At 55.4% G+C, this 57,671-nt stretch carries 39 protein-coding genes (2 of these 39 only partly in view); 19 read left to right on the top strand and 20 right to left on the bottom strand.

Annotation, left to right across the window (positions count from 1 at the left end):
* From L6966_RS05210 to L6966_RS05220, 3 genes are all read right to left on the bottom strand, one after another.
* On the bottom strand, window positions 1-2,138 hold the 5' portion of the coding sequence (locus tag L6966_RS05210) for a glycoside hydrolase family 2 TIM barrel-domain containing protein (protein ID WP_237233017.1). Its footprint begins 946 nt before the window's first position; 2,138 of the gene's 3,084 nt are visible here — the first part of the coding sequence; its start codon is at window positions 2,136-2,138; its stop codon lies off the left edge, out of view.
* 16 nt (window positions 2,139-2,154) lie between these two features.
* Complete coding sequence (locus L6966_RS05215) at window positions 2,155-3,093, bottom strand: aldose epimerase family protein (RefSeq protein ID WP_237233018.1); 939 nt, start codon at window positions 3,091-3,093, stop codon at window positions 2,155-2,157.
* A gap of 156 nt (window positions 3,094-3,249) precedes the next feature.
* Window positions 3,250-3,654, bottom strand: a complete 405-nt coding sequence (locus tag L6966_RS05220) for a tautomerase family protein (RefSeq protein WP_083092463.1) — start codon at window positions 3,652-3,654, stop codon at window positions 3,250-3,252.
* Between the two features lie 206 nt (window positions 3,655-3,860).
* On the opposite strand from L6966_RS05220, the gene L6966_RS05225 reads away from it, so the two are divergent.
* The 7 genes from L6966_RS05225 to L6966_RS05255 all read left to right on the top strand — a co-directional run bounded on the left by L6966_RS05225 (window position 3,861) and on the right by L6966_RS05255 (window position 11,508).
* The gene (locus tag L6966_RS05225; RefSeq protein WP_083092461.1) at window positions 3,861-4,598 is read left to right on the top strand and encodes a GntR family transcriptional regulator; all 738 of its coding nucleotides are present in this window, start codon (window positions 3,861-3,863) and stop codon (window positions 4,596-4,598) included.
* Window positions 4,599-4,652: 54 nt separating this feature from the next.
* A complete protein-coding gene (gene iolB / locus L6966_RS05230) occupies window positions 4,653-5,540 on the top strand; it encodes a 5-deoxy-glucuronate isomerase (RefSeq protein ID WP_083092459.1) in 888 nt (295 codons plus the stop codon).
* Between the two features lie 90 nt (window positions 5,541-5,630).
* A complete protein-coding gene (locus tag L6966_RS05235) occupies window positions 5,631-6,392 on the top strand; it encodes a sulfite exporter TauE/SafE family protein (protein ID WP_083092457.1) in 762 nt (253 codons plus the stop codon).
* Window positions 6,393-6,442: 50 nt separating this feature from the next.
* Window positions 6,443-7,486: a LacI family DNA-binding transcriptional regulator gene (locus tag L6966_RS05240; protein WP_180377881.1), complete on the top strand. Its 1,044-nt coding sequence runs from the start codon at window positions 6,443-6,445 to the stop codon at window positions 7,484-7,486.
* 254 nt (window positions 7,487-7,740) lie between these two features.
* Window positions 7,741-8,928, top strand: coding sequence for a Gfo/Idh/MocA family protein (locus L6966_RS05245; protein ID WP_083092453.1), 1,188 nt, complete (start codon window positions 7,741-7,743; stop codon window positions 8,926-8,928).
* Between the two features lie 222 nt (window positions 8,929-9,150).
* Window positions 9,151-10,032, top strand: a complete 882-nt coding sequence (locus L6966_RS05250; RefSeq protein WP_083092451.1) for a sugar phosphate isomerase/epimerase family protein — start codon at window positions 9,151-9,153, stop codon at window positions 10,030-10,032.
* A gap of 27 nt (window positions 10,033-10,059) precedes the next feature.
* Window positions 10,060-11,508, top strand: a complete 1,449-nt coding sequence (locus L6966_RS05255) for a sugar porter family MFS transporter (RefSeq protein ID WP_143539203.1) — start codon at window positions 10,060-10,062, stop codon at window positions 11,506-11,508.
* Between the two features lie 259 nt (window positions 11,509-11,767).
* Here L6966_RS05255 and L6966_RS05260 read toward each other — a convergent pair whose 3' ends face one another.
* The 5 genes from L6966_RS05260 to L6966_RS05280 all read right to left on the bottom strand — a co-directional run bounded on the left by L6966_RS05260 (window position 11,768) and on the right by L6966_RS05280 (window position 16,799).
* Window positions 11,768-12,739, bottom strand: a complete 972-nt coding sequence (locus L6966_RS05260; RefSeq protein ID WP_083092447.1) for a Gfo/Idh/MocA family protein — start codon at window positions 12,737-12,739, stop codon at window positions 11,768-11,770.
* A 72-nt stretch (window positions 12,740-12,811) separates the two neighbouring features.
* A complete protein-coding gene (locus tag L6966_RS05265; RefSeq protein WP_083092445.1) occupies window positions 12,812-13,726 on the bottom strand; it encodes a sugar phosphate isomerase/epimerase family protein in 915 nt (304 codons plus the stop codon).
* A 205-nt stretch (window positions 13,727-13,931) separates the two neighbouring features.
* Window positions 13,932-14,951 carry a LacI family DNA-binding transcriptional regulator gene (locus L6966_RS05270; RefSeq protein WP_237233019.1) on the bottom strand — a complete coding sequence of 340 codons (1,020 nt, stop codon included), beginning with the start codon at window positions 14,949-14,951 and terminating at the stop codon, window positions 13,932-13,934.
* Between the two features lie 43 nt (window positions 14,952-14,994).
* Window positions 14,995-15,765 carry a TIM barrel protein gene (locus L6966_RS05275; protein ID WP_083092441.1) on the bottom strand — a complete coding sequence of 257 codons (771 nt, stop codon included), beginning with the start codon at window positions 15,763-15,765 and terminating at the stop codon, window positions 14,995-14,997.
* A 26-nt stretch (window positions 15,766-15,791) separates the two neighbouring features.
* On the bottom strand, window positions 15,792-16,799 hold the full coding sequence (locus L6966_RS05280; RefSeq protein WP_083092439.1) for a Gfo/Idh/MocA family oxidoreductase: 1,008 nt from the start codon (window positions 16,797-16,799) through the stop codon (window positions 15,792-15,794).
* 294 nt (window positions 16,800-17,093) lie between these two features.
* On the opposite strand from L6966_RS05280, the gene L6966_RS05285 reads away from it, so the two are divergent.
* Window positions 17,094-18,563, top strand: coding sequence for a sugar porter family MFS transporter (locus L6966_RS05285; protein WP_237233020.1), 1,470 nt, complete (start codon window positions 17,094-17,096; stop codon window positions 18,561-18,563).
* A 119-nt stretch (window positions 18,564-18,682) separates the two neighbouring features.
* Here L6966_RS05285 and L6966_RS05290 read toward each other — a convergent pair whose 3' ends face one another.
* Entirely contained in the window at window positions 18,683-22,003 is a 3,321-nt protein-coding gene (locus L6966_RS05290) for a type I restriction endonuclease subunit R (RefSeq protein ID WP_237233021.1), read from the bottom strand.
* A 502-nt stretch (window positions 22,004-22,505) separates the two neighbouring features.
* Here L6966_RS05290 and L6966_RS05295 point away from each other — a divergent pair.
* Together L6966_RS05295 and L6966_RS05300 are read left to right on the top strand one after the other, a co-directional pair.
* Window positions 22,506-23,669, top strand: a complete 1,164-nt coding sequence (locus tag L6966_RS05295) for an ImmA/IrrE family metallo-endopeptidase (RefSeq protein WP_237233022.1) — start codon at window positions 22,506-22,508, stop codon at window positions 23,667-23,669.
* Window positions 23,669-24,145 carry a DUF4411 family protein gene (locus L6966_RS05300; protein WP_237233042.1) on the top strand — a complete coding sequence of 159 codons (477 nt, stop codon included), beginning with the start codon at window positions 23,669-23,671 and terminating at the stop codon, window positions 24,143-24,145. The genes L6966_RS05295 and L6966_RS05300 overlap by 1 nt, the downstream gene beginning before the upstream one ends.
* Window positions 24,146-24,277: 132 nt before the next feature.
* Here L6966_RS05300 and L6966_RS05305 read toward each other — a convergent pair whose 3' ends face one another.
* The 9 genes from L6966_RS05305 to iolC all read right to left on the bottom strand — a co-directional run bounded on the left by L6966_RS05305 (window position 24,278) and on the right by iolC (window position 39,441).
* On the bottom strand, window positions 24,278-25,942 hold the full coding sequence (locus tag L6966_RS05305) for a hypothetical protein (protein WP_237233023.1): 1,665 nt from the start codon (window positions 25,940-25,942) through the stop codon (window positions 24,278-24,280).
* A gap of 363 nt (window positions 25,943-26,305) precedes the next feature.
* Window positions 26,306-28,801 (bottom strand): hypothetical protein, encoded by a 2,496-nt coding sequence (locus L6966_RS05310; RefSeq protein WP_237233024.1) that lies wholly within the window; start codon window positions 28,799-28,801, stop codon window positions 26,306-26,308.
* Window positions 28,794-29,891, bottom strand: a complete 1,098-nt coding sequence (locus tag L6966_RS05315) for a restriction endonuclease subunit S (protein WP_237233025.1) — start codon at window positions 29,889-29,891, stop codon at window positions 28,794-28,796. The genes L6966_RS05310 and L6966_RS05315 overlap by 8 nt, the downstream gene beginning before the upstream one ends.
* Before the next feature lie 2 nt (window positions 29,892-29,893).
* Complete coding sequence (locus tag L6966_RS05320) at window positions 29,894-31,603, bottom strand: type I restriction-modification system subunit M (protein ID WP_237233026.1); 1,710 nt, start codon at window positions 31,601-31,603, stop codon at window positions 29,894-29,896.
* 103 nt (window positions 31,604-31,706) lie between these two features.
* Window positions 31,707-33,833 carry a hypothetical protein gene (locus L6966_RS05325; protein ID WP_237233027.1) on the bottom strand — a complete coding sequence of 709 codons (2,127 nt, stop codon included), beginning with the start codon at window positions 33,831-33,833 and terminating at the stop codon, window positions 31,707-31,709.
* Between the two features lie 156 nt (window positions 33,834-33,989).
* Window positions 33,990-35,489: a CoA-acylating methylmalonate-semialdehyde dehydrogenase gene (locus tag L6966_RS05330; protein WP_237225137.1), complete on the bottom strand. Its 1,500-nt coding sequence runs from the start codon at window positions 35,487-35,489 to the stop codon at window positions 33,990-33,992.
* Window positions 35,490-35,565: 76 nt separating this feature from the next.
* Window positions 35,566-37,479 carry a 3D-(3,5/4)-trihydroxycyclohexane-1,2-dione acylhydrolase (decyclizing) gene (gene iolD, locus L6966_RS05335; protein ID WP_237233043.1) on the bottom strand — a complete coding sequence of 638 codons (1,914 nt, stop codon included), beginning with the start codon at window positions 37,477-37,479 and terminating at the stop codon, window positions 35,566-35,568.
* A 50-nt stretch (window positions 37,480-37,529) separates the two neighbouring features.
* Window positions 37,530-38,438: a Cgl0159 family (beta/alpha)8-fold protein gene (locus L6966_RS05340; RefSeq protein ID WP_083092433.1), complete on the bottom strand. Its 909-nt coding sequence runs from the start codon at window positions 38,436-38,438 to the stop codon at window positions 37,530-37,532.
* 34 nt (window positions 38,439-38,472) lie between these two features.
* The gene (iolC, locus tag L6966_RS05345) at window positions 38,473-39,441 is read right to left on the bottom strand and encodes a 5-dehydro-2-deoxygluconokinase (protein WP_237233028.1); all 969 of its coding nucleotides are present in this window, start codon (window positions 39,439-39,441) and stop codon (window positions 38,473-38,475) included.
* Between the two features lie 186 nt (window positions 39,442-39,627).
* Between iolC and L6966_RS05350 the strand changes: the two genes are divergently transcribed.
* The 9 genes from L6966_RS05350 (at window position 39,628) to L6966_RS05390 (ending at window position 52,309) form a co-directional block, all read left to right on the top strand.
* Window positions 39,628-40,641 (top strand): sugar phosphate isomerase/epimerase family protein, encoded by a 1,014-nt coding sequence (locus tag L6966_RS05350; protein WP_237233029.1) that lies wholly within the window; start codon window positions 39,628-39,630, stop codon window positions 40,639-40,641.
* Window positions 40,642-40,934: 293 nt separating this feature from the next.
* The gene (locus L6966_RS05355) at window positions 40,935-41,696 is read left to right on the top strand and encodes a LamB/YcsF family protein (RefSeq protein WP_237233030.1); all 762 of its coding nucleotides are present in this window, start codon (window positions 40,935-40,937) and stop codon (window positions 41,694-41,696) included.
* A 625-nt stretch (window positions 41,697-42,321) separates the two neighbouring features.
* A complete protein-coding gene (locus L6966_RS05360; protein WP_237233031.1) occupies window positions 42,322-44,298 on the top strand; it encodes a glucose PTS transporter subunit IIA in 1,977 nt (658 codons plus the stop codon).
* A gap of 46 nt (window positions 44,299-44,344) precedes the next feature.
* Complete coding sequence (locus tag L6966_RS05365; RefSeq protein ID WP_237225132.1) at window positions 44,345-45,793, top strand: glycoside hydrolase family 1 protein; 1,449 nt, start codon at window positions 44,345-44,347, stop codon at window positions 45,791-45,793.
* A gap of 90 nt (window positions 45,794-45,883) precedes the next feature.
* Window positions 45,884-46,756, top strand: a complete 873-nt coding sequence (locus L6966_RS05370) for a PRD domain-containing protein (protein WP_237233032.1) — start codon at window positions 45,884-45,886, stop codon at window positions 46,754-46,756.
* A gap of 145 nt (window positions 46,757-46,901) precedes the next feature.
* Window positions 46,902-48,665: a 5-oxoprolinase subunit B/C family protein gene (locus L6966_RS05375; protein ID WP_237233033.1), complete on the top strand. Its 1,764-nt coding sequence runs from the start codon at window positions 46,902-46,904 to the stop codon at window positions 48,663-48,665.
* A 5-nt stretch (window positions 48,666-48,670) separates the two neighbouring features.
* The gene (locus L6966_RS05380; protein ID WP_237233034.1) at window positions 48,671-50,479 is read left to right on the top strand and encodes an acetyl/propionyl/methylcrotonyl-CoA carboxylase subunit alpha; all 1,809 of its coding nucleotides are present in this window, start codon (window positions 48,671-48,673) and stop codon (window positions 50,477-50,479) included.
* A 176-nt stretch (window positions 50,480-50,655) separates the two neighbouring features.
* Window positions 50,656-51,465, top strand: coding sequence for a hypothetical protein (locus L6966_RS05385; RefSeq protein ID WP_237233035.1), 810 nt, complete (start codon window positions 50,656-50,658; stop codon window positions 51,463-51,465).
* Window positions 51,466-51,583: 118 nt separating this feature from the next.
* Window positions 51,584-52,309: a GntR family transcriptional regulator gene (locus L6966_RS05390; protein WP_237233036.1), complete on the top strand. Its 726-nt coding sequence runs from the start codon at window positions 51,584-51,586 to the stop codon at window positions 52,307-52,309.
* A 91-nt stretch (window positions 52,310-52,400) separates the two neighbouring features.
* On the opposite strand, the gene L6966_RS05395 is transcribed toward L6966_RS05390, so the two are convergent.
* Together L6966_RS05395 and L6966_RS05400 are read right to left on the bottom strand one after the other, a co-directional pair.
* Complete coding sequence (locus tag L6966_RS05395; protein WP_237225126.1) at window positions 52,401-53,804, bottom strand: MFS transporter; 1,404 nt, start codon at window positions 53,802-53,804, stop codon at window positions 52,401-52,403.
* Window positions 53,782-57,671 carry the 3' portion of an amino acid adenylation domain-containing protein gene (locus L6966_RS05400; protein ID WP_237233037.1) on the bottom strand. The gene runs 3,274 nt beyond the window's last position, so only the last 3,890 of its 7,164 coding nucleotides appear in the window; its start codon lies beyond the right edge, outside the window; the stop codon is at window positions 53,782-53,784. The genes L6966_RS05395 and L6966_RS05400 overlap by 23 nt, the downstream gene beginning before the upstream one ends.

Here is a 57,671-nt window from a genome sequence, read left to right on the forward strand (position 1 = left end):
GGAACTGCGCCCCTATTAGTGGCCTGAGTGTAGGTCAAACGTAACCACGCTCTAGCGCTACTAGGAATTTCAAACTCAAGAGGGACAGTTACCGCACTATGGGGCGGGACTGATTCAGGTAGCTGAATCTTCCCGGATTGGACGATAGCCCCGTCCAAATCCACCTCGTAACCCACGTTGACGACACCCACCAGATCAGTGAAATCTAGGTAGTTTCGTAGAGTAATCTCCCCAGAATAACTGTACTCAGCTCGTACCGGACGGTGTACATTCCGGTACTCTAACAAACCTGTGTGGGGGGGGGTGCGGTCGGGGTAAACTAGGCCATCCACGCAGAAGTTACCATCGTGTATCACCTCGCCATGGTCGCCACCATATAAATATTTTGCGATGGGTCGTTCACCGTCCGCAGGTTGCCCTTCTCCCCTGTAGACTGCATGGTCACACCATTCCCAGACGAAGCCACCTAACACGCCAGGATTGTTATAAATGAGCTGGAAGTAACCCTCAAAGTCTCCGGGGCCATTCCCCATAGAGTGACAGTATTCCATCAGGATAAAGGGTTTGGCGTCGGGACGTGCCAGGTACTCTTCAACCTCGGATATCTCAGGGTACATACGGCCGTAGATATCAATAACCGAATAGTCGTAGTCCCGCTTGCTGTCACTAAAATAAGCATTTTCATAGTGAGTTAAGCGAGTCTGATCGTAAGATTGAGCCCACTCAAGAGCATGCTCAAAGGTACAACCATAGCCTCCCTCGTTTCCAGCTGACCAAAAAAGCACAGAAGGACGGTTTTTCTCACGGTGCAGAGCACTCTGCATACGGTCGAGTGTGGCTTCAATAAAGGCCGGATTATCCGATACCAACTCGTTATAACGTTCGATTGAATTCTGCAGAGTAGTATCTTGCAGATACTTGGTCTGATTACCGTGACTCTCGTTGTCAGCTTCAGCCATAACCATGAGACCTAACTCGTCACAGAGCTGATAGAGGTAGGGTGAGTTAGGGTAGTGACTAGTTCGAATGGCGTTAAAGTTATGCTGTTTAATCATCACTAGGTCTCGTTCTACGAGACTCAAATCGACAGCCGGGCCCACTATCGGGTCAGAGTCATGGCGGTTAACTCCACGTATCTTCAGAGGAACCCCATTCAATAAGATGACTGTCTTATTCGCAATTTCTACGCGGCGCACGCCCACACGGTCAACGATAGTCTCATGGGGAGTCTCAAAGATTAGTGTGTAAAGATAGGGTGTTTCTGCGGTCCATAGGTGGGTGCTAGTAATTTCGAGAGATGACGAATGCGTATAGCCTTCTCGACTTGAGCCTGCCATGAACTCGCTCTGGGAGATAGTATGCCCCGTCGCGTCCTGCAAGGTAACACGTGCATAGACTGGCGAGCCGGTAAACGTTGCGTCAATGAGAACAGTAGCTGTCTCCGGGCATGGCCAATCCCCGATAAGGTTGGTAGTGGTGAAGTAGTCACGCAGGGCTGCTGATGGACGGGTCAGTAGGTAGACATCTCGAAAAATACCTGAAGTTCTGAATTTATCTTGATCTTCAAGATAGCTACCATCGCACCATTTGAGTACCAGCACAGCCACAGTGTTCTCTCCCTCGACCAGGTAATCTGTAACCTTGAACTCGCTGGTGGCATGCGAGACCTGGCTGTAGCCCACAAACTGACCGTTAATCCAGAGGTAGAAACAGGAATCTACTCCTTCAAAAATCAGATAGGCTTCGGGTGCCTTTATGTCTTTTGCGTAGGTAAAAGTACGTATGTAGGCTCCAGCAGGGTTCTCGGTGGGGACGAAGGGCGGGTCAAGGGGAAAGGGGTAGCGGATGTTAGTGTACTGGTGCCAGTCATAGCCATGATTTTGCCAAACGCTCGGTACAGGGATGGTAGAAAAACCACTGCGGTCAGCTTCAGCTAGATAAAATTTATCGGTGAGGTCATAGACGCTGTCGAAATATCTGAAATTCCACGTGCCGTTGAGAGTCAGCCAGCGGTCAGACTCTTCGCGATTATGCACTAGGTCTCCCATGGCACAAGAAGCCGGCACGTAGTATGCACGGTGGGGCTCGGTGTTGATGTGCAAGATGCTGGGATCTTCGAAGTAAGAGGGAATAAGCATATTTTCTCTATCTCTCTTAGGCAGCAGGGACCTGTTCAATACGCCAACTACAGCGGTGAGTGGCACCCGGCTCTAGGGTTATTAAGTCAATTCCGCTGTTGAACGTGTTGGCAGGGGACGTCATTGGTTCGACGGCAACTCCGCGCCGATTGCTACCATCGGTATAGATTTGGATCCAGTTAATTCCTTCCTCGGCAGTGAGGACGGTACTGGTTCCACTGGTCTGGTCAGTAAGACTTACGCGAATAGCCCCATCAGAATCAGCTTGCAGAGATCCGAAAGCATGATCTATAGCACGTCCAGCTAGAGGTTGAGGGGTAGTGAACTCCAGTGGAGCGACAGCTAGGGCTTCGGTAAGAGGAATCATCCGGGAGTTAACTTTGAGCACGGTACGAGCCGGAAGCTGTAACGTCCAGCGATCCAATATGCCTTTGGTTTCAAAAGAGGTTCCCACGGTCAGATAGGGGTGAGCCCCAGCAGCGTATGGAGCAACAACATTCCCCTCGTTACGAGCGGTAAGTGTGGCGGACAGTCCTTTCGTACTGAGATGATAGATCACTTCATAGGACACAGTGAAGGGGTAGCCCTCAGCGACCAGGGGCCTTAGCGTAGCACTAACTGCTTGCCCCTCTGAGGTATCGGCAATGGAGCTAAAGTTCCAGAGCTGGTCGCGAACAAGACCATGAATAGCGTTACCTAAATCAGGCTCATTGAGGGGAAGCTTATATTCCTGCCCCAGCCAACGGTAGGTTCCGTCACTTATACGATTAGCCCAGGGGGCAAGAATCTCCCCACGGGCCCCTGGGTTGGAACCAGTTTCAGTAGCAGGCAAAACGAGAGTGCTACCAGTTTCAGTGGTCAAATTAACCAGACGGGCACCAGCAGGCGAGAGCACTGCTGTGTAGCCGCCTGCCTTTAGAGTTGTGGGGTGGTGCGATGTAGATGTCTGGGACACAACTCCCTCATTTGTTTAGATATGTTTAGAAGTAGCGACCACACACTGAATCCATACTGACGCAGTTTCTAAACCAGATTTCTTGGGCCTCCAGCCCAATGAGAGAAAGCCAGCCACCCGGCTTGCCCTCTCAACATGAAGCGGCCTAAGAACTAGCTAAGCTTTGGGCACACCTAGTTCACCGGTGACATACTGGGCGGCACCAAAGCCAAAGGACCAATCGTAGAAAGTGTTCTCAACGTAGCCAATGAATACATCTTCACCAGCAATTCCTACCTGCCCGAGCTTCTCAGCAATACGAGCATAAAGCACCTGTTTAGCCTCTGGGGAGCGGCCTTCCTGAGTGAAAATCTGAATCATAACCACACCCTCACTGCGTTCAAACCCTAGCCCAGCGTCCTCAGCAATAATTTCCCCCTGCTGATGACGATTGATGATGTGGAAGCGATCGCGGGTCGGGATGCCGTAGACCTCCACGATTGCTTCGTGAATAGCATCCGCGATAGTGCGGACGTGCTCAGGGGTATGAGTTGCGTTAAGATCGATTCGGACGAGGGGCATGGCTACACCTTTCCACACAGACAGACAGTTTGTAAGGACAATCCCAAGATTATAGTTTGTTAGGACAAACCTCAAGACGGCCCCCACTGCACAGTAGCTAGAATCTCCACAAAACAAGCCAAAACACCAAGAGGTGCAACCTATTGTGCGATAAAATTTTTTTGTCCATACAAACTGACAAATAACACCACATCTTAGAAAAGTACATGGCCTCCTTATCATTCATCAGCATCGACCGCACCTCGCCTATCCCCCTCTACCACCAGCTTGTGAGCGAAATTAAAACCGCTATCTCCACTGGAGCTCTCACCGCCGGCACCATGCTGCCCAACGAACTCGATATTGCCGCGCAGCTCCACCTCTCCCGCCCCACCGTGCGCAAGGCCATGGACGAGCTCGTCCGCGCAGGCTTACTCGTACGCAAGCGTGGGGTGGGCACCCAGGTTGTCTCCAACGAAATTCGTCGCCCGCTCACCCTCTCCTCCCTCTATACCGACCTAACTCTCTCCGGTGTCGTCCCCAGCACTGAGGTCCTAGAGTTTAACGTTGCCCCGGCCCCACACGACATTGTTGCACAGCTCAATCTGACAGAAAATACCGATGTCTACCACATACTCCGTCTGAGACTAGAAAATAACCAACCACTCGCCATTATGGAGAACTGGATTCCCGCTCACCTAGGGACTATCGACAAGGCAGACCTTGAAAAGCAAGGCCTCTACGACACACTCCGCGCCATGGGTGTCACTTTCTCCCTCGCACACCAGACCGTGGGCGCCACCATCGCCAATGAGTTCCAGGCCACTACTCTCAATACCACTGTTGGAGCGCCCCTGGTGCATATGAAACGTACTGCTCTTGACGACATCGGAACCCGCGTAGAAACCGGTAGGCACGTCTACCGTGCCGATCTCTACTCATTCGAAATGACCCTCTCCAACTAGCCCTCTCTCCTACCACCAACGTCCCAAGCACAGACCAACAAAAAGGAGCGCACCATGTCACAGTGGTTCTACCCCGCAGGTACAGCCGCTAACGGCCCCTGGGATCTTTCCCTAGGCACCCACGACTCGACCATCGTTGTTGACGGCTGGGCGCACACCGGGATTAAAACCGCAACGTTTACTCACCAGCCCCTCACCCTAGGCGCTACCGATGAGGAACGTATCATCGTGCCACTCACCGGCCCCGTTACCGTGTACGTTGATGGCACCACGTATGAATTAGCTGGTCGTGAGTCTGTCTTCCACGGGCCAACAGACGTCCTTTATACCGGCATCAACCGCGAAGTAACTCTCACCGGTAAACAGGGTGTGCGCGTTGCTATCGCCACCGCTCCCGCTCAAGCCGAGTACCCCGTTCGACACCTCACAAAGAATGAGATTCCCGTTGAGCTGCGCGGTGCAGGCAACTGCTCCCGCCAGGTACATAACTTTGGCACCCCAGCTACTCTGGAGGCAGACCGCTTTATCGTCTGCGAGGTTATTACACCTGCTGGTAACTGGTCTTCTTACCCTCCCCATAAGCACGACGAGGAGAAAGAAGGCGAAACCGCGCTGGAAGAAATCTACTACTTCGAAACCCGCCCTACTCCCGGGGCCCCGGCTGAAGCCCAAGACGCTATCGGCTACCAGCGCGTCTACGCATCCGATGAGCGCCCCATCGATGTTAACGAGGAGGTACGCACCGGTGATGTCGTACTAGTACCCTACGGGTGGCATGGACCCGCTATGGCAGCCCCTGGCTACGACCTCTATTACCTCAACGTCATGGCGGGCCCTGGCCGTGTGCGTGACTGGCTGATTTCTGACGATCCTCACCATGGCTGGGTTCGCTCCACCTGGGAGGGAGCAGACATTGATCCGCGCCTGCCCTACACTGCCTAAGACTATGTGACTAGGTACCCTGCCCGCCTAAAGGGCGGGTCACAGTCCTGTTCAAACACTGCTAGGTAGGGATTAAGAGAGGGGGGTCTTGTGCTACCGGAATTGTCCATTATCGCATGGGCCTGCCTTGCTCTGGGTGCCTTCTTAGTCGGTATCTCTAAGACGGCGATCCCCGGCTTTAACACGGTATCGGTGGCTCTCTTTGCCTCCGTTCTTCCTGCTAAGACTTCCACCGGCGCATTGTTAATCCTGCTCATGGTAGGAGATATTTTCGCTCTGCTGGCTTACCGTAAACATGCCCACTGGCCCACGCTGACTCGCATGGTTCCCGCAGTGCTTTTGGGCCTAATAGTAGGTGCCGTCTTTCTTTACCTTGCTTCAGATACCGGGGTGAGGCGGGGCATTGGCGCGCTCTTACTCATGCTGATGGGGCTGACGCTGTGGCAGCGACATCAAGCAACAAAGCCCACCACTACCGGGCAGGAATCTAGCGGCGCCCACCCCCTAGCAACCACCTTCTTCGGCGGCCTAGGTGGCTTTACAACGATGGTTGCCAACTCCGGTGGTCCCGTTATGAGCATGTATTTTTTGGTAGCCCGATTCCCGGTTCAGACTTTTCTGGGTACCGCTGCCTGGTTCTTTGCAGTGATGAACATACTCAAACTGCCTTTTTCAGTAGGACTGGGCATTATAGATTCCAGCACCCTCTACCTGGATGCTGTGCTGGTACCCGCAGTGCTAGGTGGTGCCTGGTGCGGTTGGCGCTTCGCCTCCCACATGAGCCAGCAATTCTTTGATCGAGCAGTTATTGCTATGACCACACTCGGGGCGCTCTGGCTGGTGGTAGGGTAAAGCTTGTCTACGCACTATCGGTTGAGCCGGGGTGTGCCACAATGGGGAGCATGACCGCACAGCACCCAGACACCCCTGCTCAGCCCTCCAAACGTGCCACCATCATTGATGTCGCAGCTCGAGCCGGTGTCTCCAAATCCCTCGTTTCTCTCGCTTTTAAGGATCCACAACGGGTGAGCGACGAACGCCTAGAACGCATCCGTACCGCCGCCACTGAACTCAACTACTCCCCCAGCTTCGTGGCGCAGACTCTCACCTCCCAGCAGTCGCCCTTCATCGGCATCCTAGTACTAGACTTCCAGAACCCCCTCTTCATCGAAGTAGCAGATGCTGTACGCCGCACACTCGCCGAGCACGGGGAGTTCGGCCTACTCCTCAACGGAAGCTCCACTGCCACCAGTTCAGAACCCTATGGCACCCTGGACCCTCAGGTTCTAAGAATGCTCCACAGTCTACGTCCACGCGCCCTGGTCGTAGTAGGAGCAGCCGCAGACCAGAACACCCTGCCAGCAGATATACCAGTGGTGTATGTCAGTGCAGCTGTTACTCCTGGCACCGCCACCTGCATCCGCGCAGACGATGAGGCTGGCATGGAGCTTTTGGTTGAGCACCTGGCAACTACCGGGCACCGATGCCTGGGGTTCATTACAGGTAGCTCTGGAGCAGTGACCCAAGAACGGCAGGCAGCCTTTGAGGCTTCAGTATCTGCCCGGGGCCTCGTACCCCTGCTTCTGCCCGGTGATTACACCGAACAGGGCGGCTATCGTGCCGGCCAGGCCTTACTCGCCCTACCGCAGAAACAGCGTCCCACCGCAGTCATCGCTGTCAACGATATCGCCGCCCTGGGGTGTATAAGGGCTGTAGAAGAAGCCGGACTCAATGTTCCAGGTGATGTAGCGGTTGCAGGCTTTGACAATATCCTTGTGGCTGGTATTCCCCGCGTCAGCCTCACCTCTGTAGATCCCAACAAGGACGAGTTAGGCAGACTGGCGGCTCTGGCCGCACGTGCAGGGGCTCAGGGTAGGGTGGATGAAACTCAGTATCTGTTAGTGGAGCCCAGACTAGTTGTGCGTGGCTCAAGCACGGCTCGTTAAGACGGGTTCTATCTTGATAGTAGTGGCTACCTAGCCATGGTTGGAACGGTTCAAAAATTGTGCATAATATACCTGTTGGAACGTTCCAATTCCACCTCAGCACCCCAAAAAAACACTCTGTGACAAGAAGAAGTAGCACAAGATAATTTTTTCTTTCAAAACCCCTCTACTTCATGTCACCATAATCATGTCCTAACAAACTGAGGGTCGCCACTATCAACAAAAAATGGCACCTCAAGCCTCAAGGAGCGACCATGAGCGTTCAAGAAATTTCTGTGGCAGTCATCGGCGCAGGCATGGCAGGCCAGGGCCACGCCTTTGGCTACCGCATGGCAAGCGCCATCCACAACCCCTCCCTCCCCAAGGTTCGACTCGCCGCCGTCGCCGACCCAAACCTGCCCCTTGCCCAGGAGGTAGCAGCCCGCTACGGCTACGAGAGAGTCTATGCCGACTGGGTCGAAGTAGCCAACGACCCCAACATTGATGCAGTATCCATCGTCGTAGGTAACGCCCTCCACCTCCCCATCGCCAAGGGCCTGCTCGAAGCTGGTAAGCATGTACTCTGCGAAAAGCCCCTGGCAGGCACCCTCGAAGATGCAGAAGCAATGGTCGAATTAGAAAAGCAGTACGGCGATCAGCTCGTCACAGCCGTGGGCTACACCGTGCGCCGCACCCCAGCCCTCAACGCGCTCAAGAAGAAAATCACAAACGGCGATTTCGGCCCCGTTGCAGGCTTCATCTCCACCTATCTCTGTGACTACGGCACTGACACCGACGCTCCTATGACCTGGCGCTACCGTGGCGGCCCAGGCTCCGGCGCCCTGGGAGATCTTGGATCCCATACCATCGACACGGGAGAACAGCTCAATGGCCGAGTGACTTCCGTGCGTGGCGCTTACCTGTCAACCACTATTACCGAGCGCCACCTACCAGCAGGCACTGTAGTGGGCCACGGCAAGGTCGAACTTTCCGAAGAGGTGGAATCTGTGGGCAACGAAGATACCGCCACCTTCACCTGCGTTTTTGAAAATGGAGCGGTAGGGACCTACACCATTTCTCGTGTTGCCTTCGGCAACCCGAACGGCCAAACCTACCATATATACGGCCCTAAAACTCAGGCGTCATGGGATACTCTGCGCCCGGCGGAGTATATCTACAACGATTCCGCCGCACCCGCCGATACCGCCGGCCCACGCACCGTTGTCATCAACGCCCACACCCCCAATTATCCTGGCTCCCTGGCAATGGACGCGCCCGGGGTAGGGTACAACTACAATCAGAATTTTGCCTTCCAGGCGCGTGCCTTCCTGGAACAAATTGCGGGAATCGAGGGGCATTTGCAGCCTTGTGCCACATTCGCCGACGGACTCCACACCCTGAAGGTCATTGCAGCAATCGCTGAATCTGCAGATTTAAACGGCGCCGAAGTGAAGATACGCTAAAAAATCTGCAAACCGTCTCATCAGCGGTGGCCCCCGGGGGTCCACCGCTTTTTTGCGCTATTTAGAGCCCCTGAGAAGTGACAACAAATTTTGTGCACAGGTTATATCAAGTACTGTTGTCAATATGTTAGGACATATGTATAGTGTGTTGTGACACAAGTGTTACGCAGGTGTAAACAGCCGTTCAAGGTCACTTCCGCCCAAGCCCTCATAGGAGTATTCATGAAGATTGCACTTGATCCCACTCCCTTCCACCACACTCATTCCCTCTTGGAATTCCCCAGGGTGGCAAAGGAGATGGGCTTCGACTACCTCCAGATGACTCCCCACAAAGACTTCATCCCTTTCTTCAATCACCCCAAGGCTGATGACGACCTCGTTCAAAAACTGGCAAAAGCAGCCAAGGACGCCGACGTCGAAATCGCTTCGCTCCTCCCCGTGCTCCGGTGGTCATCCCCCGACCCTGACGCCCGCGAAGCAGCAGTTCGATACTGGAAGCGTGTTCTGCACATAGCTGTTGACTTAGGCGTTCAGCAAATTGGCACTGAGTTCTCCGGGCGTCCTGAACTTGCCGAAGAATCCGAACGTGCTTTCTACCGCTCTATGGAAGAACTCCTACCCATCATCGAACGCGAAGGAATCCATGTTGCCATCGACCCTCACCCCGATGATTTCGTAGAAAACGGCCTGGAAGCCTGGCGCGTTATCCGCGGTGTCAACTCTAAGAACCTGGGCATGGTCTACGTTGCTTCCCACACGTTCCATATGGGCGAAGCCCCACTGGAGATCATGCGAGAAGTAGGCGACCGTATCCGCATCGTCCATGTTTCCGATACAATGAACCACCATGCTTCCCACGGCCTGCGCTATATCACCAACCCGCCCGGCAACCCCGTCCGTGTCCACCAGCACCTCAAGATGGGTGACGGCGATGTCAACTGGCAGGAGTTCTTCAGCGGGCTCAACGAAATAGGCTTCCTCGACTCTCCCGACACTGTCATGGCGTCTTCTGTCTTTGCAGAAAACGAGAACGCCGTCGAGGTTTCTCAGTATCAATCCAAAACCATGCGCGAAATGGTAGAACGCGCTCAAAGCAGCAACTAAGCTACCTGCACAAGAAAAGAGGCAATGATGTCTTCTCACACCCCTACTGCGGCAGAATCTAATCTACCGCCCCTCGTCAAGGGCCCGCACTCCAAGCGTTTGGGACAGGTAGCCCTTGTAGCAACCCTTGGTGGTCTGCTCTTTGGTTACGACACCGGTGTTATCAACGGTGCCATTGACCCCATGACCGCTGAACTTGGCTTAGAGGTCAGTGAAATTGGCCTGGTCACATCGACCCTACTTGCTGGTGCCGCCGTAGGCGCTCTGACCATCGGGTACCTCTCCGATGCTATCGGCCGCAAGAAGACCATCTTGCTTCTCTCCACTATTTTCTTCTTTGGCGCGGTTCTCTGTGCTGTTGCGCCTAACCTCGGCGTCCTGCTCCTCGGCCGCGTCCTTTTGGGCCTAGGCGTTGGCGGTGCATCCACCGTCGTTCCCGTCTTCTTGGCCGAAATGGCCCCCTATGAAATTCGTGGATCCCTCTCGGGGCGTAACGAAATGATGATTGTGGTGGGTCAGCTCGCAGCCTTCGTGGTGAACGCTATTTTGGGTAATCTCTGGGGCCACCACGAAAACATCTGGCGCTATATGCTCGCTATCTGTGCCGTACCCGCCATCTTCCTCTTTATCGGTATGCTCCGCATGCCCGAATCTCCCCGCTGGCTGCTCTCCAAGGGACGCCATGAGGAGGCCCTTGCCGTGCTCAATACTGTTCGATCCCCCGAACGTGCAGAGGCTGAAGCTCGCGACATTAAGCGCACACTGGAACTCGAAAGCCGCGCGGTAACCCCTAAGCTCGGTTCCATGCTCAAAGATAAGTGGATCCTGCGCATTCTCGGTGTAGGTGTAGCGCTTGCTGTCTTCCAGCAGTTCACCGGTATTAACTCCATCATGTACTACGGCACCCTAGTGCTGCAGGACGCGGGCTTCTCACAGCAGGCAGCTCTCATCGCTAACATCGCCCCCGGCGTTATCGCTGTTATCGGTGCTTTTATCGCGTTGTGGATGATGGAGCGCATCAACCGCCGTACCACTATCATCACCGGTTACACCTTAGTGACAATTCTGCACTTACTCATCGGCTCCTCAGCCTTCTGGCTACCCGAAGATGCAGCAATTCGCCCCTGGGTACTTCTCTTCCTGATTGTTGGCTTCGTTGGTTCTATGCAAACGTTCCTGAACGTTGCCACCTGGGTCCTCCTTTCTGAGATTTTCCCTCAGCAAATTCGAGCCTTCGGCATGGGTTTTGCGGTCTTCTGCCTCTGGGTCGCGAATGCTTTCGTTGCCTACTTCTTCCCCATTGCTCTTGACGCAGTTGGCCTCAATAACACCTTCTTCGGCTTCGCAGCGATCAACGCCCTCGCGGTCCTGGTTATGGTCAAGTTCCTACCCGAGACCCGCGGCAAGAGCCTCGAAGAAGTTGAAGTTGGGGTCACCACCGGTGCTATCTACATCGTCAAGCCCAAGGACAAATAAGCCCGGTCTTGCCCCGGCGAAAACCCGATAGTTTCAACACAAGCTACCCCGGCACTCCTGGTAGAGTGCCGGGGCAGCTTTCCCTTGTTCAATCACCTGAGCAGACTGCATGATGGTGTATAAAATCGCCCGGGAGCAAAAGCACCGGCTTCCAGACATAAAGAAGCCGCCGGCGTCCCTCGTACCAGGACGCAGGCGGCAACTCGCGTTTAAGCGTAAAACTACCGCCGGTGGAACCCCACCGGCGGTAGCGATATCTTTAGGTGTAGAGCTCAGGCTTACGTTCGAGGATTACGCCCTCAGCACTGCCGGAACCGATAGCTCGGATGCCAGCTTCACAGCAGGCAGCAGCAGCGTAGCCGTCCCAAGCAGAGGGGCCGACCTGCTCGCCAACCAGAGCGGCATCCACCCATGCCTGAATCTCAGCGTCGTAAGCATCAACGAAGCGGGGTTCGAAGCTCTCGCAGACCTCTTCACCAACGGTGAGGTGCCGGTCTTCGAACACGGCCTTGGTCGTCACAGCGTAGCCGTACTGGGCAACAACGTGGGTGTTGACCGTAACCAGGACGCCAGACTCGGTCTCGATGAGCACCTGTGCGGGATCCTGGAGGTCACCCTTGACGTGCTTGGAATTCTTGCCTGTGCGCACCTGGACGTTCTTGATTTCTTCGCCGGTGAGGTAGCGGATGCCATCGAACTCATGCACTACGGTGTCGTCAATCAGGTTGCGGCCGGTGTAGGACTCGGGCACATCGGGGTTGATATGGTCACAGGAGAGCTGCAGCAACTCGCCATGCTCCTTGGACTCTACCAGTGAACGGATCTTCTGGTAGCCGGAGTCAAAGCGACGCATGAAACCAACCTGAACCAGCCGCTTACCCGCAGCGACCTCTGCCTGAACGATTTCCCAGGAGGAAGCGGAATCAGTAGTGAGAGGCTTCTCGCAGAGGATGGGGAGGCCCTTAGCAATAGCGGGTAGTAGTACGGGAGTATGCAGGAAACCGGGAGTTGCGATAAGCACAGCATCAAAAGCGTCTGCGTCCAGGGCGGTTTCGAAATCGGTGAAGACCTTGGCGCCTTCAATGCCTTCAACTGCCTGCTCTGCCTTTGCCTCATCTATGTCGATGACGGCTGATACAACAGCATCGTTGATGGTGGAGTGGATACGCTTGATGTGATCGTAGCCCATGCGGCCTGCACCGACGACGCCGATACGGAGTTCTTGAGTCAAGATGATGTCCTTTGGCTAGGGCGCATGGCGCCACCCCGGTAATGTGGAGCGGCGCCTCTACGCGAAGAAGTGTTAGGAAATGACGGTTCGGGAGCCGCAGCCGAGCAGGTAGTTCTTAGTGCGCTTGGCAATGGGCAGGGGAACCGAGAAGTCAGAGAGCGGGTACATGTCTTGCTCAACGATGCCATAGAGGGGGCGGCCCAGCTTCTCAGCGGCCTCAATCACCTTGCCCAGGTCAGGCAGGCCCCTGGGGGGCTCACACATAACACCCGCCGCAGTTGCGTCCTTAAAGGTCATATCCTCTGCGCGAACCCGGGCGTGGATAGCCGGGTCAACCTGTTTCAGGTGCAGGTAGCCAATGCGATCGGGGTACTTCTCAATCAGCTCAACCGAGGAAGCGCCGCCGTACTCCGCATGTCCGGTATCCAGGCAGAGAGTCACTAGCCTGGGGTCGGTCACCGCCAGGAACTTCTCAATCTGCTCCATGGTTTCAACGTGGGAATCAGCGTGGGAGTGAAACTGCTGATAGATGCCGTAGTCACGCTGCAGAGTTTCACCCAGACGGTTGTGGCCCGTAGCCAGGTCTTCCCATTGCCTCTCACTCAAATCGCGGGGTTCGATGGCCCCACCGGTCTTATCGTCACGCCACAGGGCGGGAATAACCACCATGTGCTGGGCGCCCATAGCTGCGGTCAGCTCAGCCACCTTGCGGGCAGGCTCCCAGGCTACATCCCACTGATCCAGGCCGCGGTGGAAGGCGGTGAACACGGTACCGGCAGAGACCTGTAAATCACGCTCCTGCAACTCCTTGGCCAGGGTTGCGGGGTCGGTGGGCATATAGCCGTAGGGGCCCAGCTCAATCCACTTGTAGCCTGCTTCTACCACCTCATCGAGGAAGCGCTGCCAGGGGGTCTGCCGGTCGTCCTCGGGGAACCAGACACCCCAGGAGTCGGGGGCGGTACCGATGATGAGATTGTTCTCAGTCATGCTCGTTTCCACGCTTTCGTCGTCGGAATGTTGCCGTTATGTGGCTTAACGAGGCTGAAAAACCTCAGCCTAATATGTACTTACATACTATCAAAGCTGGTGGTAGGGGTCACCAAAATTTGGTAGAGGGCACGATAGTTTTTCCAACTTTAACCAGCAACAAGCCCGCACCGCCCAAAAGGCAGTGCGGGCTTCGCACCATGACCTAAACAGAGGGCAGGCGGGGCGGGGCGGTACTGGTGCGAACCACCAGAGTGGGCGCCTGCAAGTAGACCTTACCTTCGGTGTTCACAGTAGCGGCGTCCGCCTGCTTAATGAGCTCTTCTAAGGCCTGATTGGTGAGTTCTTCAATTCCGTAATCCACGCTGGTCATATCGAGGTAGGGCAGGCAGCTAATGGAGCTGTTGTCGTACCCCGCCACCGAGACGTCCTCGGGGACTCTTACCCCGGCTGTACGCAAGGTGCCAATCACGCCGCGGGCACACCGGTCATTAGCGGCGATGATTGCGGTGGGCAGATTCCCCTTCAGAACATCTGCGGCAGCAGTTGCACCCCCAATTTCTGTCATGGACCCTTCCACGGTGCGCGGGGCGAGCCCGTGTGCTGCCATTGCCTCCCTAAAGCTTTCGGAGCGTCGCTCCCCATTAGGGTGCGCCCCACCGCTCACGTGAAGAATGTCCCGGTGCCCCAGACCAACCAGGTGGTCTACCAGCAGGCGGATTCCGGCGGTGTCATCAGCACGGAAGTCGCAGACCCCGGCGGTCGGGCCCATCAGGGTAACAGCAGGTAATCCCTGCGGTAGGGCGGAGAACCTGGTGCCACTACCCTCGGCAGAGAGAATGCAGAGGCCTTCTACACGCTGGCTGAGGAGATCAGCAACCGCGTCCTGTTCTGTTCGCTGCTCGGTGAGCGGGGCAAGCACCAGAGTGAAGTTCTTGCGTTTTGCGTAGACGAAGAGCCGCTCAACCATGTCTACCTCAAACTGCTCTCGCATGGAGAAAATAATGCCCAGGCGGCGGGTGCGTTTACCCCTCAGTGCCTGGGCGGAGGCGTCAGGAAAGTAGCCCATGGCGCGGGCTGCGTCTTTGACGCGCTGGCGGGTTTCATCGCTGGCACCCGGCTGGTCACGCATGACGATGGACACGAGCTGGCGAGAGATACCCAGTTCGTCCGCAATCATTTTCATGGTGGGGCGCACGGGGGTGGTTTTTTTCTCAGTTGCCATAGTGCCTATTGTAAGGTGAGTCGCCGGGTACCTGCCGTTGGGCTTACTGGAAAGCCTGCGCGAAGGCGTCGAGTGCCGCTGCGGGATCCGAGGACGCCCATGCCTCCATGGCGACGGTGCCCTCGTATCCCATGTCGTGCAGGGCGCAGGCAATGCCGGGGTAGTTGAGTTCCCCGGTGCCGGGTTCGCACCTGCCCGGCACATCTGCCACCTGGATTTCACCGATGAGAGGCAGGTAGGCGCGGGTGCGCTCGATAATGTTTCCCTCGTCAATTTGGGCGTGGTACATATCGAAGTTCATGCGCAGACCGGGGCTGTTGACCGCTGCCACCAACTGAGAAATTTCTTCGGACGTCGCGAATGGAGTACCCGGGTGGTCTACCCGCAGGTTGAGGTTCTCCAGGGTGAAGACGCGCCCTTCATTCTCACCTAGTTCAGCCAGGGCACCGAGGGTGTCTACCGCGCGGTGCCAGTCTCCCCCGCTGGGGTTCCAGGGGATGATGGGGAGCCCATTGGAATCCAGCCCGGTTCCGTGGATATTAAGGCGCGGGCAGGTCAGCTGATCGGCGACCGCCAGGGACTGCTGGGCGGTTTCAAGGAGGCGGTTCACCCCGTCAGTAGTGAGTAGGTCCCCCTCGATGTAGCCGGTCATGGACGAAAAAGTTGCACCGGTTGCCACCAGGGCAGCAATATCTTTGGTGGTCCAGTTCCATATTTCTACCTCAAAGCCCCTGCCGTGAATTTCGCGGACGCGGTCTTCAAAGGGTAGGTCGGTAAAGAGCATTTCGGCACTGGCAGCCAGGGTGAAAGCCATGGGTTTCTCCTTATATACGCCCTCTCTTAGAGGGCTACGGGTGCGTTGTTTTCACAGGACTGAATGCAGGCGAGAGCGATGGCGAGCGCCGCCTTGGCATCCTCACCTCGGGCGCCCTTAACCTCACCGGTGCGGATTGCGGCAACAAAGTCGATGAGTTCGTCGGTGTATGCCTGGTGGAAGAGGTCGATGTTGAGGCGAGAGGTGTCTGCGGCGACACCTTCGACGCTGTAGTAGCGGGTGCTGATGGTTGCGGGGTCACCGGCAGTAACCATACCGGCGGATCCGAAGTATTCTCCGCGCACATCGTAGCCGTAGGCGGCAGAGAAGTTTGCTTCTGCGGTGGCGATGGCGCCGTTGTCGTAGCGGATGGTGACGACGGCGGTATCTAGCAAGCCGCCGTCCTTGTATTCAGGGGCGACCAGGGCGTCTGCTACCGCAAAGACCTCGGTGGGGCGGGCGTCCTTGTTAATCCAGTTGAGGGTGTCGAAGTCATGGATGAGGGTTTCATAGAAGATGGTCCAGGGCTTGACGCGCTCGGGGTGGGCGAGGCCGGGGTCGCGGGTAAGGGAGCGGAGCAGCTGGGGGGTGCCGATTTTGCCGTCGTGAACGTATTCGCCGGCGCGGGCGAAGTCGGTGGAGTAGCGACGGTTGAAGCCTACCTGTAGGGGGACGCCGGCGGTTTTTGCGGCTTCGATGGCGCGGTCTGCGTCTTCGAGGGTGAGCGCCATGGGCTTTTCAACGAAGATTGCCTTGCCGGCTTCTGCCGCTGCGATAACGGTTTCGGTGTGGGTGAAGGCTGGGGAGGCGATGACGACGCCGTGTACGTCGGGGTTTGCCAGCAGGTCTGCGGTGTCGGTGTAGGCGAGGGCTCCGTATTTTTCGGCGAGCTGTTCTGCCGCACCGGGTACCGGGTCTGCAACGGCAAGCAGGCGGGCGCCGGGGATACGCTGGGCGACGGTTTCTGCGTGGAAGGTGCCGATCCAGCCGGCGCCGATGACGCCGAGGTTGATGGTTTCGGTGGAGGAAGTCATGTGGGGTCTCCTTTGACGATGGGTGGGCAGGTGGGGTGACAGGGTGGTGTTACGGGGTGGGAGGGCTGGCGCCTTTTCACCCCCCATGAACTAGCACGTGCTAACTCAGGTGACGCAAGCAATACTAGCTCGTGCTATGTTTCTTTGTCCAGGCGCTTTGTTAAAAAATTCGCCGACGGCGGTGTCATCACTCGCGCACCAGAATTCTTTCATAAAAGAACTTGTCTTAACAAAGTTTCAGTCGTAGGCTATGACTCAACCCACAATTAGCACGTGCTAGCAAAGGAGTTAAACGTGTCAGGTTCAACCCCCTCGCTCAGAGAGTCCAACCTCCCACCCCTCACAACCGGCCCCCACACCAAACGGCTAGGGCTCATTTCTATCGTCGCCTGCTTCGGTGGTCTCCTCTTCGGCTACGACACCGGCGTCATCAATGGAGCCCTGCGCCCCATGTCAGCAGAGCTCGGCCTCACACCACTCACCGAAGGTGTAGCCACCAGCTCCCTCGTCTTCGCGGCAGCCTTCGGCGCCCTCTTCGCCGGTAAAATCTCAGACGCATTTGGGCGCCGCACCACCATCATCATGCTGGCAATTCTCTTCTTTGTCGGCTCCCTCTTTGTTGTCTTCACCCCCGGCTTGGGGCTCCTCGTCACCGGTCGTATCCTCCTCGGTCTCGCCGTCGGTGGTGCCTCCACCGTAGTCCCCGTGTTCCTCGCTGAGCTGGCACCCTACGAAATTCGCGGTTCTATCACCGGTCGTAACGAGGTAGCTATCGTTACCGGTCAGCTCTCCGCCTTCGTCATCAACGCCATTATCGGCAACGTCCTCAGCGATCTCGCTGGCGTTTGGCGCATCATGTTTGCAATCTGCGCTATCCCCGCTGCGTGTCTCTTCTTCGGTATGCTCCGTATGCCAGAGTCTCCTCGCTGGCTCGTTGACCAGGGTCGTTACGACGACGCCCTCACCGTCCTCAAAACCATACGCCCAGCCGACCGAGCAGAGGCAGAACTCCAGGACGTTATCGCCATCGCACAGCAGGAAGAAAGGGCACCCGATACCGGACTGAAGGCGATTCTTTCGAACAAGTTCCTCTTCCGGATCCTGCTCGTGGGTATCGGCGTCTCAATGACTCAACAGCTCACCGGCATTAACTCCATCATGTACTACGGCCAGGAAGTACTCATCGAGTCTGGCTTTGCCGCTAACGCCGCGCTTATCGCCAATATTGCGCCGGGTGTTGTTGCGGTCATCGGTGGTTTTATTGCCCTCTACATGATGGACCGGGTTGACCGCCGCAAAACCTTTGCTATCGGCCTAACCCTGACAACCACCTGCCACGTGCTGATTGGTATTTCGTCTATGGTGCTTCCCGTTGGTAACGCCGCCCGCCCCTTTGTTCTGCTCTTCCTGGTGGTTGCTTTCGTGGCGTCCATGCAGACCTTCCTGAATGTTGCCGTGTGGGTGTGGCTTGCTGAGATTTTCCCCCTACACATGCGCGGTATCGGTATTGGTGTGTCTGTGTTCTTTGGCTGGATGGTCAACGGCTTCCTTGCCCTCTTCTTCCCCACCCTGATTAATGGGCTGGGTATTACCGGGGTGTTCTTCCTCTTCGCCGGCATTGGTGCCCTCGCCCTGCTCTTTGTGGTGACGCAGGTCCCCGAGACACGCGGCAGGACCCTGGAAGCCCTTGAGGAGGACGTTACTACCGGTGCTATCTACGTCGTCAAGAAGGAGGATTCGCAGGCCACCATCAAGAACAACTAGCTCACTCCTTAACCATCGTATCGGGGCCCAGTCATATAGGCTGGGCCCCGATTGTATCGTATACCCAGGTTTAACCCGCCAGGGGCAGCTATGTCGTAGCCCCTACGGGCATGCAAGACCTATTCACTCTGCCTCTTACTCTTTTCTTCGGCTATGATTTCCATCTGCTCTAGAACGCGGCGGCGGGCTTCGTCCTGACCTTCCGGCGGATACTTGTGCTTGCGAAGCAGGCGTTTGACAACCTTGCGCAGTTTGGCACGCTGAGTGGGCTGAGAGAGCCAGTCCCGGTGTGAGCCCTGGATAGCTTTTACGATTCCGCGGGCGATATCTGCCAGAGCGTCGGCAGAATATTCCAGTTCGGCTCGGTCACAAGCTTCGAGAGCGTCATAAAAAATCATTTCATCGTCGCTGAGGCCCAGCTCCTTGCTACGCATTGCTTCTTGCTTAAGCTCTTTACCCAGTTCGATGATGTGCTCTATGATTTCAACGAAGCTTAGCTGTGAGTTGTTGTATTTCGTGACGAGGTCCTGCAGTTTTTCGCCGTAGTAGGCCTGGCGGGTCTGGTTATGCCCGACGGTATCTCGCATTTGTCGCTGCATTGCCTTACGCAAGGCTTCCAGGGCTAGTGGTTCACTGGAATTCTCGGCTGCCTGTCGGGCGAAGTCTAAGTTGAGCTCACTAAGATCGGGGGCGGGAATTCCTGCGAGCTTGTAGAGGTCTTTCACTTCACCGGTTTCAATGAGCCCTTCGGTGTAGTTTTCTAGCAGGCGCTTGATATCTTCGGGTACAGGCAGGCCACGGCTGGCCCGGTCTTCGGCTAGGTTCTTGGCTGCGGCTACACGTACTTCTTCGAAGAACTGTACATAGACCGTTTTCTGTTTAAGTTCTTTGACTTTGTCGTTCTCATGGGTAGAAGCAACAAAGTTGTACAGCCTGGTGACTTGGGAACTGCGTTCTACAAACTTGCTGTAGATACTCTTCTCTGTTTTTTGGGGACGGCGTGATGCTCCGTCAATAGAGTCCGAATCCTTAACGATGGGCTCGGTTACCTGGCGGTTGCTGAGCAGGAACCCCATAACCATGCGCAGGGCTGCAATACGGTCTGCTGGGCTAGGGCAATGGCTACCCTCACCGAGAATTTTCTCTTTCCAGCCCTGGACAGGTTGTAGCAGGTATTCAATTTCGGTGATGAGATTGAGAGCGTTTTCCGCAGCGGTTTGCATATCGTGCTCACCAGGTGCACCTACAGTATGGCTACTCGCATAGATGCCAAGGGCCTCACGCAAATTATCGATAATGGGCGCGTAACCAACGAGCAGGGCTTCCTGTTTTTCTTTGTAGGTTCGGTTGACGCGGGCAAGGGCCTGCATGAGCAGGGCGCCCTTGAGAGGGCGGTCAAGGTACATGGTGTGGAGCGCTGGCGCATCAAACCCTGTGAGAAGCATTGACTGCACGATGATGAGCTCGAGCGGGTCATTGGGATTCTTCAGACGGGCCTGGAGCGTCTTTGACGCCTGGCCGTTGCGGGCGAACCGGGCAATATCCTCTTCATCTGAGGCGGATCCGGTGTAGAGCACCTGGATCTTTCCGTCGTTAATACCGCTTCCTGCCCAGTCCGGGCGAAGGGCAATGATGTGATCGTACAGGTCAGCGCAAACCTGCCTGGTCACGCCGACGATCATGCCTTTACCGGGTACTCCGATGAGCTGTTTCATGGAGCTACTGCGGATTTCCCAGTGTTCTACAAGGTCTGCAGCTAGTTTCTTGAGGCGGTTTGGTGAACCGTACATGGTGTTCATACGGAGCACAGCCTGTTCGGTCTTCCTGCGCTCTGCTTCGTCGAGCTCTTCAGTCATGCGCTCAGCAACATCGTTGATGTTTTCGATGGTTTCGCCGTCTGGCAGTTCCAGGGGAATGTAACGGGACTCGTATTTGACGGGTACGGTGGCACCGTCTTTGACCGCGCGGGTGAGGTCGTAGATATCGATGTAGTCGCCAAAGACTGCTTGGGTGTTGGTTTCTAGCTTTTCGATGGGGGTGCCGGTGAAGGCGATGAAGCTGGCCTTAGGTAGCGCGTCGCGGATGTTGCGGGCAAAACCGTCGAGATTGTCGTAGTGGGAGCGGTGTGCTTCGTCCACCATGATGATGATGTTTGAGCGGTCTGAGAGCATCTGGTGGCTGAGACCGGCGTCTTTTTCGTCTTTGGTTTTGGCGAATTTTTGAAGGGTGGTGAAGTAGATGCCACCCTGCTGGCGCCCCTGTAGTTCGCTGCGAAGCTCAGCGATACTCTCAATTTCATAGGGGGTTTCCGGCAGGAAATCTAGGGTGGATGAGAAGGTGTTAAAGAGCTGGTCGTCAAGGTCGGTGCGGTCAGTGACGACGATGGTGGTGGGGTTGTTGAGGTGTTGGTTGCGCATGACGATATTGTCGTAGAAGACCATTTCGAGGGATTTACCTGAGCCCTGGGTGTGCCAGACAACGCCGATTTGGCGGTTTCCGGTGACTGCTCGCATGGTTTCGGTGACAGCGCGGCTTACGGCGAAATATTGGTGGGGCTTGGCGATGATTTTGGTGGTTTGGACGCCGCCCTGTTCATTGGGAACGCTGGTGAACACAATGTAGTTGTTGAGCAGGTCAAGGAAGCGTTCTTGGTTGGCAACGCCGAAGAGGAGAGCTTCGAGGGCAGTTTGGGATTCGTAGTCTGAGGGGTCTGGTGCTTCTGCGGTGAAGTCGATGAGTTCGCCGTCGTCGTCCACGTTCCAGACGGACATGTGGGTGTAGGGGGTGAAGGGGGTTCCGTAGCGGGCGGTGATGCCGTCGCTGATGATGGTAAGGACGTTGTAGCGGAAGGCTAGGGGGAAGTCGCGCATGTACTGGTTGATTTGGTTGTGGGCACCCCGGAGGTCTGCGTTGGGGTCGCCTGCGCGTTTGAGTTCGATGATGCCGACGGGCAGACCGTTGCAGTAGAGCACGATGTCGAAGCGGCGTTCTTTGTCGAGGGTTTTGAGGGTGACTTGTTGGACGGCGAGCCAGCGGTTTTCGTCGGGATTGCGGCTGATGATGCGTACAGTGGGGTTGTATTCGCTGCCATCGTGGCGTTTGATGGTGAGGCCCTTGTAACCCTTGGTGATGTATTTGTGGGCTTCACGGTTTTCGGCTTTGGGGTCCACAGATGCGGCGGTAAGGACGCTTTCGGCGACGGTTCGTATGTCTTCTGGGGTGAGTTCGGGGTTGAGGCGGGCGATGGCTTCGCGGAGCATACCGGGGATTTCGAGGGTGTCGTTTTTCTCGCGGAGGTGCTCGTAGGGGAGCTTGCCGTTGATGTCGTCCTCGCCTCTGGCGTTAGGGGCGATTTGTGTGCCGTGGAGGGGTTGCCAGCTGAGTTCGCCGAGGATGTCGAGCGCGAAGCTTTCCCATTCTGATTCGTCGATGAATGCCATGGTTCTGTTCCTTTGCTAGGGGGTGTCTTATCTGTTCCTAGCTTATGCAAGGGGAAATCATTGGGAGAAGTATGACAGTGATAACGGGGCGTATCAGATGCTCCCTTGATGTTTGGGCGGGCACCCGCTGCACCCCCTCCAGCAGCAATAAACTGAAAAATTGTACAGTGACTGTACAATCTTTTGCACACTCACTGTACAATCTTTTGGGCTTCCAACCGCTTGCCAAGGAGCGTGTTCTGAACTCTCAGTCGTGCCCTGTGCGAGGTATTCATCGCGCTATGGTTCAGCTAGCGCTGGAACCGTAGGTGGCTTATCTCTATAGAACCGGCACCGGGAACGTGCCATGCTTTTCTTCACTTTTGTGTAGCGCTGGTTTACATCAATAGATTAAATTTAGAGAGTACAGTCCCCTCATACCGCTAAGAGGTCTAGTCTCAAGCTACCTCGGTCATGCCCATAGGGGGCGTTTTCTGAAGCAGTTTTTGTGAGGGGGTGCGGTGTGAGCGTTCGGGTCCCGGTGAAACCCGCCTTGATTTCTTGGGCCTTGGAACAAGCTAGTGTTGAGCCTGGCGATTTGCGACTGGGCGACAAGGTGGCGGGCTGGCTTGAGGGCTCGTTACAGCCAACTTTAAAACAGTTGCAGGATTTTGCGAAGAGCACTCACGTTCCCTTTGGCTACTTGATGATGAGTGAGCCACCAGTGTTTGAGAAGCCTCTGCCTGATTTTCGCAGGCGTGATGAGCGCAGTAGTCGTTATTCTCAGGAACTGACCGATGAAATTTACGCACAGCAGCGTAAGCAGGTTTGGTTCCGCGATTATGCGCTCGATCAGGGTCTAGATGTTGTGGATTGGGTTGGTAGTGCCAGCTTAAGTGACGCACCTGAGACTGTGGCAATGCGTTTGCGTGAGCAGTGGAGTTTTTCTACTGCTAGCAGAGCACAGGGCTATGTTGAGTCTCGTAAGGAGGTTTTTTCTTTCCTTGAGAATCAGGATGTTCTTGTAAGTGTTGCTGGCTATTTTGGCTCTACCCGTAGACCTTTTGATACCAAAGAGTTCAGTGGCTTTTCTCTTTCGGACGAGTACGCTCCGCTTATTTTTGTGAATGGCAAAGAGTCTCATGCTGCCCAGGTTTTCACGATGTTCCATGAAGTGGGGCATTTAGTGCTAGGTGAGTCTGGTGTGTCTGGTGTGTCTGGTGTGTCTGATGATGCTGAAGAGAGCGGAAGCTCGAATCGTTCTGAGCGTTGGTGTGATGAGTTTGCGGCGGCCTTTCTCATGCCAGTAGGTGAGGTGCGCAGGTTTGCTCCGCGCTCCTTGAGTGAGGATGCGGTGTTGCCTGTGGCAAAGCGTTTTAGGGTGAGTGCGTTGGCTTTGCTGAATCGGCTTCGGGATTTGAAGCTAATCTCTTTTGAGCAGTGGTCTGTTGCTTACCCTGAGTTTGAGGCTCAGGCTTTGGAGGTTCTGCGGCAGAAGACCGAGAAGGGGTCTTCTGGTGGCGAGTTTTATAAGTCGCATCCCTTTGTAGTGGGGCCGCGTTTTGCGCGGGCAGTGTACCGTGAGGCTCGTAGCGGTAGGATGTCGTATCCTGATGCTCAGCGTTTGTTGGGGGTTAGGCAGACTGAGACTTTTGAGCGTTTCGCGCGTGAGGTTGGTGCTTGGTGATGTTCCTGGTAGATACCAATATTTTGGTTGAGGCATACCGCCGCTACTATGCTTTTGACCTTGTGCCGAGCTTCTGGGAGTTCCTAGATCGGAATTTTGACGCTGGGAGCCTGGTAAGTATTAAACCTGTGCTGGATGAGCTCAAGGAGGGCAACGATGCTCTGACTGAGTGGGCAAAGAACAGATCTCATTTCTTCAGGGATATTGCTGATGCTACAACCATTCAGGCGATGGGTGAGATTGCGGATTGGGTAAAGCAGCAAGGTTATTGGCAGTCAGCGGTAGATGAGTTTTTGGGAATTGCTGATTACTTTCTAGTGGCCTATGCTGCAGCGCATGGTTTGACTGTATTGACTCATGAACTGCCGCGCCCTGAGTCTAAGAAGCGCGTTCTGATTCCAGATGTTTGCCGTGCTTTCGGCGTGGATTACGTTGATACATTCACGATGATGCGTGCGTTAGGAGCCCGATTCTAACTCTTCAAACAGGTAGCCGCTACTTCATTTGTTTCAAAAAATACAACAGATGAAGTAGCGGCCTCATCCTTTTAGTCTAACGAAATATAGAATCACTGCGTAACTAATGGATTGCCCCCGTATAGATAAGCTCTACTTACCACTAATGGCTCCAGATATTTTCTCTTTAACGCTCTTTCGGTGCATGCCGCTAATCGCGTTCACAGTACGTTTGACTTCACGGATACGAAGGTAAGTCATTAAAATGTCAAGCTCGGTTCGTACGATAAACGAACGAGTTTCTGCTCGTACTTTCTGCATCGATTGGACAGAGTCAAAGTAAGAATTTCTAAAATTTTCTGTTGCACTGCCTATCTTTTTTTCAGCATTTCCCGGTATTTCAAATTGCTCAGAAAACTTTGAGTAACCGTCAATAAACTGGTATTGATCTAGGTAGCCAAATAGTAGATTGCGTTTCAGTAAGAATTTTCTGACAACCGTTGCCTCTGTCTTATTATGAATCTCTTCGAAAATCTGATCTATCGAATCGAGAATTTTAAGCAACTCATCTATATGAGAAATCTCTCCAGTTCGATAGAAGAAACCGGGATTATTAAATTTATAAATGCCCGCAACAGTAATCACTTCATGACTTTCAGAAATATTCTCAAGGTATGCATAATATACGTCATTCAAATGTCTTGACAGATTTGACTCGTAGTGCTCAATCCAGATATCTAATAAATTGGAATATCCAGTATAGAGATCAGAAATTTTCTCTACAGCCTTTTCATAATTGTAGCTTCTAAAAATCGGAGAAATTTGCTCAACTCGTAAGTAGGCAAAATATATACCTACGACCAGCAAGGTTCCAGTGACAATACTTGCCCAGGAATCCCATTCTGAGAACTGAATTTTTAAGATTTTGTCTGAGATAAACCGTTCAGCTGATTCTTGCTGAGATTCGGGGATAACGAACCAAAGGCCCCATCCTGTGAGGATAACCCCGATAGCTACATTCACTTTGGTGAATACTGCATTCAGGTAGAAATATGTTCCTGATAAAGATGTAGCTCCAAACACCCTAAGAATTTTTCTAACTTTAGCTTTATTAGCCACTTTTGCATCTAGTGCAGCTGAAATCTTTTCGAAGTCATCACCATGCATAATTTTATTCAAATGCTTACGGTGCCACTTGTGAATAGCATCCCTGACGGTAAGGTAACCAGCATGTTCTTGCGCACCACAGACACATAGAAGTGCTGTTGATAATAAGACCAGAGTTAATACAGTGGTTAAAAACAGTGCGAAACAGGTTACCGTCCAAGCGAACCATTCAGGAGCCTCGTTTTTACTAAGAGAGTGAAAGATATTTTCTTTGGTCAACTGAGCGTACGTAGGGACTAGCTGCATCGGCTTATCGAAAGCACCAAGAATACTCAGAGCTGAGTACAGATACCCCAGGTAGGCTACAGAATTGATTTTCCCTGTCTCCACATAGATGCTCAGTTTTTTAGCTACAACTAACGTCAAGAAAAAAACTATACAGAAGAAAAAGGATAAAGTTGAAAGAGTAAGGATCTTTCCAGCAATAAGATACGACCCAAAGTATCCTGCAGCGGACATAAAACTGAGTATTTTTACCCAGCGATAATTCCATTCTAAGTTTATTTCCTGCTCTTCCTGTTTCAGCTCATTTTTACAGATTTCATTAGCCTGCCGTTCAACAGTCTTTGCTTTGATATAAAGCTTTGCTGAAACGATTAACAGAATAATGAATAGGACCCATAGCCCTATCTTTATAAAAGTTTCCATCATGGCTTCTTTCTTAGCGGTAGTTGAGGGAAGTGGTGAGCTCCCCTCTGAGGGGTATCGAGGATTCTGTAGTTTTCTGGTCGTTCTTCTTTATTTGTGCAGTCGGATGCTTGGTCTAGGTTCTTACGAGGTAACGCGAAGTTCAGGGGGTGAAACGGAGAGCCGGTTTTTAGAGAGATAGAGCGCTTCACCAGACACAAAGGAGGACTTAGATTACAAAGCTACTGGCACGAATCGCCTTATACCTGAATCAAATCAGGTGAGAGGGGCGGCAGCGATCACGAGACTGGGGGCCTAGGACAAAAACACTTTTGAAATCTAGCCTTTCACCATTTACGCAAATAATTGCATACACTAAATCTTGAATTACCGCTTTCTCCTCTTTTTCTTTTTTGCAGCAGGTGGAGAGCATCTAGGAATCACGCTAAGCGGGACGCACCCTCGCCGTCTCGCCTCACGGTCTAATTCTGGATTTTCTTGATAAGGATATTCCAGCAGTAAGGTCTCAACAACTTTTAGATTGGGATCAAGCAATATTCCAAAAGCAGACCTAACTCTCATCCAATGTTTTTTAATTTCAACATATTCTTTAAAATAATCAAAAAGGTAGCTTCTGGGAATTCCAACCATAAAACAAAATATCACATTGTGATCATACCCCCACGAGGCAAAACTAAAATCTACTCCGCCACGCCTTTGCATACTTCTAATACTAGCTTCATTTAATTTATTTAGAACATTTCCTTGCGCCTCAGAGCTTAGACTCCCCAAGGTGGCAGTCAGTCTCAACCAGCCCTCACCTTTGAGGCTCTCAACCTGTTCAATTATTGAAGTCAAAGGTTGGTCAATTATTTCTATTTTGGACACCGGATATCTGACAGGATCTTCAGAGTGATACATGAATGAATCCAACTCGCCTGTTAAGGTATGTATAAAAACTTTACTTTGAGAATTATAAATTCTAATATCTTTCTTTGTTGGAGGAAGCAAAGAATTATCTAATTCATATTTTCTTTGTGGATTAGGATGAAAGAATAAACCTCCATATATAAACCACATCAATAAGTCAAGTTCATCTTGTGCGGTAATAAATTTAACAGCCTCTGCTGATACCCTCGAACGTAAATAACGAATAAAGTGGACTGGGCGCTGTATTAATTTTGAGAAGACTAAAAGATCCGAAACGCTGACTACCCAGGGTAAGTTTTCATTTTGAATTATTCCGGAATCAACGAGTGTGCTTAGAGTAGGCGAGATAGAATTTAAATCTTCAAGACAAACCACAATTTGGTGAATTTCTTTTATTTCACTAAAATCGCGCCAGTTCCCATCTTTATCCCAAACACCACCGTTATACTTTAACAAATTTTTTAATCGCTGTGCCTGCCTAGAAGCTCCGGCAATAGTTTTTTCCAAGTCGGTAAAAAGTTTATTTTTATCACCTTCACGCCCGGGTTCACGAATTCCCCCTGCTTTAATTTCTACACAAATCGCGATTCCGTCAATAACGCACAGCAGATCACATTCTGTAGAGTCGGTTTTTAGATGATCTTGCGAATTTTTTGATAAGTCAAATTCATTGTTTTTCCCCGGGTTTTTATATTTAAAAGAAGGATAGAACCTTGCCTCACTACCCAAAATTAATTTAAACGTATCACAAACAAAATCTTCAAATAGCTTATCTCTAGCTTTGGAATATTTACTCCACTCTTTGAGATCCTTTTTGATCTCAGCCTCAGAAACTTTGATTATTTCATCTAGAAGAATCCCCTCAGCTATTAAATACCAAGAGTCTTCATCAATTCTAAGAATATTTTTTCTTCGCAACGGATTAAATCCATCAACGTATTTTTGCAGGACCTCTTCGCTTGTTAGCTCTGTTCTTCCTACGGAAAATATGGACAGAATTCTCCGCACCGTATCTACACTTAGATGAGATAGCATGGATATTTCTTGTGAACTAAATTCGTGATATTCAGAAGGAGAATTTGGAAAAGCGGAACTAAAAGCCTTTTCTGCCCTAATTTTCTCTTCAGAGCTCAAATCAACGGCTGAAAAATTATCACTAATTTCTCGAATTTCATTCAAAGAATCAAAAGTTGTCTTGAGCTTTCTATAAGTAGCTTCATGCGCCGCTTCCCTCACTAAGAGAACATCATTATACGTAAAACCAAAAATTTTTTTCCAGTATTTTTGAATACTAAATTTATTTATGATTGCTTCATTGATTTCACTGGATATCGATTGATACTGACGTCCACGCACAGAAGCTTCATGAGACTTCAACGATTCAGAAATTTTATTCTTTGAATCACTGTCTCTAGCCATTGATTCAAATGCATTAAAATAAGATTCTTGGATTACTTCATACAAAGCAATCCTAAGTCTATCAATATCAAGTTCCCCACCCTGACAATTCGCATCAGAATCAGAGACTAAGCTCAGCAAAGCTAACACATCCCATATCGCAATAGAGAATTGGGGAGGAGTATCGCTTTCTCGGGTATCTATAATATTTTGCTGAATTTGGATGATGCTAAGAGCATCTAAAGCATCGCTCGCACCCAAGAAGGAATATATTTCTTTTACAAAATCCTTTTTCTTCTCCAAGGGATAGTATTGGATTTCCTTATCTGATTTTACATCCTCGATATGTGCAATCATTTCTGTCATATACGAAATATGCATCTGGCTTTCGGAGACAATTAGAAATTTATTTCCATCGACGTCTTCGTACTCTAATTTATAATAATTTTCCATTTGATTATATTCACCCCTGGTAATATTTAAATAGGTGCGCAATGAAAAAGATTGTAGACTGAACAGCTTATCAGAAAATTGAGACAGCCCTCTATTATTCAATAAGTTTTCGAATTAACAAATCACGAGTTTCTGACAAAGCGAGATTTTCTTGAGTCAAGCTAAGAATATCTTTTTCAATGTCCTCAAACTCCTCAAAATTATCTACGACTGGGATCTGAAGGTTTTGTACCTGCTTGCGGTTAATTGAGCTAAATACTGTACCTTCACCCTCATACGGAGACCAAAGACCAGGTATGTTCTTCAGCAGATAGAACAGCTGGGCAGTATTGCCGTTCTTAGCTCGAATAGCAGCAACACCACGACCCACGCAGCACTCTTCGTCAGTACGGTTTAAGTCTCCGACAGGAGCTCGAACACTCAGCAAGATATCTCCTGGCTCCGCGACGCGAGTCGGAGCAGAAGTAAACACACGCGGAGTCGGATAGCGAAACCCAAAATCACGACGACCCTGATAAAAAATCAGACCTTCGCTGTCTTCGTTAAGAGTTGTGCCGGCTGGTGACTGCCCCATCACGATTTCAGCAACCTCAGATAGTTGGCAGGTCTCAGAAACATCATTTTTTTTCTGAAGGATTAAGGCATTGCCCAACCCATCCAGAGAATTCAGCAAAGCATTATTCGCCTCAATCTTGTCGTCCAAAGACCCCAAAATCTCAGCCACACGTCGCTGCTCTGAAAGTGGTGGAAGGTTACCGATGTCTAGCTTAGGGATATCCTTGACATTCAAATGTGCAACAGTTGAGCCCTCAGACCAAACCTGCATCAGCCGTTGCATTCGCGGGGATATTAGCTTGTAATGCAGATATCTTGGAACACACAATTTCTTATTCACTTTGAGCAGCACGGTGCGTTGTCCCAATGCAACCCTGACGTTTCCTACTAGCCCCACCTGACCGACTGGTGCTTCACGAGCAAGAATTAAATCACCCGCTTCTGGCTCTCCCCTCTTAGTCCATTGCAGATAAGTTTCTTGAGAAATTGGTTTAGCTTGGCTGTATAAAATTCTGCCCTCTTTTAGATGAGGGGTACCAACAGAGTACGCGTAGACTTCTTCTATGGTTTCTGGAGCTGTTTTATGCTCACAGTCAATGATTTTATCTAGAACGTCGCCCAGCTTTGCTGAAGTCATCGCTACTTCACCTCGTTCTCTGCAGCCTCAGCTGCGGCGTCCTGCCCCACTTCATCGTCCTCGCTATCAGTTGGAACCGGCGGCAAATCCAAACTCGCCAGATTCTTCTGCACCACCTCAGCAAGACGCTGGGACTCCGCAAACTGCACACTCAGCTTCTCACGCAAACGAGCAATATGAACCTCCACCGGCTCGCCGTCCTCAACTACAGCCGCAGAACCCACAAAACGTCCCGGAGTCAAAGCCCAGTCTTCATCCTCAACATCCTTCACAGATACAGACCTGGTGAAACCAGCAACATCCTCGTACTCACCCGTATTCAGCTCCGAATCAGTACCGCGCCAGCGATGCCAGGTGCCCGCAATCTTCGCAACGTCCTCATCAGAAAATACCCGAGTCGTCCGGTCAACCATATGGCCCATATCGCGGGCATCAATCATCAAAATCTCGCCCTTGCGGTCATTCTTACCGCGCTTACCAGCACCCTTATCCTTGGCAAGAACCCACACGCACACCGGAATCGCAGTACCCAAGAAGAGGTTGGCAGGCAGGGCAATCATCGCCGCCACAGCATCCCCCCGCACCATCTCCTCACGAATAGTGTTCTCACCACCCGTATTAGAGCTCATTGAGCCGTTCGCCAGCACCACAGCCGCAGTACCGCCAGCATTCAACTTGCTCCAAATATGCTGCAACCAGGCATAATTCGCATTACGCACCGGCGGAACACCAAAATTCCAGCGCGGATCATCAGTACGACGATCCCAGTCCTTCGAGTTAAAAGGCGGGTTAGCCAGCACATAGTCAAAATTCGTGCCCGCATGCTTATCCTCGGTGAAGGTATCAGCCCAACGATCACCCAAATCACCAAAAATACCGTGAATCGCAAGATTCAAACGCGCAAGGCGCCAGGTTTGGTCATTAAGCTCCTGACCATAAACCATCAGCGCAGGCTCATAGCCCTTCTCCTGCTTAAAGTAGGCACCGTGCTGCTCCACAAACTTCTCAGACTGCACAAACATGCCACCTGAACCACAGCAGGGGTCGTAGAGCTTGCCATCCACCGGCTCCAAAATATCAACCAGCGTTCGCACCACAGACCTCGGAGTATAAAACTCGCCACCACGCTGGCCCTGCTTGGCCGCAAACTTCCCCAAGAAGTACTCGTAAACTTCACCCAACACGTCCTGAGAAGAACGGCCAGTCTGCTCACGAATACCCTTAAAGTCAGCGTTCGAGAACAAATCAATCAGCCCAGCAAGACGGCGCTGATCCACATTCTCCTTGTTATAAATCTCGCTCAGCGCACCACGCAAACGATCATTCTGCTCCATAATCTCCCGCATGGCCGCATCCAGCACCTCACCAATACTGTCAGTCTTAGCAAAGTTAGTGATGTAACCCCAGCGAGCCTTCTCAGGCACAAAATAGACACCCTCACTATAGAAAGAATCAGGATCCTGGAGGGAAACCTCTAGCTCTTCGTCGAGCTCTTCCCCCTCATAACCTTCATCGATCAGCTCCTGCTTAATCTGCTGTGCACACGCATCAAAACTATCACTCACATACTTAAGGAAAATCAGGCCCAGCACAAAGTTCATGTAGTCCGCCGCGTTCATCGAACCACGCAACTTATCGGCGGCAGCCCACATCATATCGCGCAGTTCCTCAGGGGTAGAGGCAGAGGACTTATCCTTCTTCACAGTAGCCATTAGATTTCACCTTTCATTAAAAGTTTTGGTGCAAGACTACCAGCCCTGAGTTTTTCCGTGCATCAACATATGATGATACGGAAACGTATCAATATAGAATATATTATGAAAACCTGATTGAGCCCTCAGCCAAGCCCCCCAGGGTATCTTTCTCAAGAGACTCCAGAGCCAGCAACTGCTCCCGCAAAAACAGCTTCTGCTCTCGCACCTTCTTCAACTGCTGGTCCAACCGATCCACCTGCTCATTAGATACATCGCTCAACACAGCATTCAGTAGCTCGCCCGAAATACGAGCCCTCTGCCAGCTCACCTTTGACGACCCATCTCGCGCCTGAGCATCAAGCGCAGCCTGCACTAAACCAGCAAAAACCTCCAACCGAAAATCAGGCTGAACCCTACCAGGCAAGTTCCGCCTCACAATAAAGACCGGAGACTTAGCCACCATCAGACCACCACGAACCGCAAAAACAGCCGGTTGCGGGCCCTCGCACACCAAAAGATCACCATCCCGTGCAATCTCCAGATTCAGCACATCCATTGCGCTCAAAGCATCATACTCAGCAGGTAAAACGCCCACCTGGCGATAATGCTCCATAGCCTCAACATCAACAACCCGCACAGTACCCTCACCAGAAGAACCCACAGCAAGCTCAGCCAGCTTCTGCGCAGTCATACCAGCAACACGGCGCAGCTGACCGTCCTCACGAGCGCCCCCAAGCGTCCTCGTCGAGGAGCCAGAAACAGAATCTACCCGCCAGTCCAAAGAAAACGACGGGTACACAGCGCTATTAACACGCTCAACATCCCGCTCAATCCCCGATACCGCATCTGGAATACTAGACACCCGTGAAGACAACTCCACCGCACCATCAAAACCCAACTCTTTAACATCCGGCCACGGCACACGAAGTCCGCTCACCATACGGTGCTCACCAGAGGAACTATAAACTACTGCCTGCCGACTCTCATACGCCAAAGACTCAATATCATGTAAAGCCTGCTCCTGGGCTTCACGATAAAAAACGTCAAGCTTCTCAGAAAGATTTATCAAAGCAACCAGAGGGTTCTTCTCAGAACCCGATCTTCTACGATTCTCAAACACACCCAGCATAAGGCGAGCGCCAGACTCCGTCACCAGCTGCTTCTGGCCACAACTCACCAAAGCCAACAGATGGCCAGCCTCAAGCACAGACTGCCGAGGCGAATTGTCCCCAGCTACAAAGGCGGACCCAAGCACCTCCGCCCTGCCCAACACCACAACAGGCACTCCCAGAGGAGCATCAAAAAGCAGGTCCTCAATATCAGACCACTGCTGCACATCATCAACCGCAGACTTCGCAAGAGGCAGCACCACAACAATCAAGGCAGGCTCCCAGGCGCGCCTACCGCTCTCGGGCACCAGCAGAAGTTCCTCATCTGCCAAAAAGCCCAGAACCTTAGCGAAATCACTATCACCGGCTACCCCTGCACTGGTGAGCTGTAGGCCCCGCCGAGCGTCCTGAGTGAGCGCCGTAGTCTGCGCCACCTGCACCATCAAAGCCGAATCAGTACCAGACGCAAAGTGCAGCCGCACATCACCAGAAAAACGCGCACTGATACTCCGCAGGAACCCACCCAGATCATCAGAAATCTGCTCGCCCAGCTTCTGCCGCCCCATCACCAAAGAAGAAAAAAGCTGCACACCGCCCAGCACATCATCAGAGAAACGAGCTAGTGCATAGGCAGGGCACAACAAGAGAGCTAAATCTGCCGGAGTAACCTTCAAAATAAAAGGCTCTAAGTTCCCTACCATGTCAGGCGAAGCAGCCGCATAACGCCGCAACAGGGCGACAGGGCGCTCCCCCGGAGTAGGGTCCACCACCCGAAAAACCAGCACCAAGGTCATCAATGACTGAATAAGGTGCCTAAGCGCAACATTCTTCTCAAGCGCCGGAGCAACGCTACCCTCAACGGCCGCCTGCACCAGCATTTCTTCGAAAGTTCGCTTTGCCCGCAGGCGGCTCGAAGCCCACACAGCAAAATCAAAAGCATCATAGAGTGTCTCGCGGGAGGCAAGGCTCTGCTCTACCGCACGCGGGAAACCAGTACCACCATGCCGTGAAGCCCACGTAGCAATCACAGGGCGCTTCACACCAGCAACACGGGCAGCCTGCGAAGCATTCAGCCTCAACCCTGAAAAAAGAGAACGAAGCTGCTCCATATCATGCTGCTCAACAGTGCTAGACGTCATAGGTCAATTCTACTAACGAGCGCCGGGCAGACCACTGCAGAAACCGCCGTTTTACAGGCACCCAACCACTACCGGTACATATACCCATCATCAATAAGAAAACCGCCCGCCCCGGTGGATACCGAGGCGGGCGGTGCCGTCCTGAACTAACTAACGCTAGTTGCGGGACTCGAAGTTAAAGGAGGTTGCGGAGACGTCCTTGCGCTCGGGGAAGCGCTGAGTCACAGCCTTGTTGCGGGTGTAGAAGCGCAGGCCGTCCTCACCGTAGACGTGGTGCTCGCCGAACAGCGAGTCGTTCCAGCCACCGAAGGAGTGGTTAGCCAGGGGCACAGGCAGGGGAACATTAACACCCACCATGCCGACCTTGATATCACGGGTGAACTTGCGGGCAGCGTAGCCAGAGTCGGTGAAAATGCAGGTGCCGTTGCCAAAGGGGTTGGAGTTAATCACCTCGATACCCTCTTCCAGGGAATCAACACGCACAACAACCAGTACAGGGCCGAAGATTTCCTCGGCGTAGGCACTCATCTCACGCTTGACGTTATCAATCAGGGTAGGGCCTACGAAGTAGCCGTTCTCATGGTCTTCTACCAGGATGTCGCGGCCGTCCACCACGATAGCTGCGCCGTCAGCCTCAGCTTCGGTGATGATGCGCTTGACGCGATCTCGAGAGGCGGGGGTGATGAGCGGGCCCATGTCGGCGCCAGCGTCCATACCGTTGGCCACCTTGACCTCGCGTGCCTTGGCGGCAACACGCTCAACGACGATATCCGCAGCCTCGCCCACCGCGACGGCTACGGAAATCGCCATGCAACGCTGGCCTGCTGCACCGAAGGCAGCGGCGGTCAGGTGGTCTGCCACAACATCCATGTTGGCGTCAGGCATAATGAGCGCATGGTTCTTAGCGCCGCCAAGAGCCTGCACGCGCTTGCCGTTCTTGGTGGCGGTAGCGTGAACGTACTGGGCGATGGGGGTGGAGCCGACGAAGGAGACACCGTCAATATCACTATGGTTGAGTAGGCCGTCTACCATTTCCTTGCCGCCATGCAGCACGTTGAAGACGCCGTCGGGCAGGCCGGCTTCCTTCCAGAGCTTGGCAATGAAGTTGGCTGCGCCAGGGTCACGCTCGGAGGGCTTGAGGATGAAGGTGTTACCGGCTGCGATAGCCAGGGGGGCCATCCAGAGCTGGATCATGACGGGGAAGTTGAAGGGGGTGATACCCGCGACGACACCCAGGGGCTGACGGAGCGAGTAGGCATCGATGCCGGTGGCTGCCTGGGGGGTGTAGGTGCCAGAGATGAGGTTTGTGATACCGCAGGCATACTCAACAATTTCCTGGCCGCGGGCAATCTCACCCTTGGCATCAGAGAGGACCTTGCCGTGTTCACGCACTACAAGCTCTGCCAGTTCGTCAGTGTTGGCAACCAGCAGTTCACGGAACTTGAAGAGAATGGAGGTGCGCTTGGCGAGGGAAAGTTCACGCCAGGTTTCGGATGCGGTCTTTGCAGCACCTACTGCTGCCTCGAGTTCGGTGGTACCACCCAGGTGCAGAGAGCCGATGGTTTCACCGGTGGCGGGGTTGAAGATGTCCTGGCGTTCGGTGCCTGCACTGGCTACTTCTGCGCCGTTGATGAAGTGCTGTACTTGGTAGGTCACGGGGTTCTCCTTGGTCGGGGTTTGATAGATGGAGTGTGGGGTAGGCGGGGCAGGGTGCAAGGGGCCCTCCTGGTCTTTAGAGGAAGGTGCGCTGCTTGGTCTTCCAGTCAGCGTAGGTTTCGTAGGCCTTCTGGGTGGATTCCAGGTCACTAGCGCCGGTGACGGGCACATCCCACCAGGACTCTGATGAGGGGGCGTCGACGAGCGGGTCTGATTCAACGTGAATGACGATAGGGCCGGACCCTTCGGGCGCTGCCTTGGCTTCTGCTATGGCTACCATGAGGTCTTCGCGGGCGTTCTCACCGGGTTCGACTCGGACGACGCGGACGCCCAGGGATTCAGCGTTGGCTGCCAGGTCAATGGGCAGGGTGTCACCGTGATCGAAGGAGTGATTCTCTGCATCGTGCATGCGGTACTTGGTGCCGAAACGCTGGGAACCCAGGGACTCAGATAGAGCGCCGATGGAGGCATAGCCGTGGTTCTGAATAAGAACGGTGATGAGCTTGATTCCCTCAGCAACAGCAGTCACCAGCTCAGTGTGCATCATCAGGTAGGAGCCGTCGCCCACCATGACCACCACGTCGCGGCCGTCCTTGGTATCCAGGGAGGCGCGCTTAACGCCAAGGCCGCCGGGGATTTCGTAACCCATGCAGGAGTAGGCGTACTCAACGTGGTAGCCGTGAGTGTCTTTGACACGCCAGAGCTTGTGCAGGTCCCCGGGCAGAGAGCCGGCGGCGCAGATGACGACGTCGCGGTCGTCCATTGCCTCGTTGACGGCGCCGATGATTTCGTTCTGGCTCATCAGGGGGCGGTGGCGCTCTGCGAAGGCGGAGTCTACGATGCCGTCCCAGCGCTTCTTCTCGTCGGCAACCTGCTGACGGACAGCGTCCGAGACGCTAAAGCCACTCGTTGCCTCATTGAGCTTGACCAGCGCCTTGCGGGCGTCGGCGACGACGGTGAGGGAGGTGCCCTGCTTGTAGGCGTCGAAGGAGGCGACGTTGATGTTGACGAACTTGACATCGGGGTTCTGGAAGGCGGTACGGGAGGCGGTGGTGAAGTCCTCGTAGCGGGTGCCGATACCGATGATGAGGTCGGCTTCGCGAACCAGAGCGTTAGATGCAGTGGAGCCGGTGGAGCCAACGGCACCGAGGCAGAGGGGGTGGTCCCAGTTCATGACGCCCACAGCTGCCTGAGTGTAGGCGACGGGAATGCCGGTTGCTTCTGCGAACTTCTGCAGCTCGTCAGTGGCGAAAGCATAGTGCACACCGCCACCGGCGATGATGACGGGCTTCTTAGCGTCGCGGATCGCTGATACTGCGGCGCGGATTTCCGCATCCTCCGCTTCGGGGCGGCGGATACGCCATTCGCGGGGAGCGAGGAATTCGTCCGGCACCTCGATGATTTCCGCCTGGACGTCCTGGGGCAGAGCAATAGTGACGGCACCGGTTTCAACGGGGTCAGTCAGCACACGCATGCCACCCAGCAGGGAGGCAAAGAGCATTTCGGGGCGCCAGACGCGGTCAAAGTAGCGAGAGACAGGGCGGAAGATGTCGTTGACAGTGATGTCGCCTGCATCGGGCCGTTCCAGCTGCTGCAGCACAGGGTCAGCAGCGCGGGTGGCGAACTGGTCTGAGGGCAGCAGAAGCGCGGGCAGACGGTTGGTGGTCGCCAGGGCGGCGCCGGTAACCATGTTGGAGGAGCCGGGACCAATGGAGGTGGTGACGGCATAGGTTGCGCGGCGGCGGGTGTGGCGGGCGTAGCCCACTGCCTGGTGCACCTGAGCCTGTTCGTTGCGCCCCTGGTAGTAGGGCATAAGCTCAGGTTCAAGTTCCTGGTACTGGCGCAAGGCCTGGCCTACGCCTGCAACATTGCCGTGACCGAAGATACCGAACATGCCGGGGATTGTACGTTCACGATACTCAACGCCTGCAACCTCATCCACGGTGTATTGATTACCGAGGAACTTGACGGTGGCCTGAGCTACGGACATTTTCTGGGTTGCCATGGTCTTCTTTCTGCCTGCAGAGAGTTTAGGTAGGTTTACGCTTGCTGGTTAAGCAGGGAGGCGGCGGTTGCTACTGCTCCAGCGACGTCGCCGTCTTCGGGGTAGAGCAGGGTACGGCCCACGGTAAGTCCCTGCACCCCAGGGAGTTTGAGGGCTGCTTCCCAAGTGGCGAAGACTTCGTCGGGGGCACCTGAGGGGTCGCCGCCGAGCAGGACGGTAGGCAGGGTGGTTGCCGCCATGACGCGTTCCATCTCGTCCACGACGGGGAGCTTCATCCAGGTGTAGGCACTTGAAGCACCCAGGGCGGAGGCGATACCCACGGACTTGATGACCGCATCTGCGCTCAGATTATTGCGGATAGCACCGTCCACGGTTTCGGAGATGAAAGGCTCCACCATGGCATAGAGACCACGCTCAACCAGGGAGTCTACTGCTTTCGCGGTGGCTTCGAGAGTGGCAACGGTATTGGGGTCACCATAGTGAATGCGGGTGAGCATTTTGCCGCCGTCTGCGCCGAGCCTAACCAGCATGTCTGCGGTATGGCCTGTGAAGCGGTCGTCCATTTCGTTAATCAGGCCGGAGAGACCGCCGCGATTCATGGAACCAAAGACGAGCTTGCCGTCGAGGGCACCGAGCAGGAGCAGGTCGTCGAGGATATCAGGGGAGGCGAGGACGCCATCCACGGCGGGGTTGGCGAGGGCTACCTGCAGGCGGTCGAGCAAATCACGGCGGTCTGCCATTGCCAGGGGGTTGCTACCGACCTTGTTGGCACCGCGGGCAGGGTGATCTGCGGCCACAATGAAGTTCTGCGTGCCGTAGGTGGCACCGGGGTGACGCTTACGGTTTTCAGCCGCACGGAAAACTGCCTGTGGGTCCTCAAGGCGGAGCTGAGTGAGGTGTTCGTAGCGCTTGGGGTCGCGCTCTTCGGTGAGGTTGATTGACATGGGGTGTACTGTACTTCTTCCGTGAAGAGGGCTTTTAGAAGCTGCGGCCGCGTTCTTCGAGCAGAGCCTTGACCTCTGACTCTACGGGCATTGCTTCAGAGCAGGCGATTTGGGAAGCGACGATAGCACCAGCGGCATTGGCGAAGTCTAGGACCTGTTGCAGGGGCCAGCCTGAGAGAATACCGTGGGTGAAAGCACCGCCAAAGGAGTCACCTGCACCGAGGCCGTTAGCGGTTTCAACGGGCACGGGTGCAGAGACGATACGTTCGGTAGCGGTCTTAGCCATAACACCCTGAGCACCCATCTTGACGACAGCAATCTTGACGCCTGCTTCGAGGAGGCGATCTGCCTGCTCGTCAGGGGTGCCGTCACCGACTGCGGTGGCGCATTCTTCACGGTTGCCGATGGCGATAGTAGCGTATTTGAGGGATTCCCTAGCCGCTGCCGTAGCGTCATCGGGCTTGGCCCAAAACATGGGGCGGAAGTCTAGGTCTAGAATCGTGTGCTGGTCTTCTGCCAGGTCTTCGCGGGGGCGGGCTGCATGGGCTGCTAGCTGGGCCTCGCGGGCTGGTTCCTGGCAGAGACCGGTGAGGGTAGTCCAGAAAATCTTGGTGGTTTTAACCGCGTCCATGTCAATCTCATCTGCGGTAATCTGCAGGTCTGGGGCGGTGGGAAAACGGCCGTAGAAGTAGAGGGGAAAGTCTTCGGGGGGCCTGATAGCGCAGAAGGTGACGCAGGTCTGAAGGTCGTTGTTAACGATGACGTTCTTGTCGTCTGAGCCGTAGCGGTTGAGTTCGCGGCGTAGGAAGACACCGAAGGGGTCGTTACCGACGCTGGTGATGACCGAGGTCTTGTGCCCGTACTTTGCAGCGGCAACGGCAACATTGGCCGGTGATCCCCCAAGATATTTGCCGAAGCTGGTGACATCTTCCAGCCCAACTCCGATGTCGTGGGGGTAAACATCTACGCTGATACGGCCCATGGTTAGTAGTTCGTAGCTCATGATTACTTGTATGTCCTTTACACGATAGTAGAGGTTTACTACACACTAGAGTGCTACAAGACATACCCATCTGTCAAACTTTGTACTTACATATTGACAAAAGAGGTTGCTGGGCATTTAAATAGTGCATCAAGGCAGGTCGTGTCATCTGCCCAAGACCTACCCCACGTGCTCATAAGGAGAACCATGAAGCTCGGTGTCTACAGCGCAATCCTGCACGACCGCCCCCTGGAAGAAGCCCTCAGCATCGTCGCTGATCTTGGCCTCTCAGGTTACGAACTCAACACCGGCGGCTTCCTGCCGCCCGTCCACGTCCCCATTGATGACATTCTCGATAACCCCAAACTCTCAAGGGACTACCTGAAAAAATTTGAAACAGCCGGAGTAGAAATTGCAGGTCTCAACTGCAACGGAAATCCCCTGCACCCCAACCCCAAAATTGGTGAAAAACACGCAGAAGACCTGCGCAAATCTATCCGCCTCGCTCCCCTACTAGGCCAAACCCGCGTGGTCACCATGAGCGGGCTCCCCGGCACAGAGCCCGGCACCAAGCACCCGGCCTGGCACGTTAACGCCTGGAACTCCGGCACCCTGGACTCTCTTGACTACCAGTGGGACATCGCCGCAGAGTTCTGGGCTGAAATTGAGGAGCTAGCTGCCGATAACGGCGTGAAGGTAGCCCTAGAACTGCACCCTCAAAACCTGGTCTTCAACCCACCTACTGCCAGGCGCCTAGTAGAGCGTATCGGTGCCACTCATATCGGCGTCGAGCTCGATGCCTCCCACCTTTTCTGGCAGCAGATGGACCCCATTAAGTGCGTTGAATGGCTCGGCGATCTCACCTACCACGCCGCAGCCAAGGACGTCCGTATCAATCGAGAAAACGCCGAAATCTACGGCGTGCTTGACGAACGCTTCCGCCGCCTTGACCCCAGCGAAAACCGCACCAACCTCGGTGGTGACGAATGGGTCAACGAGTGGCCCAAGGACTCCGCCTGGGACTTTGTCGCCGTTGGCGTTGGGCATGATGCCACCTATTGGGCAGAGTTTATGAAGGCCCTCTACAGCGTAGATGAGAACATGTGGGTCAACATTGAACATGAGGACACCTCCATGGGACCGATTGAAGGCCTGGAATACGCCGCCGAAACTCTTTTCGAAGCGGCCCGCATCGCGGGCATAGACATCAAGGGGAAGTAGCCACCAGTCACAGGCAAAAACCCTTAGACATAGGCTCGGCTGCACCCGTCCACCTGAAAAGAGCGGGCCAGCTGGCCCGCTCTTTTCAATCACACACACATTTCTTGCGGCCCTCACGGGCGGCTTACCTTTATTTCAGAAGAAACACACACTTTTTCTGAAAGGGACTCTCTCAAGTCTTGTCAGCTCCACCGGTTATCTCTCCGGCTGACTGGTACTACCAGTATGGCAAGACGGCCTATGCGCTGACCTAGGTGAACCTGTGTAGCTGCTGTGCGAGTTAGGCTTAGGGCATGAGCACTGTAACGATTGACTTGAACTCTGATTCTGGGGAGTCTTTTGGCTCCTGGGCCATGGGCGACGACGCTGCAATGATGCAGACCGTCTCTTCAGCCAATATCGCGTGCGGTTTTCATGCAGGTGACCCGTCGGTTGCCCGGTCAACGGTGCGCTCTGCTCGTGAGAACGGGGTGACGGTGGGCGCCCACGTTTCTTACCCTGACCTGGCTGGATTTGGGCGCCGCTTTATAGATATGACCGCTACCGAGCTCACCGATGCGGTGATCTACCAGGTAGGGGCACTTGAGGCGGTGGCCCGGGTTGAGGGCACCGAGGTGCGCTACTGTAAGCCCCACGGTGGGCTCTACAACGCCATTGTTCACCACGAGGTGCAGGCTGCGGCGGTGGCTCAGGCCCTGCATGAGCTCGGTGACCTGCCGATTCTCTGTATGCCCAACTCGGCGGTTGCCCGTGAAGCCGAGGCGCTGGGCGTTCCGGTTTTCTATGAGGCTTTTGCCGACCGTGGCTACACCCCGGCAGGCAAGCTGGTCTCGCGCCGCGAGCCCGGCGCGGTCATTCACGACCCGGACGTCGTGGCCTCCCGGGTGCTCCGCATGGCAGTGGAGCACAAGGTTGTAGCCGTTGACGGCTCAGTTGTTCCCCTGCACGCCGATAGTATCTGTGTGCACGGCGATACCCCCGGTGCCGTAGCCATCGCCGCGCGCGTTCGGGCCGAACTGGAGAAGACGGGGGTGGGCGTCCGCGCCTTCATCTAGCCCCACCTGGTTAAAGCTCCTGACCTGTGGATAAATCTCGTCATGCAGAAGTCACATTTCGCCCAAGTCATATAAAGTAGCAAAATAGACGGCAGCATCAGTTGGAGCGGCTTGCCTACCGGGTGGTTCGTGCCCAGTGGGAGGACCTTGTGACCCACCCTGAGCGGCTACGGGAACGGCTGCTAGCGGCCGGTGTTCGGTAGCTGGCTGAGTTCGCGGCTGGTTGAATGCCCCTGTTTTTGCCGAGCACCCCTCTCTAGGTGGCACTCTCGGCAAAAACAGGGGCATTCGGCGCTACAGCCCAAAGGGGTTGCAGCTGGCCCCACCCTGCACTAGAGTGGGGTGCACAACAGTTATGATTAACTGGCAATCCTAGGGTTGTTACTTAGGCAGCTACCTGTCCGCAAGGCCGGTAGCTGTACTGGAGGCAAGACCTAAGCATTACCGCCACACGTGGCGTTAAGGCTTGGGTCTTTTTTATTTCCCTATGGCAGGACGCCCGCTTCGGCAGGCTCCTACCACGGCAGGTAGAAAAGACCCCGGCACCGTACACCAGCACATCACCCTTTCATGGTGGTCTGCTCCTGTAAGGGCCCGGGACTGCCTGACTATCAAGGAGAATACCGTGGCAACAACCAAGGTAGATTACGCCCAGACCGGGCTTGCTGTGCTCGATGCCGTAGGCGGCGAAGAAAACGTCAGCTCGCTGGCCCACTGCGCCACTCGCCTACGCTTCACCCTCGAAGATAACTCCGTGCCCAATAAGGCAGAGGTTATGGCAATCCCCGGCGTTATTACCGTGATGGAAGCCGGAGGTCTGTACCAGGTCGTCATCGGTAACGATGTGGTGAAGTCATACGATTCCATCATGGCTCACACCAGCCTAGCTTCAGACGTCAGGGAAGGAGGAGCAGGAGAGAAGTCCAAGAACCCCTTCAGCCGGTTCATCTCCATGATTTCAGCTCTCTTCTCACCGATTATTTGGACTCTTGCTGCGACCGGCCTAATCAAGGCGTTCCTGGCGCTCTTCACCGCGGGTATTCCCCTATTGAATACAGAGTCACAAAGCTACGCTATCCTCAATTCGTTAGGCGACGCCTTTATCTACTTCATGCCTCTTGCTCTTGCAGTTTCAGGCGCTAAATACTTCAAGGTCAATGTTGGTACGTCAATTGCGATCGCTGCCTTCTTGGTCTATCCCACAATTTACGGCATGTTTGAAGCCGGTAATCCGGTGAGCTTCTTCGGTATTCCGGTTGTCATGGCGCCCTACGTTTACTCAGTGTTCCCCATTGTCGTCGCTGTATGGGTGCAGAGCATTATTGAGCCTCGCCTCATGAAGAGCCTCCCCTCATGGATGCGTAACTTCACGGTGCCGTTCATCGTGCTCGCCGTGGTTGGCCTACTGACTTTGATCATTGTAGGCCCTATCATTACGGCTGCCACCAACCTTGTCGCGGCTGGTCTCACCTGGATTTGGGGTCCTATGCCATGGCTTGGTGGCTTCATGATGGGTATGTTCTGGCAGGTCTTCGTGATGTTTGGTCTGCACTGGGGTCTTACTCCCATCATGATGAATGAGATTGCCTTAGACGGATACTCACTCCTCTTCGGCGCTCTGCCCTCAGCAGTGGTAGCACAGTGTGCTGCGGCACTTGCTGTTTCTCTGCGCACTAAAGACCAAAAGCTCCGCCAGATGGGTCTCCCCACCTCGATTGCTGGCTTCTTCTCAGGTGTGACAGAACCCATCGTCTATGGTGTAAACCTTCCTCTCAAAAAGCCCTTTCTGATTGGTATTACAGCAGGCGGTATCGGTGGTGCTCTTGCAGCTACAGGTGGTAGCGGTTCAACTGCGAATGTTTTCGCATCTGTGCTCACCCTCCCCGCCTTCCTCGGCGTAGGTAACTTTACACTGCAACTTATCGGTGTTGCTACTGCGGGCATTCTCGGTTTTGTCGTTACCTTCATGTTCGGTATACCCAAGGAGCAAGCTGAGGTAGCGGTCGCTTCTACCGGCGGTGCACCCGACCTAAGCCCCGAGGCATCGCAGCTATCGGCACCCCTGCCCGCCGATTCTAAGATTGTTCCTGCAGACGCTGTTGTGGTTCCTGCTAACGCGGTAGTCACCCTGCCGGCTGACTCCACCAACACCACCGACCTGGTTGCCCCTGCAACCGGCCAGGCGATTCCCCTGTCAGCAATTGACGACCCGGTTTTCTCCTCCGGTGCCATGGGCCAGGGCCTGGGCGTCATCCCCACAGACGGGCGTGTTTATGCCCCTATCGCAGGTAAGGTAGTCACCGCTATGGCTACTGGTCACGCCTTCGGTATCCGCTCAGAGACCGGGGTTGAAGTACTCATTCACGTGGGGGTCGACACCGTGCAGATGAACGGGGACGGCTTCACCCCCCACGTGACCAAAGGCGATACAGTGACAGCAGGCCAGCCCCTACTCACCTTTGACCGTTCCAAGGTTGCTGCCGCAGGCTACTCCGATACCGTCATCACCATCATCACAAACTCAGGCTCTTTTACCACCATTGAACCTCGGGTAGGCGGTAGCCTCGTAGCCGGTGAAATCGCCGTCATCGTCGAGCGCTAAGCCACCGAACCCAATACCAACGTCCTCAACAGAAAAGGAAAAGACCGTGTACCACAAGCAGCTCAAGCCCTTCCCCCAGAACTTCCTCTGGTCAGCCTCCACCTCCGCCTACCAGGTCGAAGGTGCCTGGAACGAAGGCGGCCGAGGCCCCATCGGCACCGACCTTCGCACCGATTTTCCCGAAGGCACCAGCGACTACAAGGTGGGGGCAGACCACTACCACCGCTATAAAGAAGACGTAGCCCTCATGGCTGAGATGGGCTTTACCGCCTACCGTTTCTCTATCGCCTGGTCCCGTATTCTGCCTACCGGCCGAGGCGAGGTAAACCCCGAAGGCATCCAGTTCTACCACAATCTCATCGACGAACTGCGCGCCCACAACATCGAACCGATCGTCACCATGTTCCACTTCGACACCCCTGCGGCCCTCGACGAGATGGGCGGCTGGGCCAACCGCGAAGTATCAGAACTCTTTGTCGATTACGCCCGCGTACTCTTCGAAGAATACGGTGGCAAGGTCAAGTACTGGCTGACCATCAATGAACAGAATATGATGATTCTGCACGGGGCAGCCATCGGTATCCTCAAGACCCTCACCGACAACCCCGCCAAGGAGCTCAACCAGATTAACCACAACATGTTCCTAGCCCAGGCCAAGAGCATGATTCTGTTGCACGAGATGCACCCGCAGGCCAAGATTGGCCCGGCCCCCAACATCGCCTACGTCTACCCGGCCTCATCCAAGCCTGAGGACGTCATTGCAGCTGATAATTACAACGCGGTACGCAACTGGCTCTACCTCGACCTTGCCGCCCGCGGCGAGTACAACTCCACGGCCTGGGCCATCATGGAGGCAAAGGGCACCGCCCCCGACATTGCCGAGGGTGATATGCAGATTCTTAGAGCAGCCCGCCCTGACTTCATCGCCTTCAACTACTACGCCACCCACACCATGGCCAATGCCCCCTACGGCCAGTCTGCTTCTGAGCTTGACCAGGAGGCCGACCAGCAGATTGCCCTGGGAGAGGAGGGCTTCTTCAAGGCCGTCTCGAACCCACACCTGCAGAAGACCCAGTTTGGCTGGGAGATTGACCCGGTGGGTATGCGTATGACCTACCGCGCGATCTGGGATCGCTACCATCTGCCCCTTATCGTCACCGAGAACGGCCTGGGAGCCTTCGATGAGCTCACCGAGGACGGCCGCGTACACGATGACTACCGTATCGACTACCTGCGCAAACACCTGGAGCAGACCCAGCTAGCGATCTCAGACGGGGTGCAGGTGCTGGGCTACTCCCCCTGGAGCGCCATTGACCTGGTTTCAACCCACCAGGGCATTTCAAAGCGCTACGGCTTTATCTACGTCAACCGTGACGAGTTCGATCTCAAGGATCTGGCCCGCTACCGTAAGGACTCCTTCTTCTGGTACCAGCAGCTCATTGCCACAGGTGAGCTACCCGCTGAGGACTGGGAACCTACCTATCCTGAGAATTAGGGGCGTGAGGACGTCGGCAGGTGAGTAGCACTGGCGGTGCAGCTCACCTGCCCCTACGGTGAGGCAGTAGGAGGATGTGAAGGAAGCACCATGAAAATAGCACATGTCTATAACAATAATGTGGTGCTCGCCCGCACCAATGAAGGTAAAGAGGTCGTTGTCATCGGGCGAGGCCTGGCCTTCAACAAAAAGAAGGGTGCCACGGTTGACCCTGCTCAGGTGGAGCAGACCTTCGTACCTGAGAACCCAGGTACGGATTACGCTGCCGCCATGCTCGCGGAGCTGCCCTCGGACGTCCTGGCCCTGGCCTCAGAGCTGGAGCAGCATGCCAGCCGGGTACTTGGCTTTAACCTGGCGCACTCGCTGGTACTCCCTCTAGCGGATCACCTTTCCTACGCCCTGGAACGTGTGCGGGAGGGTCAGACCATGGAGTTTCCGCTGTCGATAGAGGTTTCGCAGTTGTACCCGCGGGAGTACGGTTTTGGCCAGTATGCGGTGCAGCTGGTGAGCCAGCGGCTGGGGGTGGAGTTGCAGCCTGAGGAAGCAACTGCTTTTGCTATGCACCTGGTCAACACCCAGTTTGAAGGGTCTGATTTGAATAAGACCTACCGCATGACTGAGGTGTTCTCGCAGATTTTCAGCGTCATTTCTTTTGCCTACAATCGGCCGCTGAATCAGAATCACATGTCGGTGGCCCGCTTTGTGACCCACCTGCGCTATCTTTTTGTGCGCACGGAACAAAATACCGGAGAGAGGGGCAGTGGTGGGCAGGCCAGCGCTATTCCGGCGATTCACGAGGCGGTGATGTCTAGCTACCCTAAGGCCTATAGCTGTGCTGGCAAGGTAAGGGTTCTTTTAGAGATGCATTTGGGCACTGAGCTGAGCCGTGATGAACAGACCTATTTGGCGATTCATATCTCGCGACTAGCTCAGGATTTGTGGGGGGACCCCTCAACAGACTAGCTCGGGCAATAACTAGCTTACTTGCGTGCCGCCCGCCACATCTGCCAGAATTGTTGAACAATCAAGAGGTGATGAGGGCAGTTGCTCTGGCAGAGCCACCCACAGCCTCTCGGTTGCCCCGCAGTCGCACCAGAGAGGCGAGACCATGCACCCCACGCACAGCACCGATATCTACACGGTCAAACCCTTCGGCCCCCTAGCGACTCTGGTTAACTGCAGTACTCTCGAAAATGCCCTACACCTGCACGAGTACCTACAAATCCACCCCGCCGCTGGCCAAACTGAGCTCGTTCCTGCCGCGCAGACCGTCCTGGTGCGGTTTGAGACCCCAGCCCACACTGCGTCCTTTCTAACGGCCCCCCACCTACCCGAGGTGTCCGGCGGCGTGCGCGCACACGGCCGCACCGCCACCATCCCTGTGGTCTACGACGGTCAGGATCTCGCGGACGTCGCCGCCCACCTGGACATCAGCGAGCAGGCTGTTATCTACGCCCACACGACCGGGCGCTGGTCGGTGGCCTTTGCGGGGTTCGCACCCGGTTTCTTCTATCTGCACCGGCACGATAATGTACTGGAGGTTCCGCGACGGGCCACCCCGCGCACCTCCGTCCCCGCCGGGGCGGTGGGCCTGGCCGGTGATTTTTCGGGTATCTACCCGCGTTCTTCACCCGGCGGCTGGCAGCTGATCGGTCGCACCAATGCGCCCCTCTGGGACCTCGCTCAAAATCCGCCCGCCCTGCTGAAGCCGGGTATGCAGGTGCAGTTCGAGGCGGTGCGCGAGCTCATTACAGCTGGTCAGGTAGGGGTTCAGGACGCCCCCGCCCCGGCCAGCCAGCCCCGGGCAGGTTCGCACCCGGTAAGATCTAGGCAGGCGGACGCCCCCACAACAGTTCCCCGTGAGGTGTTGGAAGTCAAGAGCCCGGGCCTGCTGACCCTCTTCCAGGACGGGGGACGAGCCGGACTAACCCACTGGGGCGTCTCCCCCTCTGGGCCTGCGGACCGGGCTGCGGCAGCTGAAGCTAACCGTTTGGTCGGTAATTCGGCGAGTGCCACCGTACTCGAAAACCTCGCTGGCGGGCTGAAGCTGACCGCCCTAGCCGATGTGGCGCTGGCCCTGACCGGGGCAGATACCCCGGCGCAGATTACCGAGGACGCCCCCGGGCAGGTTACAGACCCTGCAGAGGATTCAGCCCCGGCGGCAGTGGCACCCCTGACTGTGCCCTCCTATACCCCCTTTGCCCTAAAGCCCGGCCAGACGCTCACCCTGGGGGCACCGATCCGGGGCTTGCGCACCTATATCGCGGTACGCGGAGGGTTTGCGGCTGCTACCGAGGCGGCGAGCGCCTCCCGAGATACCCTGGCTGGCCTGGGGCCGGCCCCGCTGTCTGCCGGCGATCGTCTGTATCGGGCCCGGGCGGGCTCTACTGTGGTTGCTACCCCCTCCCCCGCTCTGCCCCTGCCGGAGCCGGGCAAAGTGCTGAAAATCCGTACCTATGCTGGGCCGCGGGAGGACTGGTTTACCCCCGAATCCCTGGGCAGGTTTACCAATGTGACCTGGGAAGTTTCCCAGTCCAGTGACCGCATTGGGATCAGGCTCCTGTTGGCAGCCACCCCCGCCGACGGGTCTGCAGCCCCCCAGCCCACCGGCGTCCTCACCCGGGCCATCACCCGCGAGCTGCCCAGCGAGGGCATGGTGGCCGGGGCTGTTCAGGTGCCTCCCAGCGGAGAGCCGGTTGTCTTTATGGCTGATCACCCGGTGACCGGCGGCTACCCCGTCATTGCGACGGTTCACCCTGCTGACCTGCGCTTACTGGCCCAGGCCCCGCCCGGTACCCGCCTGCGGTTTGACCTCCTGAACTTCCCCGATTGCACCCCTGCCCGCCCCCGCCCCTCCGAGACCGAAAAGTGAGCCCCATGCGTAAAGTTTTAGTTGCTAACCGTGGCGAGATTGCCGTCCGTATTATTGGCGCCTGCGCCGCCCAGGGTATCGCCTCGGTGGCGGTTTACGCCGATTCGGACGCCGAAGCCCTGCACACCGCCCTGGCCGATGAGGCCTACGCCCTGGAGGGCACCGGCCCGGCGGAAACCTACCTGGATATTGAGAAGGTGCTGGCGGTTGCGGTGGCCTCGGGGGCTACCGATGTTCACCCCGGCTACGGTTTTTTGGCGGAAAACGCCGACTTTGCCCGTGCCGTGATCGCTGCGGGGCTGACCTGGATTGGCCCGGCCCCTGAGACTATCGAGGCCCTGGGCGATAAGGTCAAGGCCCGGGAGCTGGCCCAGTCGGTGGGGGCTCCGCTGGCACCCGGGTCGGACGGCCCCGTCGCCTCCCCCGAAGAGGCCCGCGCCTTTGCCCAGGAGCACGGCCTGCCCTCCATTATCAAGGCTGCCCACGGCGGCGGCGGGCGCGGTATGCGTATCGTGCGGGAGCTGGGCGAGGTTGAGGACGCCTTCGTCGCAGCTTCGCGGGAGGCTGTAGCTGCTTTCGGCAACGGGGAGTGCTTCATTGAGCGTTTCCTAGAGAAGCCCCGCCATGTGGAGGCTCAGGTGGCAGCTGATTCCCACGGCAATGTGGTGGTGGTGGGCACCCGCGACTGCTCTCTGCAGCGCCGTAATCAGAAGCTGATTGAGGAGGCCCCTGCCCCCTTCCTCACCGAAGAGCAGCGGGCCCAGATTGAGCGGGCGTCCGCTGAGATTTTCCGGGCTGCCGGGTATGTGGGTGTGGGTACCGCCGAGTTTATGGTGGCCCTTGATGGCACCATTTCCTTCCTGGAGGTCAATACCCGCATTCAGGTGGAGCACCCGGTGACTGAGGAGGTCACCGGAGTTGATCTGGTGGCTCTGCAGCTTGATATCGCGGCGGGCAGGCCCCTGCCCTTTACTGAGACTCCTGAGCCGGTTGGCCATGCCTTTGAGTTCCGCATCAATGCTGAGGACCCGGCCCGGGGCTTCCTGCCCGCAGCTGGCCGTCTTGAGTCCATCACCGTGCCCTCTGGCCCTGGGATCCGCTGGGATGCCGGGGTGCGCCCGGGCTCTGTGGTCAGCGGCGAGTTTGATTCTATGCTGGCCAAGCTGATTGTCACCGGACCCACCCGCCAGGTAGCCCTGCGCCGGGCCCGTTTCGCCCTGGCCCAGATGGACATCGCCGGGGTTGCAACTGTGCTGCCCTTTGACCGGCAGGTGCTTGAAGCACCAGCTTTTACCGCTGAGGGCGGAGACTTCGGGGTCTACACCACCTGGATTGAGGACGCCTTCCTCCCCTCCCTTGCCCAGGGCAAGGACGCCGCCACCGGGGCTTCCGGTGCCGAGGCTGGGGGCGGGGCGCAGGCGTCCTACCATCAGCCCCTGCTGCCGGTGGGTGCTAGCGTTTTCCCGGGCACCGGCATCACCCGCTTCACCCTGGAAATTGACGGCACCCCGCACCGGGTGGGCCTGCCTGATTCGGTTTTTGCAGCCCTGGGGTCCGGTGCGGACGCGCCCACCCCCGCGAGCGGGCAGGAGCAGGCAGGTGCCGGGCAGCTACTAGCCCCTATGGGTGGGGCCCTGCTCAAGTACACCGTAGCTGTGGGCGATGAGGTTGCCGCAGGGGATCAGGTAGCCCTGCTAGAGGCCATGAAGACCGAGGTTCCGGTGCTGGCTGAAACCGCAGGCACCGTGGCTGAGCTCCCCGCCCAGGTAGGTAAGCGCCTGACCGCGGGCGAGGTGCTGGTGGTTTTTGAATAAAAGAAGTCCCCGCATTCATGAGCGAATGCGGGGATTTAAACTTCATTCAAAAATACCTGGGTCACTTTTAGTACCAACACAATAAGTTGGCGGCCCGGTTTCTGTTTATAGCCTACGCGCACGCCGTAGGAGAATCAATAGAACATATTTTCTAAGATGCAGGTTACTATCTATACATGACCTACCCTTTTGAAGCTCATATGGCTCCTGCCCGATTTGCTTCCTACGCTTCATGGAGCCCGAATAGAGAGGCACAGAGAGCGCTTTATCTGTGGAATATCGAGTTGGCCCAGGCCCTCAATACAACGTTAGGTCATGTTGAAGTTTTCTTGAGACACGCTATCGACACCCAGCTACGCACCTGGAATTTACAGCAACCACGCTTAGACCCCATGTCAGAAGTTCCCCCTCGTGATCCCAGGCATCGGTACGGTGGAGCTAGCGAAGAGTGGCTAAAGCACCCGGCCAAAGAATTAGCCACACTTATCATCACCGGGCGAGGTAGAAAAACTTCCCCTTACGATACGGCCTACCAGCGAGCTGTTGCTGACCAAAGCAACCGAATTGCCACCCACCCCAGATACGGTCACACGGTTAACTACGACGACATTCTTGCTCATACAACTCTGGGGCTTTGGGGGCGCCTCTTACCCGATGCGAGATATAGGACTGACCCTTCCAATCCAAGGTATCTGAGCCGCGACAAGCAGAGAATACGCGATGCGCAGATTAAACTCTGGAATGAAAGTATCAAAAATGCCTTTCCTCACCAGAACGCCTATCCGTATCTCATCTCCCATCGAGTCAACCAGGTAAGTACTGCTCGAAACCGCATAGCTCATCAAGAAAGCCTGCTCAACGTTGATGTTAAGAAGGTTTTCCGCTCCGCTGTCCGCCTTACTCAAGCTATCGATCCAGCCCTTGGAAGCTGGGTAGCTGGCACTTCTCGCGTTATGCAGGTCTACGCTAATAAACCCTATGGATAGCAGGTCTTGTCACGATGAGTGCCCGCGCCACGTCAGCGAACTTCTGCACCTACCCGCATCCCCAGGTGCGGGGTTGGGCGCTTAACTGCCGTGGGTTCTTGCTCGGTAGAATGAAACCGTGAACCCCGAGACTACCAACCTTGATGTCGTCCCGTCTTTAGCTGATATTGCCCGCACCCGGCCGAATCATGCTCAAACTACCGATTGGGCTGCCGATACTCTGCGTACCGCCATGGACGCCGGTGCCCTTACCCCCGGCTCCAAGCTCACCGAGGAGCACCTGGCAGCTACTTTGGGGGTCTCCCGCAACACCCTGCGGGCAGCTTTCACCCTGTTGGAGGCCCAGAACCTGGTTGAGCGCGTTCCTAACCGGGGTGTTTTTGTAGCTAACCCAGGCCCGGAGCAGGTCACCGATCTCTTTATCGAGCGGTGGGCTATTCAGGCTGCTGCCCTCGACGTGGCACCGGCAGGTCCTATCCCCCAGGCCCATCGGGCTCTAACTCGTGCTGAGGAGGCCCGGGAGCGCGGGTCGGTCACGGGCATGGCGGGCGCTAACCAGGATTTTCACCGGGCCCTGGTCGATAGCGCCGGCTCTGCCCGCCTGACCCAGGCAATGTCACGCATCCTAGCTGAAATGCGCCTGCTCTTCTTTTCTCAGGTGACAGTGCCGGCTTTTCACGCCCCCTATGTGGAGCGCAACGCCCACCTCTTGGATCTGGTTGAGTCTGGCCAGCGGGAGGCAGCCCGCACCTACCTGCGTGATTACCTAGGTGAGTCCCGTAGCTACTTCACGCAGGGGGCGGGTTGCGGGGCAGAAAGAGGCGGCCCACAGGGCCCTGCGTAGCTACCCGCTAGCCTAGAGCGATAGGCTCCTGCAACAGCACGCGGAAGTCTGAATTCTTCTCGGAAAAGCACCTGCCCAACTTCTCCTGGCCTTAGGCGGTCTCGGAGGTTGCCCCGTCCCACAGGGAGGCTGGCACTTTGGCAGTAAGGGCAAGGCTGAAACACCAAAGGGTAAGTAGCAGGAGGCTCACCAGCCACACCCCGGTCGTACTGGGCAGGTGGTGCCAGGTGATTACTACGCTCACCAGCACCACACCCCAGGCGCTCAGTATCGTTTTGATCATCATGAAGAGCGTGGTGCTTTCGTCCATGGAGTCTGGGGGTATATCGAGAAAGGCAGCGGCTTGGGCGATGAGCACCGGCTGGCTTAGGAAGAGGCTAAAACAGAACATCGCTAGGGCAAACACCAGGCCAGGGTGGGGTAGGTGGGCAATAATTACGGTGATGAGTGCCGCACCTACATAACCCAAAATCATAAGTTTGCGGGTGCCTAGAAACTTCTTTAAGGGAATCATGAGCTGCCCGCCAACGAGCAATCCCAGAGTTTCGGGGAACATCATCAGGCCGATTGTCTGCGTATCTATCCCACGCGCTGCGAGAAGAACCGGAACAAAAAATAAGAAGCCGGTCAGAGCTGCAAAACTGATACCCACCGATACCGTGGCAGAGCGGAACATCCTAGAGGTGAAAGCGCCAACCGCCAGCGCCGGGTACGGGCGCTTTTGCGCGCGTTTCCAGCTGTAGAACATCAGGGCTCCCGCGAGGAGGGTGAGCACAGTGAGCGCCAGGTAGGTCAGAGGGGAGCTTGCTCTGCTGGTAGCGTTCGCAATTGCTACCGGTAACAGGGCGAGACCCACCGTTGATATAAGGACGAGAACGAGACCCACCCTGTCAATCTTAAGAGCCGTAGCGGTCTGGTCTGGGGCCTCTGGTTTCATGCAGAAACAGGCCGCCAGAAATACCCCCATGCTGAAAGCGGCAAGAAGGGTGAAGATAGAGCGCCAGCCCATGTGTTGGGCCATAATCCCACCAAGAACCGGCCCAAGCATAGGGGCTATAGTAAGCGGGATGAGGGTCAGACGAGAAATTCTCAGGCGGTCAGCACCCGTGGCGTTTCGATACATCATGGCAAGCCCCACGGGCACAAGTACACCCGAACTCACACCCTGGATAATCCGCCCTGCAAGAAGCATCCAGACGCTGTTAGCTATTCCTGATAGGAGCAGCCCTATGCCGAGCCCGGCGAGGAAGATACGAAAAACTCGGGCGGCACCCAGCCTAGCTCCCAACCATCCAGCAAGGGGAAGGACGGCTGCGGAAGCGATGAGAAAGGCCCACTCTACTCCGCTCAAATCAGCAGGGGTGACCTTGAAGGTTGCTGCCATCAGCGGGAGCACCGGTACGACCACGGTGCCGTCAAACCCGTTGATAGACATGGCACAGAGATAGATGATGATATGTGTCAGGGGGATGTTAGCGCCCTGGTGCTGCTTCATTGTTGGTCACCTTAGCTACGATCCGGGCGGCGATGGTTGAGATAGGTAGAGCCTGCGTCATCTCACGGTGAGTGCAGTCAATGGGGTACACGGTGAGCGAACCCTTGATGAACCTGTCCCATTCATGGGGGTCATGATCGGGGCCAACGCCAGCACGGGTAGCCTGGAAGAAGAGAACGTCCGCCGCAAGAGCCGGGTGGGCGTACTCTCTCAAGATTTTTGCGGTATTGCGGTATGTGAGGGTGAGCGCCTCAATAATTTCTGCGGGAAGGCCTGCCATCGGTGAGGCGTGTTCTTTGAGGGCACCTTGCAGTGCAGCTAGGGTGAAGTCCCCCGCGAGGACTTCATCTTCTAGTCCAGACATCGCGAGCACCGCTGAGACGGCGTCCTCTAACGGGGGCTCACCTACGCCCGTTTCGGCTTCAGACGGGTAGGCATCCAGAAGTGCTACAACACCCAGGTCTAGTCCGGCCGTGAGGGCACGGTGGGCAAGGACCTGGGCGACCATACCACCCAGGGACCACCCGATGATATGGATGGGGCCACCGGGGTGCACCCGGCGAATTTCATTGAGGTAGTCCTCTGCCATATCTGCAAGGGAGCCGGGCTGTTGACCGGGTTCCAGGACGCCGCGTGCTTGTAGCCCCCAGATGGGGATGGCAGCGGGGACGTGTTGGGTGAGGGAAGAGTAGCACCAGGACAGTCCACCAGCGGGGTGAAGACAGTAGATGGCACCGTAGGGAGAGGGGCCTTCTGAGCGTTGGAGGGGAATAAGCACCTGTAGGTCCTCTTTAGTACCCGTGGCATCGCGCTCTAAGGCGTCAGCCAGTAGCTCAATCGAAGGAGAACGCATCACTGTGCCCACACGCAGGCTGTGGCCGGTAGCTTTTTCTATAGCGGCAACTAGTTCGACTGCCAGCATAGAATGGCCCCCCAGGTCGAAGAAAGAGTCTTCGACGGAGCAACTCTCAATGCCCAGCACTTGAGTGAAGCAGCTGTGTAGCTGGCCTTCTAGCTCGCTACCTGGCGGGCGGGCGCCGCTGGTCTTCAAGAGGGGGAGGGGGAGGGCGTCAACGTCCAGCTTGCCGTTGACAGTCAGGGGTAGTTTTTCCATGAAGATAATCGAGGAGGGCACCATGTAGGCGGGTAGGATTGCTGCGAGATATTTTCGCACAGCGGCCGAATCCGCCTGTTCGGTAGAAGGTACAACCATGTAGAGCAGCAGCCTTTTATCTCTTTCACTGCGGCCGATAACCCGGGCAAAGCTGTCCTGTGCGGCAGGGTAGCTCAGTGCGGCTGTTTCTACCTCACCCAGTTCGATACGGAACCCGCGTAACTGAACCTGGCGATCTGCGCGTCCTCTGAAATCAAGGGTCCCGTCAGGGAGCCGAACTGCGAGGTCACCTGACCGGTACATTTTGGGGGCACCGGTAATTTTGAGCCCGTTGTGGGGTAGGGTTGCGAGCGCTGCACGGGCGAAGGGGTCATCGACAAATTTCTGGGCGGTGAGGTCTTCACGCCCCCAATAGCCCTGGGCAAGGCCTGCACCGCCAACACAGATTTCACCGGTGATACCGTCGGGGACGGGGTGCCCGCCCTCGTCAAGCAGGTAAACCGAGAGATCTGGTATGGGTTCACCTACGGGGCTGGTGCCGCTACTTGTTTCGGTGACCACCTGGTAGGTAACGTGCACCGTTGTCTCAGTAATTCCATACATATTGATGACCTGGCATTCGGTGGACGGGTGGTTCTGCTGCCAGCGGTGCACCATAGGCAGGTCCATTGCTTCACCTCCCAGCACAACGGCTCTCAAGGAGGGCAGATCTAAGGGTGTCTGCTCGTCGAGGATAACCAACTGGCTAAAAGCGGATGGTGTCTGGTTCAGAATAGTGACGTTTTCGCGGCTAAGGAGCTGGCCAAATTCTTGGGGGCTCCTGCTAAGGTCGTGGGGCACCAATACTAGGGAGCCGCCAGTGAGCAGTGCACCGAACATTTCCCACACCGCAAAGTCGAAGGCATAGGAATGGAAGAGCGCCCAGGTATCAACGGGCGAAGCGCCAAACCAGTGGTCGGTTGAGGCCAGCAGGCGCAGGACGTTGCGCTGGGGGATTACTACGCCCTTGGGGCGGCCGGTAGAGCCTGAGGTAAAGATGATGTAAGCGGGGGTGTCTGCTGTAATCTTAGGCGCTTCGAGGCCCCCGTGGCAGGGGCTAATCTTTTCGAGGTCAACGAGGGCACAATGATCGATCAGTTGCGAATCGAGCTCCTGTAGCACAGGTGCCCGATGATGCAGAATTGCCGAGACCTCAGCGTCCTGCAGAATGATGCTTAGACGTGATAAGGGGTATTCCGGGTCTAGGGGGACATAGGTCACCCCAGCCCGCACGGCTCCTATGACAGCAGCAATCTGCTGGCTTGACCGTGGCACCAGGAGCGCCACGCGGTTGCCGGGACCTAGGCCCTGTGACCACAGATAGTCGCGCACCAGTCTGGACTGGTCGTCCAGTTGACGGTAGGTCACCTCTTTACGAGCGCCGTCGGGCTGGACGTCGATGAGCGCGCGGCGGTCTGCATGTTGCGTCAGCAACTTTTCGAGGTGTTCACTCAGAGAGCGGTCGTCTGCTAAAGCTGCCGCCCCGGTCAGTTCATCGGTATTTTGTTCGTGTTGCTGTAACCGGTAAGTCAGCATGCGCTGGGCCTCCCGATGGGCGCTGTGCACACCTGCCTGGTCGAGAGGCCGGTCCCAGAGTTTTATATCGGGCTTTTTTAGGGTTACTTCTACCAGTTCGAGTAGCCATCGCAGTATTCTCTGGGCGGTTTCTGCATCAAAAATATCCGTAGCGTATTCAAGGCGCACTTCTCGTGTCTCAGCCTCACTGCCAGTATGCACGGTTGAGAATTCAAAGGTCAGATCGAACTTTGAGGTGCCCGTACCCACGGTGTAAGGGGTCACGCTGTGGCCGGGGGTAATCTGCCAGGCTTCCTGCTCAATATTTTGTTCTATCACCATCACTTGAAAGAGGGGGTGGTAGGCGGTTGAGCGCACCGGGTTCACCGCGTTAACTACCTCGTCAAAGGGCACGTGGGCGTGGGCCAGCAGCTGGGTGGTGTTCATTTTAATACGCTGGATGAGCTCCTCAAAGCGCGGGTTACCAGAAGTATCTACCCTGGTGAGTACCGTGTTAGCTGCAAAAGTGATTGCAGCTTCTTCCTGCGGGGTAGACCGGTTAGCTATCACGGTACCCAGTGCAATATCATTTCCTGCCCCGCAACGGGTGAGCAGCATAGAGGTAAAGCCCTGGAGGAGCATAAAAGGGGTGGCTCCCAGGTTCTGGGCTTGTTGTTTTAGCAAGGATGCCAGCTCTACCGGCATTCTCGCTCGGACTTCACCGCCGCTGTGGTTACGTTCTTGAGGGCGCGGGCGATCGCTGGGCAAATCCAGAACGGCGGGTAGGGCTTGGGCGTATTTCTTCCACCATTGCAGATCTTCCTCTGTTGTGTTTGCCACCTCCGGTGTTGCTGAAAGGGGTAGTACTTCGGTCAGCCTTGAGTCTGTTGCGTGCTGTGCATAAGCCCGGGCAAAGATGCGGGTGAAGGCAGAAAGCGCCCATCCGTCCACCGCGATATGGTGAAAAATCAGAATGAGCCGGGCAGCGGCCCCGGCACTGCTCACGAAAGCCTGGAGAGGTAGGTCTTGCGATACGTCGATGACTACGCCAAGACGGTTCACTTGCTCCCGAGCATCTGTTAGATACTCCACGGGGTGCACTCTGAAGCGCCGCCGAATATCGGCCGCGTCTAGCCGGTGTAGACGGACTTCTCCCTGCTGGTCGATACGGTACAGTGAACCCAGCGAGGGGTAGCTTT

It is taken from the genome of Rothia nasisuis (assembly GCF_928381405.1).
Lineage (GTDB): Bacteria > Actinomycetota > Actinomycetes > Actinomycetales > Micrococcaceae > Rothia > Rothia nasisuis.

Bases quoted from the DNA above. Each gene is read 5' to 3' on its own strand.
- L6966_RS05220 (WP_083092463.1), bottom strand. From the start codon at position 3,654: ATGCCCCTCGTCCGAATCGATCTTAACGCAACTCATACCCCTGAGCAC.
- L6966_RS05225 (WP_083092461.1), top strand. From the start codon at position 3,861: ATGGCCTCCTTATCATTCATCAGCATCGACCGCACCTCGCCTATCCCC.
- iolB (WP_083092459.1), top strand. From the start codon at position 4,653: ATGTCACAGTGGTTCTACCCCGCAGGTACAGCCGCTAACGGCCCCTGG.
- L6966_RS05240 (WP_180377881.1), top strand. From the start codon at position 6,443: ATGACCGCACAGCACCCAGACACCCCTGCTCAGCCCTCCAAACGTGCC.
- L6966_RS05245 (WP_083092453.1), top strand. From the start codon at position 7,741: ATGAGCGTTCAAGAAATTTCTGTGGCAGTCATCGGCGCAGGCATGGCA.
- L6966_RS05250 (WP_083092451.1), top strand. From the start codon at position 9,151: ATGAAGATTGCACTTGATCCCACTCCCTTCCACCACACTCATTCCCTC.
- L6966_RS05255 (WP_143539203.1), top strand. From the start codon at position 10,060: ATGTCTTCTCACACCCCTACTGCGGCAGAATCTAATCTACCGCCCCTC.
- L6966_RS05265 (WP_083092445.1), bottom strand. From the start codon at position 13,726: ATGACTGAGAACAATCTCATCATCGGTACCGCCCCCGACTCCTGGGGT.
- L6966_RS05270 (WP_237233019.1), bottom strand. From the start codon at position 14,951: ATGGCAACTGAGAAAAAAACCACCCCCGTGCGCCCCACCATGAAAATG.
- L6966_RS05275 (WP_083092441.1), bottom strand. From the start codon at position 15,765: ATGGCTTTCACCCTGGCTGCCAGTGCCGAAATGCTCTTTACCGACCTA.
- L6966_RS05280 (WP_083092439.1), bottom strand. From the start codon at position 16,799: ATGACTTCCTCCACCGAAACCATCAACCTCGGCGTCATCGGCGCCGGC.
- L6966_RS05290 (WP_237233021.1), bottom strand. From the start codon at position 22,003: ATGGCATTCATCGACGAATCAGAATGGGAAAGCTTCGCGCTCGACATC.
- L6966_RS05300 (WP_237233042.1), top strand. From the start codon at position 23,669: ATGTTCCTGGTAGATACCAATATTTTGGTTGAGGCATACCGCCGCTAC.
- L6966_RS05305 (WP_237233023.1), bottom strand. From the start codon at position 25,942: ATGATGGAAACTTTTATAAAGATAGGGCTATGGGTCCTATTCATTATT.
- L6966_RS05315 (WP_237233025.1), bottom strand. From the start codon at position 29,891: ATGACTTCAGCAAAGCTGGGCGACGTTCTAGATAAAATCATTGACTGT.
- L6966_RS05320 (WP_237233026.1), bottom strand. From the start codon at position 31,603: ATGGCTACTGTGAAGAAGGATAAGTCCTCTGCCTCTACCCCTGAGGAA.
- L6966_RS05325 (WP_237233027.1), bottom strand. From the start codon at position 33,833: ATGACGTCTAGCACTGTTGAGCAGCATGATATGGAGCAGCTTCGTTCT.
- iolD (WP_237233043.1), bottom strand. From the start codon at position 37,479: ATGTCCGTAGCTCAGGCCACCGTCAAGTTCCTCGGTAATCAATACACC.
- L6966_RS05340 (WP_083092433.1), bottom strand. From the start codon at position 38,438: ATGTCAATCAACCTCACCGAAGAGCGCGACCCCAAGCGCTACGAACAC.
- iolC (WP_237233028.1), bottom strand. From the start codon at position 39,441: ATGAGCTACGAACTACTAACCATGGGCCGTATCAGCGTAGATGTTTAC.
- L6966_RS05350 (WP_237233029.1), top strand. From the start codon at position 39,628: ATGAAGCTCGGTGTCTACAGCGCAATCCTGCACGACCGCCCCCTGGAA.
- L6966_RS05355 (WP_237233030.1), top strand. From the start codon at position 40,935: ATGAGCACTGTAACGATTGACTTGAACTCTGATTCTGGGGAGTCTTTT.
- L6966_RS05370 (WP_237233032.1), top strand. From the start codon at position 45,884: ATGAAAATAGCACATGTCTATAACAATAATGTGGTGCTCGCCCGCACC.
- L6966_RS05375 (WP_237233033.1), top strand. From the start codon at position 46,902: ATGCACCCCACGCACAGCACCGATATCTACACGGTCAAACCCTTCGGC.
- L6966_RS05380 (WP_237233034.1), top strand. From the start codon at position 48,671: ATGCGTAAAGTTTTAGTTGCTAACCGTGGCGAGATTGCCGTCCGTATT.
- L6966_RS05385 (WP_237233035.1), top strand. From the start codon at position 50,656: ATGACCTACCCTTTTGAAGCTCATATGGCTCCTGCCCGATTTGCTTCC.
- L6966_RS05395 (WP_237225126.1), bottom strand. From the start codon at position 53,804: ATGAAGCAGCACCAGGGCGCTAACATCCCCCTGACACATATCATCATC.